At 68.9% G+C, this 52,760-nt stretch carries 32 protein-coding genes; 16 read left to right on the forward strand and 16 right to left on the reverse strand.

What is annotated here, in order from left to right; genetic code table 11:
• Positions 1 to 220 precede the first annotated feature (220 nt).
• Complete coding sequence (locus tag NNJEOMEG_RS18180; protein ID WP_173086894.1) at positions 221 to 736, forward strand: hypothetical protein; 516 nt, start codon at positions 221 to 223, stop codon at positions 734 to 736.
• A 328-nt stretch (positions 737 to 1,064) separates the two neighbouring features.
• On the opposite strand, the gene lhgD is transcribed toward NNJEOMEG_RS18180, so the two are convergent.
• Positions 1,065 to 2,273, reverse strand: a complete 1,209-nt coding sequence (gene lhgD, locus NNJEOMEG_RS18185) for an L-2-hydroxyglutarate dehydrogenase (RefSeq protein ID WP_173086895.1) — start codon at positions 2,271 to 2,273, stop codon at positions 1,065 to 1,067.
• A gap of 87 nt (positions 2,274 to 2,360) precedes the next feature.
• Between lhgD and NNJEOMEG_RS21060 the strand changes: the two genes are divergently transcribed.
• The 5 genes from NNJEOMEG_RS21060 (at position 2,361) to NNJEOMEG_RS21065 (ending at position 13,065) form a co-directional block, all read left to right on the forward strand.
• On the forward strand, positions 2,361 to 5,786 hold the full coding sequence (locus tag NNJEOMEG_RS21060) for a DUF748 domain-containing protein (RefSeq protein ID WP_173086896.1): 3,426 nt from the start codon (positions 2,361 to 2,363) through the stop codon (positions 5,784 to 5,786).
• A 67-nt stretch (positions 5,787 to 5,853) separates the two neighbouring features.
• Positions 5,854 to 7,797 carry a hypothetical protein gene (locus NNJEOMEG_RS18195; protein WP_173086897.1) on the forward strand — a complete coding sequence of 648 codons (1,944 nt, stop codon included), beginning with the start codon at positions 5,854 to 5,856 and terminating at the stop codon, positions 7,795 to 7,797.
• Between the two features lie 399 nt (positions 7,798 to 8,196).
• On the forward strand, positions 8,197 to 10,302 hold the full coding sequence (locus tag NNJEOMEG_RS18200) for a methyl-accepting chemotaxis protein (protein ID WP_173086898.1): 2,106 nt from the start codon (positions 8,197 to 8,199) through the stop codon (positions 10,300 to 10,302).
• A 103-nt stretch (positions 10,303 to 10,405) separates the two neighbouring features.
• Positions 10,406 to 11,383 (forward strand): NAD-dependent epimerase/dehydratase family protein, encoded by a 978-nt coding sequence (locus NNJEOMEG_RS18205; RefSeq protein ID WP_173086899.1) that lies wholly within the window; start codon positions 10,406 to 10,408, stop codon positions 11,381 to 11,383.
• A gap of 107 nt (positions 11,384 to 11,490) precedes the next feature.
• A complete protein-coding gene (locus tag NNJEOMEG_RS21065; RefSeq protein WP_173086900.1) occupies positions 11,491 to 13,065 on the forward strand; it encodes a type VI secretion system contractile sheath domain-containing protein in 1,575 nt (524 codons plus the stop codon).
• Between the two features lie 321 nt (positions 13,066 to 13,386).
• On the opposite strand, the gene NNJEOMEG_RS18215 is transcribed toward NNJEOMEG_RS21065, so the two are convergent.
• Positions 13,387 to 14,175 carry a hypothetical protein gene (locus NNJEOMEG_RS18215; RefSeq protein ID WP_173086901.1) on the reverse strand — a complete coding sequence of 263 codons (789 nt, stop codon included), beginning with the start codon at positions 14,173 to 14,175 and terminating at the stop codon, positions 13,387 to 13,389.
• 106 nt (positions 14,176 to 14,281) lie between these two features.
• Here NNJEOMEG_RS18215 and NNJEOMEG_RS18220 point away from each other — a divergent pair, with 106 nt between their 5' ends.
• Together NNJEOMEG_RS18220 and NNJEOMEG_RS18225 are read left to right on the forward strand one after the other, a co-directional pair.
• Positions 14,282 to 14,851, forward strand: coding sequence for a C40 family peptidase (locus NNJEOMEG_RS18220; RefSeq protein ID WP_173086902.1), 570 nt, complete (start codon positions 14,282 to 14,284; stop codon positions 14,849 to 14,851).
• Entirely contained in the window at positions 14,848 to 15,582 is a 735-nt protein-coding gene (locus NNJEOMEG_RS18225) for a hypothetical protein (RefSeq protein WP_173086903.1), read from the forward strand. Before NNJEOMEG_RS18220 ends, NNJEOMEG_RS18225 begins: the two co-directional genes overlap by 4 nt.
• A gap of 169 nt (positions 15,583 to 15,751) precedes the next feature.
• Here the strand turns inward: NNJEOMEG_RS18225 and NNJEOMEG_RS18230 are convergent, their stop codons facing one another.
• From NNJEOMEG_RS18230 to NNJEOMEG_RS18290, 13 genes are all read right to left on the reverse strand, one after another.
• The gene (locus NNJEOMEG_RS18230) at positions 15,752 to 16,759 is read right to left on the reverse strand and encodes an Lcl C-terminal domain-containing protein (RefSeq protein ID WP_173086904.1); all 1,008 of its coding nucleotides are present in this window, start codon (positions 16,757 to 16,759) and stop codon (positions 15,752 to 15,754) included.
• A gap of 162 nt (positions 16,760 to 16,921) precedes the next feature.
• A complete protein-coding gene (locus NNJEOMEG_RS18235; protein ID WP_173086905.1) occupies positions 16,922 to 18,862 on the reverse strand; it encodes a hybrid sensor histidine kinase/response regulator in 1,941 nt (646 codons plus the stop codon).
• A 482-nt stretch (positions 18,863 to 19,344) separates the two neighbouring features.
• Positions 19,345 to 19,746, reverse strand: a complete 402-nt coding sequence (locus NNJEOMEG_RS18240; protein ID WP_173086906.1) for a DUF4150 domain-containing protein — start codon at positions 19,744 to 19,746, stop codon at positions 19,345 to 19,347.
• A 12-nt stretch (positions 19,747 to 19,758) separates the two neighbouring features.
• Positions 19,759 to 20,817 (reverse strand): pentapeptide repeat-containing protein, encoded by a 1,059-nt coding sequence (locus NNJEOMEG_RS18245; RefSeq protein ID WP_173086907.1) that lies wholly within the window; start codon positions 20,815 to 20,817, stop codon positions 19,759 to 19,761.
• A 2-nt stretch (positions 20,818 to 20,819) separates the two neighbouring features.
• Entirely contained in the window at positions 20,820 to 24,557 is a 3,738-nt protein-coding gene (locus NNJEOMEG_RS18250) for a DUF2169 family type VI secretion system accessory protein (protein WP_173086908.1), read from the reverse strand.
• A gap of 17 nt (positions 24,558 to 24,574) precedes the next feature.
• Positions 24,575 to 26,806, reverse strand: a complete 2,232-nt coding sequence (locus tag NNJEOMEG_RS18255; protein ID WP_173086909.1) for a type VI secretion system Vgr family protein — start codon at positions 26,804 to 26,806, stop codon at positions 24,575 to 24,577.
• A 245-nt stretch (positions 26,807 to 27,051) separates the two neighbouring features.
• On the reverse strand, positions 27,052 to 29,337 hold the full coding sequence (locus tag NNJEOMEG_RS18260) for a type VI secretion system Vgr family protein (protein ID WP_173086910.1): 2,286 nt from the start codon (positions 29,335 to 29,337) through the stop codon (positions 27,052 to 27,054).
• A gap of 25 nt (positions 29,338 to 29,362) precedes the next feature.
• Complete coding sequence (locus tag NNJEOMEG_RS18265; protein ID WP_173086911.1) at positions 29,363 to 31,699, reverse strand: type VI secretion system tip protein TssI/VgrG; 2,337 nt, start codon at positions 31,697 to 31,699, stop codon at positions 29,363 to 29,365.
• Between the two features lie 61 nt (positions 31,700 to 31,760).
• Positions 31,761 to 33,995: a type VI secretion system Vgr family protein gene (locus NNJEOMEG_RS18270; protein WP_173086912.1), complete on the reverse strand. Its 2,235-nt coding sequence runs from the start codon at positions 33,993 to 33,995 to the stop codon at positions 31,761 to 31,763.
• Positions 33,996 to 34,039: 44 nt separating this feature from the next.
• Positions 34,040 to 36,313, reverse strand: coding sequence for a type VI secretion system Vgr family protein (locus NNJEOMEG_RS18275; protein ID WP_173086913.1), 2,274 nt, complete (start codon positions 36,311 to 36,313; stop codon positions 34,040 to 34,042).
• Positions 36,314 to 36,461: 148 nt separating this feature from the next.
• Positions 36,462 to 38,807, reverse strand: a complete 2,346-nt coding sequence (locus NNJEOMEG_RS18280; RefSeq protein ID WP_173086914.1) for a type VI secretion system Vgr family protein — start codon at positions 38,805 to 38,807, stop codon at positions 36,462 to 36,464.
• Between the two features lie 8 nt (positions 38,808 to 38,815).
• On the reverse strand, positions 38,816 to 39,463 hold the full coding sequence (locus tag NNJEOMEG_RS18285; RefSeq protein WP_173086915.1) for a DUF3540 domain-containing protein: 648 nt from the start codon (positions 39,461 to 39,463) through the stop codon (positions 38,816 to 38,818).
• Positions 39,464 to 39,727: 264 nt separating this feature from the next.
• Complete coding sequence (locus tag NNJEOMEG_RS18290; protein WP_173086916.1) at positions 39,728 to 40,522, reverse strand: AMIN domain-containing protein; 795 nt, start codon at positions 40,520 to 40,522, stop codon at positions 39,728 to 39,730.
• A 165-nt stretch (positions 40,523 to 40,687) separates the two neighbouring features.
• On the opposite strand from NNJEOMEG_RS18290, the gene NNJEOMEG_RS18295 reads away from it, so the two are divergent.
• The 8 genes from NNJEOMEG_RS18295 (at position 40,688) to NNJEOMEG_RS18330 (ending at position 51,867) form a co-directional block, all read left to right on the forward strand.
• The gene (locus NNJEOMEG_RS18295) at positions 40,688 to 41,914 is read left to right on the forward strand and encodes an SEL1-like repeat protein (RefSeq protein WP_173086917.1); all 1,227 of its coding nucleotides are present in this window, start codon (positions 40,688 to 40,690) and stop codon (positions 41,912 to 41,914) included.
• An 88-nt stretch (positions 41,915 to 42,002) separates the two neighbouring features.
• Positions 42,003 to 42,575 carry a type VI secretion system lipoprotein TssJ gene (gene tssJ / locus NNJEOMEG_RS18300; RefSeq protein WP_173086918.1) on the forward strand — a complete coding sequence of 191 codons (573 nt, stop codon included), beginning with the start codon at positions 42,003 to 42,005 and terminating at the stop codon, positions 42,573 to 42,575.
• Entirely contained in the window at positions 42,572 to 43,963 is a 1,392-nt protein-coding gene (gene tssK / locus NNJEOMEG_RS18305; RefSeq protein ID WP_173086919.1) for a type VI secretion system baseplate subunit TssK, read from the forward strand. Before tssJ ends, tssK begins: the two co-directional genes overlap by 4 nt.
• On the forward strand, positions 43,964 to 44,800 hold the full coding sequence (locus NNJEOMEG_RS18310; RefSeq protein WP_173086920.1) for a DotU family type IV/VI secretion system protein: 837 nt from the start codon (positions 43,964 to 43,966) through the stop codon (positions 44,798 to 44,800). It abuts the gene before it with no gap.
• Between the two features lie 6 nt (positions 44,801 to 44,806).
• On the forward strand, positions 44,807 to 48,316 hold the full coding sequence (locus NNJEOMEG_RS18315; RefSeq protein ID WP_173086921.1) for a type VI secretion protein IcmF/TssM N-terminal domain-containing protein: 3,510 nt from the start codon (positions 44,807 to 44,809) through the stop codon (positions 48,314 to 48,316).
• Positions 48,317 to 48,618: 302 nt separating this feature from the next.
• Entirely contained in the window at positions 48,619 to 49,401 is a 783-nt protein-coding gene (locus NNJEOMEG_RS18320; protein ID WP_173086922.1) for an alpha/beta fold hydrolase, read from the forward strand.
• Positions 49,402 to 49,487: 86 nt separating this feature from the next.
• Complete coding sequence (gene tssA, locus NNJEOMEG_RS18325; RefSeq protein ID WP_173086923.1) at positions 49,488 to 51,062, forward strand: type VI secretion system protein TssA; 1,575 nt, start codon at positions 49,488 to 49,490, stop codon at positions 51,060 to 51,062.
• 52 nt (positions 51,063 to 51,114) lie between these two features.
• A complete protein-coding gene (locus NNJEOMEG_RS18330) occupies positions 51,115 to 51,867 on the forward strand; it encodes a transporter substrate-binding domain-containing protein (RefSeq protein WP_173086924.1) in 753 nt (250 codons plus the stop codon).
• Between the two features lie 560 nt (positions 51,868 to 52,427).
• Here the strand turns inward: NNJEOMEG_RS18330 and NNJEOMEG_RS18335 are convergent.
• Positions 52,428 to 52,760 (reverse strand): hypothetical protein (locus NNJEOMEG_RS18335; protein WP_173086925.1); only part of this gene is annotated, 333 nt, incomplete at its 5' end.

A 52,760-nucleotide genomic window follows, 5' to 3' on the forward strand; every position in this document is an offset into this window, starting at 1 on the left:
TTGCTGGTCACTCTGACGGCCAAGGCCCATCACATCACCTCCAACCTCTCGATGGCTGGATTCTCGGTCACCTTGCGGAGTTTTTCAACACGCTGTTAACGCAACAGCGGCTGGTGGTGCTGGAGGTGTGGCAACGGGGACCACTGCTGCCAATGGAGGAGCTGGCGGGGCCGGGGCCGTCGTGTCGAAAACCTTTACCGAAATGGGATGGAGCTAGACCATGCTGACCCTTTTGCACTCGCCCTACGACGCGGATTCCCGCGACTTCCTGGCCGCGCTCGGCGTGGCCGAACCTGAAAGCGACGACGTGACCGTGGAGACCGGCGGCCAGGCCGTGCGCATCGTCTCCGACCAGGCCAAGGCCGTGGCCGCGTGCCCGGCGTTCTCCCGTTACCCAACCTTCGTGGCGAGCGACGGCCGCGTCGTCAGCGGCCCGAAGACGTGGCAGGAGTGCCTCGATTTCGAGGCCGCGTCCGGGGGGGGCGGCTTCGCGCCAGACCCCCAGGCCCTGGCGGAGCTTACCCGTCTGGACTTCCTGGCCCGTTTCACCGAGGCCGAGCTGGTGCTGCTCAAGAGCCTGGAAGCCTCCGACCCCAACGTGGGCCTCTTCTGGGAGCAGTGGCGCGCGGCCACCACCGTGCGCGGCGACGACCCCAGGACCGTCCGCGCCCTGGACTACATGACCGCCCAGGGACACCTGGCCCCGGGCAGGAAGGAGGCGATCCTGGCGTTCTAGCTTCGAGGATTTGAAGCCTCGGAAGAGGCTGTCCGGGACCATGCCCGCAGGGTTCGGCCCCGGACCGGCAGGGCGCGGGGCGGGTTCGTGGGCCCGCGCGAACGGAGCGCCCCGGCACGTTCCTGAAGGAACGCGCCGGGGCGCTCTCATGATTGTTCCGGCCCGTGACGCGCCGCACCCTGGCGGAGGCGCGTCCGGGAGGCCCCGGGCGCGATCCGGGCCTCGTGTCGCCATTTTGAAAAACATGAAGATGTTTTTCAAAATGAAAATAAATAGTTTTAGCTGCTTATCGCGACAATCCACATGGACGGACCATGAGAACGCAACGTCAGGCCCCGGCCGACCCCGAGAGGCCCAGCACCGAGTCCGCCAGGCCCGGGGCCATGGCCATGGAGGCCGTGAAGGCCGGGGAGATGGCGTTGAGCACGTGCAGTTCGGCAGGACCCGTCTCGGTGACGAAGTCCATGACCATGGCGTTTTGTTCCACGTCCACCAGCTGGGGCCTGATGCCGGCCTTGGGGCTCGGGAGCACGTCGGCGGGGTCCAGGGCGTCCACAAGGCGGGCCGCGTCGGCGAAGAAGTGCTTGAAAAGGTATTTGCGCGGCTCGCTCAGGGCCACGCGGCGAAACACCGGGCTCGACGCGAAGAGCATGGCGTCGCGCCAGAGGATGGACGGGGCCTCGGCGTCCAGGCCCTTCAGGAGCCCGTAGTTCTCGCGCCCCAGGGCCGGGATGGCCGTGGGGCCAAGGTAGACCTCCCCGTACACCGAGCGCGTGAAGTGCACCCCCAGAAAGGGCGTTGCCGGGTCCGGCACGGGGTAGACGCTGCCGCGCACCAGATGGGCGGCCTGGGGCCTCAGCTTGCGGTAGAGCCCCTTGAAGGGGACGAGCATGTAGCGCAGGCCCTTGCCGAAGGCGTGGGCCAGCCGGTCCGCGTGGGCCCCGGAGGCGTTGGCCATGGCCCCGTAGGCCAGGCGTCCGGCGCTGGTATCCAGTGATCCGGGGCCGGACGGGCCGTGCACGCGCACATTGAAGCGGATTTCAGCGCGCCGGGACTGGCGCAGGTCGTCGCGCAGCCCCGCCAGCACGGCCTTGGGGTCCACCACGGCCGTGAGCGGCGAATGGATGGCCCGGCCCACGGTGCGGGCATGGGGCTCTATCTCGCGCAGTTCGGACTCGTCCACCAGGCTCACGGACGCCCCGGCGCTCTGGGCGCGCTCGAAGAGGGCGTGCAGGCGGGGCAGCTCCTCATGGCATTTCGTCACGATCACCTTGCCGGACTCCTCAAGCGGGAGGCCTCGCTCGCGGCAGTAGGCGCGCATGAGCCGGTTTCCGGCCAGGCAGCTACGTGCGCGGGCGCTGCCGGGGGCGTAGTAGATGCCCGCGTGGAGCACCCCGGAGTTGCGGCCCGAGGCGTGACGCCCAGGGGCTCCTTCTTTTTCCAGCACCAGCACGCGTGCCCCGCGCGCCACCAGTTCCCTGGCCAGTGTCAGGCCGATGATTCCGGCCCCCACCACGACGATTTCCGCTGTTTCCATGGCGGGATACTGCCTTCAGGACAGCGAAAACGCAAGAATCCCCGGAGGGGGATTCCGGCGGAGCGGGAAGCGTGCTAGCAAGGACCCATGCCCTTCACCCCGGAATTCCTCGAAACCCTCGCCCGGATCCGCGCGTGGCTGGCGGGCCTGCCGCGGGCCCTGGCGACCGCCGGGCCGGGCGGAGCGGCCAGGCTGGCCTGCGCGGCGGCGCTCTGGGCGGCGCACGGCGCGCTCCTGTGGCTCCTGGTCTCGGGGGTGGCTGCACCTGCCCTGGCCAAGCGCTGGCTGGCCCTGGAGGCCTCCGCGGCCCTGGGGCGGTCCGTGAGGCTGGAGGAGCTCGCCTTCGATCCCTTCCGCTTCGCCCTGCGCGCCCGGGGTTTTTCCGTGACCGCGCGCGACGGAGGCGTCCTTGCCTCCTTCGAGCGCCTGGAGCTGGACCTGGACCCCCTGGACCTGGCCTCAGGCCGGGCCGCGCTGCGTCGCTTCCACCTGGACAAGCCCTCTCTGCGTCTGGTGCGCGAGGCCGACGGCAGCCTCAACGTCTCCGACCTGCTCCCCGCGCCGGGAAGCCAGGGGACGCGCCGGCGGCGCAGCCTGGAGCTGGTTCCCCCCGGCGTGCGCTTCCGCCTCGAGGACATCCGGGTGTCCGGGGGCTCCGTGGTCTTCGACGACCGCCAGAACGGCGAACTGCAGGAACTGACCAACCTGAGCCTGGACATCGAGTCCCTCTCAAGCGACCAGTCCGGCCCCATGGAGCTCTTCAGCACGCGCGCCGAACTCAACCGCTCGCGCCTCACCCTCACCGTTAGCGCCGACCTCTCCGGCCCGGTCCCGGAACTCCAGGCGCGCCTGGACGCCTCGGACCTGGAACTCAAACGCTACACTCCCTACCTGCTGCCCCTCAAGAAGCCCCTGGACGCCGTGATGGCAGAGGCCGGGTTCACGGCCCGGCTCCTGCTGCCCGGACCGTCCGGAGGGCTTGCCGCGCCCCGCCTGGAGGCCGACGGCCGGATCTCGGGCCTGGCCCTGGACCTGGAGGGCCGCCGCGTGGCCTCGGCCGAGAGCGTGGAGGCCCAGGGCTGGACCCTGGACTTCGCAGACGGCGGCGTGCGCGTGGACCGCCTGGAAGTGCGCGCCCCCGAGCTGCGCCTGACCCGCGACGCGGCCGGAGGCGTGGACCTGGCCGGGCTCTTCGACCCCGCCGTGGAAGACCAGGCCGAGGGGGGACCGCCCCCGGCGGTGCGCGTGGGCGAGGCCGTGGTCTCGGACGGGTCCGTGTGGCTGCGCGACGAGGGCCTGGGCCTGGACGTGGCCCTCACGGGCGTGAAGGCCCGCCTCGAGGGCCTGGACTCGTCGGCCGGGAACTTCGCGGAGCTTACGGCCGAGGCCGCGGGCGACCGGTTCCGGCGCATGGCCCTCTCGGCCAAGGGAGGCTACTCCCCCCTGGACCTCACGGCGGAAGCCTCCCTGGACGGCCTGGACCTGGGCAACCCGCTTCCCTCCCTGAAGCGTCTGCTGCCGAAGCTCACGCTCGCGGGCACGGCCTCGGCCAAGGCCGCGTTGCGGCTCAAAGGGACAGGGGACGCCGTGGCCGGGGGCCTCAACGCCGAAGCCGCGGTCAAGGACCTCAAGGTCGTGGCCGAGGGCCAGGCCCAGCCGCTCCTGGCGGCCCAGTCCCTGGCCGTGTCCGGGGCGATGCTGGACGCGTCCCTGGGCCGCCTCAGGGTGGGGCAGGTGCGCCTCTCGGGGGGAGGGGCGGCCCTCTCGCGCGACGAGCGCGGCGGATTCCCGGCCCTGGAGGCCCTGGCCGGTCCGGCCAGGACCCAGGGGACAGGTCCGGGGGGGGGAGATGGGCCGTCCATGGACATCCGCCTGGACCAGGTCCGCCTGGAGAACTTCTCGGTGGACTACCGCGATCCCTCCCACAAGACCGCCCTGCGGGCCGACCTGGATGAACTCTCCGCGCAGGGCTTCGCTCCCGGCCGCGACGCCCCTCTGGTTTTCGCGGCCAAGGGGCGGCTCCAGCGCCAGGCGGCCTTCTCCCTCTCGGGCGAGGCGCGCCCCATGGCCCCCTCGGCGCGGCTCACGGTCTCTCTCACGGACCTGCCCCTGGCCGACGCGGCCGCCGTGGCGGCCGGACAGACGGCCCAGGGCCTGCCGGTCGCAGTGCAGGCCGGCCGGGCGTCCCTCTCCGGGGAGGCCAACGTGGACCTCTCGGGCGCGCAGCCCAAGGCCTCCTTCAAGGGCGAGGCGGGGCTCTCGGGCCTCAAGCTCGCCAGGCCGGGGGACACGGAACCCTGGCTGGCCCTGTCGCGCCTGGCCGTCAAGGGTGCGGAGTTCGAGCTGGCCCCCTTGCGCGTCCGCCTGGCCTCGCTGGCCCTGGACGAGCCCTTCCTGGCCCTGTCCCTGGACAAGGAGGGCAGGCCCGTCCCGCCCGTGGCGGCCTCCCTGGGCCGGGGGACGTCCACGGCGAGCGCCCCCGCGTCCGGCCCCGCGCCCGAGTGGGGCGTGGGCCGCCTGGAGGTGCGCGCGGGCCGCGTGGTCCTGAGCGCTGGCATGACCGATCCCCCCCTGCCCCTTGAGCTGTCGGCCGTGGAGGCCACCGTGCTGGACCTCTCGAGCGCGTCCCCGGCCCGGCTCGACCTGAAGCTCAAGGCAGGCGAGTGGGGCTGGGGGTGGTTGGCCGGACAGGCCGCACTCACCCCCCAGGGGCCGCGTGCGGACATCAAGGCCGCTCTGGAGAACCTGGACCTCTCCGAACTCTCCCCCCTGGTCCGGCGCTACACCGGCTTCCCGGTGGCCCGGGGCAAACTCTGGCTGAAGACCGACTGCCGCCTGGACGTGGGGTCTGTCGACATGAAGAACAACATCGTGGCCTCGGGCATCCAATTGGGGCGCAAGGCCCCCGTGCCGGGCGGCGGGGACGTGCCCCTGGACCTGGCCGTGAGCCTGCTCACCAACGCCAAGGGCGTCATCGACCTGGACATCCCGGTGTCCGGCAAGCCCGACGCGGCCAAGGCCGACCTGCGCGACGTGATCTCCACGGCCACGGCCGGGGCCTTCGCGCGCATCATGTTTTCGCCCCTGGCCTTCCTCAACGTGGGCCAGGGGTCGGGGGAGGTTGTGCGTCTGGGCTTCGAGCCGGGGTCGGCCGAGCTGACCCCCGAGGCCCGCAAGACCCTCGACGCCCTGGGCGCGGCCGTGGCCGCGCGGCCAAAGCTCAGCCTGGAAATATCGGCCTGGGCCGACCCCGTGGCCGACCCGCCCGCGCTGGCCAAGGCCCGGTCCAGGCCCGAACCCTCGTCGGCGGACGCGCCCCAGCCCACCCCCGAGCCCGGACCGGCCGACCTGGACAACCTGGCCCGGCAGCGTCGGTCGGCCGTGATGGCCTTCCTGGCCAAGGCGGCCAAGCTCCCCGGCGACAGGCTCTACGCCGTGAACACCGAAGCCCAGTCGCCGCCGAAAGTGAAGGGCCAGCCCGACGCCAGGGCCGAGGTCCGCCTGCGCTACTGACCGGGGTCCGCTCACGGCCCGTCACGGAGACGTTGCCGCTGCATCCCTTTCTTTGGTATCGGTGGTCATGGCCGCCCTCGTTCATTCCTTCGCCGTGTTCGACTGCTGTCTCGTGCGCCTGCACGCCCGGCCCCTGGACCAGCTCTTCGCCCTGGCCGGACGGGTCCTGCCGGGCGACGCCGGCCGGGAGGACCTCCACGAATTCGTGCGCCTGCGCCTGCGCGCCGAGGAGGAGGCGCGCGACGGCCCCGGCCTGGAGGCCGCCGGGCTGGGCGCGGTCTACGAGCGCTTTCCGGCCTCCAATCCCTGGAGCCTGGACCCCGAGGCCCTCTACGCTTCGGAGCTGGAGCTTTCCCTGAGCGGAGCACGCCCCGTGCCCGCCGTGCTGGAGCGCGTGCGGGGCCACGTCCGACGGGGCGAGCGGGTGGCCTACGTCACCGACTCCATCCTGCCCGGGGCCTCGCTGCGAAGACTCCTGGAGTCCCACGGCTTCGCGGGCGAGGTCTACTGCGCGGGGGACCTGGGCAAGCGCAAGATCACGGGCTCGCTCTACAACCACGTGCTGGCCGCCGAAGCCCTGGAGCCCGGGCAGCTCAGCCACACCGGCTCCGATCCCCTGGGCGACGCGCGCGCCCCCAAGCGCATGGGCATCCGCGTGTCGCCCTTCACCCAGGCGCGCTTCACCACCCACGAGGAGCACCTGCTCACGCTGCATCGGGCCAGCGCTCCGGAGGCCTCCCGGGTGATGGCCTGCGCGCGTCTGGCTCGGCTGCGCGGGGAGCCGTCCGCCGCGCTGGCCGACACGCGTGCCTTCGCGGCCTCGGTGGCCGCCCCGGCGCTCACGGCCTTCGCGGCCTGGGCCCTGGCCGGAGCCGGGGAGCGGGGGGCGAAGCGGCTCTACTTCCTGGCCCGGGAGGGCGAACTGCCCTGCCTGCTGGCCCAACGTCTGCACCGGGCCTGCGGCGGCCCCGAGCCGCGCTACCTCATGGGCTCACTGGCCGCCTGGAGCGGGCCGCTCCTGGCCGGGCTCGCACGCAAGGATTTGGACTGGCTGGCCGCCGGGAACGAGGGGGCCGGGGCGGTGCAACTCCTGGCGCGGCTCTCGCTGACGCCCGAGGAGCTGCTGCGCGTCTCGGGCCGGAGCATGCCCGCGCTCTATTCCGACAAACCCCTGGACGATGCGGGCCTGGACGCCCTCTGGGAACTCCTGGACGCCCCGGCCGCGCGCGAACTGCTTACGCGCCGCGCCTCGGAGGCTTCGGGGCGTCTGCTGCGCCATCTGGAACAGGAGGGCTGCCTGGAGGAGGGCGTGCTGGCCGTGGCCGACATGGGCTGGACGCTCTCCACGCAGCGCGCCTTGCGGGCCGTGCTGGCCGGGCGCGGCGTGGAGGTGGAGGGCTGGTATTTCGGGCTGTGCTCGGGGCGCATGGGGCGCATGGAGGCCGGGGCGCACCACGCCTTGTTCATGGAGCGCGCGGCGCGCGCGCTGCCCGGCTCCCTGGAGGCGGTGCTCTTCCGCAACGTGCCGCTCATGGAGCGGGCCTTCTCGCGGGCCTCCCACGGGCGCGTGCTGGGGTACTCGGAGCGCGCCGGGCGCGTGGAACCTTCCCTGGGGCCGCCTCCGGCAGGCATGGAGCACACCCGGGAGATTCGCGAAACCTGCCTGGCCTTCGCCGACACCCTGGCGGGCAGCGGCTGGAGCGGCGAAACCCTGCCCGCCCTGGAGGAAACGGCGCGCGAATCCCTGCGCCGCTTTCTGGTGGAGCCGGAGAACGCCATGGCCCGGGCCGTGGACTCGCTGCCGGGTGAGGATGCGCCCCAGCGTCCGCTCCTGCGACGTTTGGGACCGCTGGACGCGTTGCGGGCCTGGCTCTTCTCCCTGGGGTTGGGCGTGGCCCCCAGGCGTCCGCCCCGGTGGGTGGAGGGCTCGGCCGCGCTGTCGGCCGCCTGGATCAGGCCCTACCTCCGCCGCCCCCGACTCATGGCGCTTCTGCGGGCGCATTTTCCTTAGGGTCGCGATTTTGAATAACATGAAGATGTTTTTCATGTTATTATTCAAGAGTTTTTGCTGTTTGTCCTGGGCATCCGGATGGACGGGTTGTGTTGTCGCAACACCAGATCATGAAATCTAGACGGTTGAAGTCTGGATAGTGCTGGATGAGGCGCTCCATCCATTCAGACGGGCGTTGTTATGCGAGACGCGAATGATCATGATGTTTTGGCGCGAAGATGATCCCGAGGTTTGACTTTTTTGTTGGTCTTTTCAGGTTTGTAATGAAGATGTGTTGGTTATTTCTTGCGATACATTCCTCTGTTTGATATTTTATAGTATATTAGAGTGGTGTTCGCTGAGAACGCTCCGCGTCGATCTGGCGCGAAATGCCTGAACTGCAACAAAGTGAGCCGGTCCATGTTTCAGCTGTCCATAAGGGTTCGCCTGCTTCTCGGTTTCGCCACGGTGGCGGTCTTCGCGTTTGTCCTGGGGTATCTCGGGCTCAAGGCCGCAGACACGGGGATGGGGGCGTTCAGTCAGGCCGTCTCCTACGACATGCCCCTGGCCATGGCCGTGGGAGACATGCGCTACCACATGAAGCGCACAGTCAGCGTCACGCGCACCCTGTTCTCCGACGCCCTCACTCCACAGCAGCGCGCCACCCTCTACGAGGAGATCGACAGGGCCCGCAAAGACTACCGCAAGGCCCAGGAGGACGTGGAGAAAATCATGACCTCCGAGGCTCAGAAGCGCCTCTTCGCCCAGCTCAAGGAGCGGCTGGTCCTTGGACGGGAACTCACGGGCAAGGTGTTGGGGCTCGTGAAGGAATACGAGGCCGACCCCACCAAGACGGACAAGCTGCGCCAGGCGTCCCAGGTCACGGTCAACGAGATCGAGGCGGTGGACGCCCAGCTCTATCCCCTGCTCGAGGAAATCCTCGTCCTGGTGCGCCAGGACGCGCAGCAGAAAAAGGTCGAACTTTCCGCCGACCTCGAACGCTCCCGGACTATCGTGCTCTCCGTGTGCGCCGCGGTGGTGCTGGCGGCGCTTCTGCTGGGGCTTCTGGTGACGCGTTCCATCACCTCCCCCATGGCCCAGGTGGGCGAATTCGCCGCAAGAATCACCCAGGGCGACTACGGCCACGCGCTCGAAGTGCGCAGCCGGGACGAGCTGGGGCGCATGGCCGACAACCTGCGCGAGATGGTGGGCCAGCTCAAGAACAAGCTCGGCTTCTCCTCCGGCGTGCTCCACGGCCTCACCACGCCCTGTGCGATCAGCGATATCCAGACCAAGCTGACCTTCACCAACCAGGCCATGCTCGATCTGCTGGAGCTCCCCGGCAAGCCGGATGATTATCTCGGCATGGACGTGGGCGAGTACTTCTATGGCGAAAAGAACCGCTCCACCATCACCAGCAGGGTGCTCCAGGACCGGAGGAACCAGCACGCGGACAACGTGAGCATGACCACCCGCAAGGGGAACGTCGTCGTCTGCTGCGTGGACGTGGCCCCCATCTACGATCTCGACGGGCAGCTCATCGCCGCCATCACCCTGGTTGCCGACATCACCGTCAGCGTCCAGGCCCGGCGCGAGGCCGAGGAGGCCAGGACACAGGGCATGCTCCACGCCGCCGGGCAACTGGAGGGCGTGGTGGGGGTGGTCTCGTCCGCCTCGGAAGACCTGGCAGGGCAGATCGAGCATTCCAGCCAGGGGGCCGGTGAACAGTCGCAGCGCGTGGCCGAGACGGCCGCCGCCATGGAGGAGATGAACGCCACCGTGCTCGAGGTGGCCAGGAACGCCTCCCACGCCGCCGAAACCGTCACCCGGGCCAAGAGCCAGGCCGAGGAGGGGGCGCGCGTCATGAGCCAGCTGGTCACGTTCATCGACCGGGTGCTGGTGAACGCCAAGCAGTCCCAGGAAGACATGGGCATCCTGGGTAAGCAGGCCGAGGGCATCGGCAACGTCCTGGACGTGATCTCCGACATCGCGGACCAGACCAACCTCCTGGCCCTCAACGCGGCCATCGAGGCCGCGCGCGCCGGAGAGGCCGGCAGGGGTTTCGCGGTGGTGGCCGACGAGGTGCGCAAGCTCGCGGAAAAGACCATGACCGCCACCAAGGAAGTGGGCGGCGCCATCCAGGGCATCCAACAGGGCACCCGCAAGAACTACGTCCACGTGGAGCAGGCCGTGGGGGCCATCACCGAGGCCACGCGCCTGGCCAGCGGATCGGGCGAGTCCCTGGGCCAGATCGTGCGCCTGGTGGACGACACCTTCGATCAGGTGCGCTCCATCGCCACGGCCTGCGAACAGCAGTCCGCCGCCAGCGAGGAGATCAAGCGCAGCATCGAGGACATCAGCAGGATCTCCGGAGACACCTCCCAGGCCATGCAGCGCTCCACCGAGGTCGTGGAAGAACTGGCGCGGCAGGCCCAGGTGCTCAAGGGGCTCATCGACCAGATGAAAGGCGGCGCGGGCGCCCCGGCGCTGGCCGTCGCGCCGGGGCGCAGGGCCTTGGCGTCCTAGGGAATCCCCGGGGGGCTCCTGGGGGCTGGCGGCGAAAGGTGTTGTCCCGCCGCGCCCGCCGGTCTATGGTGTGCCCCCAACCACTCGCCCCAAGGAGCCCTTCATGATCCAGGCCTCTCTCGAAGGAAAACGCTGCCTCGTCACCGGCGCGGCGGGCAACGTGGGCTCCAAGCTCTGCGAGGCCCTTCTGGGGGCCGGGGCCTTCGTGGCGGGCGTGGACAACTTCTTCTCCGGCTACCGCTCCAACCTGGAGCCCTTCCAGGACAACCCGTCCTTCGCCTTCCACGAGCGCTCCATCCTGGAGCCGGACCTGCTGCCCGGGCTCGCCGCGCTCCACGGGCGCTTCGACGCCGTGCTGCACATGGCCGCCGTGGTCAGCGTGCCGTGGTCCATGGACCACCCCGAGGAGACCATGGCCGTGAACCGCGACGCCACCCTGGCCCTGCACGCCCAGGCCCGCGAGAGCGGGGCGGGCGGCTTCGTCTTTGCCGGGTCCGCCGCCGAATACGGACTGCCCGTGGAAGGCCCCGTGCGCGAAGACCAGGCCGGGGAGCCCCAAAGCCCCTACGGCTGGGCCAAATACCTGGCCTCGAAACACATCGCGGAATCCGGCTTCGGGGCCAGCGTGCGCTTCTTCAACCTCTACGGCCCGGCCCGGGGCAAGCCCGGCCCCTACGATGGCGTGGTGCGCCGCTTCCTGGCCATGGCCCTGGCGGACAAGCCTCTTACCGTTTTCGGCGACGGCGGCCAGACGCGCGATTTCGTCTGGGTCTACGACGCCGTGCTCGCCGTGCTCCTGGCCGCCGGGCTCGCGGGGGAGCGGGGTCCGCTCGCGGGGGTGTTCAACGTGGGCACCGGGCGCTCCACCAGCGTGCTGGAGCTGGCCCGCATGATCCTGGCCGTCACCGGGCGCGAGCTGCCCGTGCAGAGCCTGCCCGAGCGCGCGGGCGACCTGCGCCACTCCCTGGCCGACACCTCGGCCCTGGCCCTGGCCGCCGGATTCACCCCCGCCACACCTTTCGAGGAAGGCCTGGGGCGCACCCTGGAGTGGTTCACGGCCCATCCGGACGAGCTGGCCTGAGGCCTCGGGCCAGGCCCGGCGGGGGGCTTGCGCCGGGCCTTTTTGCGTGGTCAGGCGGGCGCAAAGCTGCTAGGGATGGGGAAATCCGTTCCGTCCAAGGAGCCGCCATGCCCGCGCCCGTGAGCCCCTACACCATCCTGGCCCTGGCCCCCTTCGCACCCGTGCCCGCCTCGGGCTACCGGCCCCGCGTGGTGGAGGCCGACATCTACACCCTGGACGAGGCCCTGGCCGCCATGGCCCCCAGGCTTTGGGTGGAGCTGCCGCGCGACGTCTGCCCCGAGGGCGGCCTGGACGTGGCCGTCACCTCTTTCGCGGGGTTCCGCCCGGACGGGCTGGTGAAGAACGTGCCCTACCTGGCCGCCCTGGCTGGGTGCGAGGCCTACCTGGGCCAGGCCCGGGCCTCGGGCGCTGCCCCGGAGGACGCGGCCCGGGAGATCCGCTCCCGCTGGCCCTCTCTGCCTCTGGACCTCACCGTGGCCCAGGCCCCGTCCAGGCCCGCGCCCGCCGATTCCCAGGCCCTGGACGACCTGCTCTCCATGGTGGCCACCCAGGACGCCCCCCAGGCCCCGGGCGGCGGCCAGGGGCTGGCCGACTGGCAGGCCCAGGCCGGAACCCTTCTGGCCAGGGCCCTGGCCGCAATCTTCGCCGACGCGGGCTGGCGCTCCCTGGAGGCCGCCTGGAGCGGCGCGCGCTGCCTGGCGCGCAAGGCCGGGGTGAAGGAGGGCGGGCGCGTGCGCCTGAAGCTCTGCGCGGCCCAGGCCGAGACCCTGCCCGACGCCCTGGGCGGGCTCATGGCCCAGATGGTCCAGGACACGCCCCACCTGACCCTGGTGGACCACGCCTTCGCCAACACCCCGGCCGACGTGGAACTGCTCGAACAGGTGCTGGCCTTTGCCGACACCCTGCTGACCCCCACGGTGGCCTGCCTCTCCCTGGAATTCTTCGGCGTGGGCTCCTGGCGGGAGCTCTCGCGCCTGGGCTACCTCAAGGCCGCCCTGGCCGACGCCCGCTTCGCCAAGTTCCGCAAGCTTGCCCAGCACCCGGGGGCCGCGCGCCTGCTGCTCACGCTCAACCGCTTCCTGGAGCGCGCGCCCTACGGGCCGGGGAATCCCGCCCGCCCGGCGGCCTTCACCGAGCAGGGCGCGCCGTGGCTCTCCCCGGCCTGGGCCGTGGGGACCCTGGCGGCCAAGAGCGTGGCGGCCTGCGGCTGGCCCTCGCGCCTGACCGACTACCGCGAGATCTCCCTGGAGGAGCTGGGCGTGTTCGACTCCGGCGAGGGCCCCGCCGCCACCGAGGGGCTCTTCGACGAAAACCGCATCGCGGAGTTCCTGGAGATGGGCGTGTCGCCCCTGGCGGGCGCAAGGGGCAGGGACATGGCCTTCCTGCCGCGCCAGACCGCCCTGGACGGCGGGTCGTTCACCTTCCAGCTTTTCTTCGGGCGCGTGGTGAGCCACCTGCTGGAGGTCCGCGACCAGGCCCCCGAGGAAGACCGGTACGACCCGGCCCAGGCCGTGACCCGGGCGCTGGTGAACCTTTTCAACCAGACCGGCCAGCTGCCGCCGCCCGACCTGGTGGTGGAGGCCGGGGAGAAGAGCGAAGGCCGCCTGGCCCTGGACATCGCCTTCACCCCGCCGCGCCAGGTGATGGGCGGGGAGCGCCTGCGCTTCTCGTTCGTCTGGTAGCGGCGGCGACGCCGCCCGGGCGCATGGAGCTGTCCGGCGCGCGGCTGAGTGCCGTCCGCAAACGGCTCCCGGAACCCCCCGTCAACGGGGTCTGTCCACACGAAAAAGGCCGCCCCCCGCACGCGGGGGACGGCCTCAGTTTGATGACAAAACCCCGAAGCGGGGTTTGCGGGATACGCTTACGGGCGGCAAAGCCGCCCTGCTCCAGGCTGCGCTTCGCGCAGGGCTGCTGAAAAAACCGCAAAGCCGACTTTGTCAGCAGCCTCGGCCGTCCCCGCGAGCGGGGGACGGCCTTTTGTCGTAATGGGGAGAGCGGCTGGGCTATTTGAGCCCCACCACGAACATCTCGGCCTCGTCGCCCTCGGGGAAGGAGCCGAAGGCCACGGCGCGCGGATTGCCCTTCACGCGCACGTAGTAGGACGTGGCGTCGTCCAGGGCGTTCTTCACGGCCCAGGCATCGAACTGGGCCTCGCCCAGGGAGAATTTCACGCCCTTCATGGGGTATTCCAGCACGGCCTTCTCGGGCACCGTGCCGCGCGGCCCCACGCCGTGGGCGTCCACCTCGGCCGCGTCCGCGCCTCCCTGCACCCCGAAGATCGCTCCGGCCCAGGCGTGGCCCTTGGCAGGCCCCACCTCGAACCACTGGCCCAGGCCCGGCAGGGGGTGGATGTCCAGATGGTATTCCGGTTCCACCTTGGGGACGGGGGTGTTGGCCTTGGCCACCAGCTTGGCCATGAGCGAGGCGTCGTCCTTGACGGGCGCTACGCCCTTGAGGGGCGTGGGCAGCGTGGCCGGGTCCAGTTCGCCGCCGTCGCAGAGCACCATCACGGGAAATCCGTGGCCCTTCATGGCCTGGACCATGGCCGCCAGCATGGAGAGGCCGTAGCGCTTGGTTTCGTCCTGGAACGAGGCCAGCTGTCCCCGGATGAGCCACACGGCCGTTTCGGGCTTGGAGATTTCGGAAAACGCGCCCGCCCACTGCATCTTTTCCAGGTCGTCCACCCAGAAATGCCCGTTGACGCCCAGGCCGTAGCGGTGGATCGCCTCGAAGAGCGCGCGCCCCTTGGCTTCGTCCTGTTCCAGGATGGTCACCCAGATGGTCTTGTTCATGGTCCGGCCTTTGCTGGAAGGTTCTTGACGTGGGTTTTCCTTGGCCTCAATGAAGGCTATAGCCAAGGGGCACGGCAAGGACAACAGGATTCAAGGGGGACTGCGCATGACCACCGGGGCCAAGTGGACACTGGCCGTTCTGGCGCTGGCGGCGCTGGCGTTCGCGTCGCTGGGCGCGGGCATGGCCGGGCGCACGTCCCAGGCCGGTCCGGTCCGGCAGGACGCCGCGCGCGACGCCATGTTCTATCTCGCGGCCCTGCGCGGGGAGGCGCTAGGCCTGCGCGGCCCCGGCGACCCTTTCCATTCCCGCCTGACCCGGGCCGCCTTCTCCCAGGCCGGGCGGGGCTACGTGTACGGCGGCGCGGGACCCTCCGGGTTCGACTGCTCGGGCTTCACCAGCTGGAGCTACGCCCAGGCGGGCCACGCCCTTCCGCGCACCTCCGGGGAGCAGTTCCGCCAGGGCCGCGCCGTGGACCCCAAGGCGCTTCGCCAGGGCGACCTGGTGTTCTTCGGCCGGGAGGGCCGGGTGGACCACGTGGGCATCTACCTGGCCGACGGGCGCTTCATCCACAGCTCGCGCCCGGCCGGGGGCGTGGCCGTCTCCAGCCTCGCGGACCCCTACTGGACAAGAACCTACGCGGGCGCGCGACGCCCCGACGCGGGAGGCGCGCCATGAGGCTTTTCCCTGCGGCCGCTCTGGCCCTGCTCAACATCCTGGCGCTGGCCCTGGCCTGCGGACCGGTCCGCGCCATGCCGAAAAACGACATCCAGCTGGTGCAGAGCGCCCGCTTCCCCTTCGACACCACCCTCACGGTGAAGCAGGCCATGGAGCGCTATTTCTACTTCTCCAACATCACGTGGTCGGTGTCCTACGACGTGACCGGGCGCAAGGTGGTGGAGGCGCGGGGCTATTTCGACATGGCCAAGGTGCGCACGCGCACCGACCCCTCCACCTGCGTGAACCGCGCGGGGGTCTCCGTGGGCCTCAATCCGGGCCAGCCCTTCATGGTGCTCCAGTACCGGCCGGACTTCCTGGGCCAGACGGCCCAGCTTTTCTACTCCGGGCTCTGGGAGCTGCACGACGAGGCCCGCCTGGACGACCCGGACCTGCTCTGGGCCAAGGCCCTGGTCACCGACGAGCTGCCCAGCCCCGTGCCCCTGTGCGACATGCCCCTGGACCAGATTTCGCCCCTGGACCAGCTGGCCATCCAGGAGGCTCCGGTGGTCGATCCCGGCGCTCCGGCCGCCGACCCAGCGGCCGAAGCGAAGACCCAAACGCCCCAGGGCACGCCGCGCGTCTCCCCCGACGCGACCAAAAGCCCCCTTCCCCCCGCCGTGCAACCGGCCAGCGACGTGGCCAAAAAGGCCAAGGAGACGCCCCCCACCCCCACCAGCACGGGACGCTGAAGATGCCCGGGGTCGGAAGGCTGTCGGCTCCGCCGCCTAGGGGCTGGTTCGCTCGGCGGAGTGCTTGCGAAGGCCGGACGCTGAAATCGTTGTCGTCGGCCCGATGCTGTCCGGGAAGTTGTCACCGTGCCGCCAGGGTGCGACAGAGGTGAAGATTTGGAGCGGCGATTCAGCGGACGGTGAACGAGGCGCTGGCGAGTTCCTTGTTCCCGTTGAAAACAGTGACTCTGTATATTCCTTGTTGCCAACGGCCCGGCTGGTCGCTCCCGAATGCTTGAGACATGTACACCGCTGAGGGAGGGAGAGGATTGTTCACGGTTGCCGTTGCCTTGTAGGAGCCGTCTTCCTGGGCGCAGACGAACGTCAGTACGAGCGGGAGGCCGAATCGCGCTCCCTGCGCCGGGATGACCTGGGCTTCAGCGATGATGAAACGTGTCTCACCCGTGCGGAATTGGTCCTTGTAGAAGCGATTGCGCGTGTCGGCCGTTGCGCGCCCCGACGCGGAAAACCTGATCTGACCGATGGAAACCGCCGTTTCGAGGCCTTTGTCGGGTGTGCATTGCGCCTGTGCGGATGTTGCGGCCGGGCCTGTGGGAGAAGGCGGTTGGCTGCCTGCCGCCCGAACCGCCAGGGCGCGGAAATCCTTCGATGCGTTCTCCTGTCTGGCCAGAGCTTCGTCGGGGCTGGCCAGGTTGATGGCGTAGACGGTCGCATCTTGGTGCGATTCCCGCGTCCAGGCGATCTTTCCCTGGCTGGCCCAGCCGAAGAGAGGCGTGCGTGGCTGGGGCATCTTGGCCGAGGCCATTCCGAGCGCGGCCAATGTCCTGAGTTGTTCCCTGGTCGGCAGGGACCAGCCGCCGCCATCGAGGTTCAATCCCGTAGCCCAGGCACAGGCGCTGCCCCAGGAGGTGTCCACGTCCTGTCCGGCAGTCCATTGGAGACCTGTTCGCGCATCGTGGAGGATGTTGTCAGCTGAGACCGTGAACCGTCCGCCGGATTCATCCGAGGATGGTTCGCGGGCTATGCGATGCTTCACACCTTGCGCGGCGGCAGGCTGTTGAGGTGTGGGCTTTTTGAGGTATTCTTCGGGGAGTGTGGCTTGGCACAACACGCAGTTCGCGTGCAGCAGCACGAATGCTGCCATGGCTAGAATTGATGCCGTGGTGCGAAATGTCATGATGAGCGCCATTACAGATGGTTAAATCTGGCGATGCATTTCTGCAAAAGATTACTGTACGTGGTCGGCATGCGTCAACGTGTAGTTCCGGTCGATGTCCCCGCCGGTCGCGAGCCGTCCCTCGGGGAAAGTCCTCCGTGGACGGCGTCACGCCGCGCCGTCTCACGCACCGTGCCCCTGCCGGACGGCCTCGCCGGGCAGGAAGGCCCTTCTGCCCCGCGAGGCCTTGGCCAGCGCCACGCGCAGGCGCGAGAGGTCGATGGGCTTGCTCAGGTAGTCGTCCATGCCCGCCGCCAGCACCTGCTCCCGGTAGCCCTTCATGGCGTGGGCCGTGAGGGCCACCACGGGCACGTCGCGGTTGCGCGCCCCGGATTCCAGGGCGCGGATGCGCGCGGCGGTCTCGTAGCCGTCCATGAGCGGCATCTGGATGTCCAGGAGCACGCAGTCGAATTCGGCGCGCTCCAGAAGTTCCAGGGCCTGCAACCCGTTGTCCGCGCAGGCCACGCCATGGCCCCAGCGTTCCAGCTGACGGCTGGTGGCCAGGCGGATGATCCGCTCGTCTTCGGCCAGCAGGATGCGCAGGGGGGGCGTCTGCAGGGTCTCCCAGGCGCGGTCCGCTTCGTCGTGCCTCCCTTGCGAGGGGCTGGCCTCCCGGTAGGGCAGGGCGACGCGCACGGTCGTGCCCCTGCCGAGGGCGCTCGTCAGGTCGATCCGGCCGCCCATGCGCTCCACCAGCCCCTTGACGATGGCCAGGCCCAGGCCCGCGCCCTGGTGCTTGCGGGAATGGGAGGCGTCGGCCTGGATGAAGGGCCGGAAGAGGTCGGGGATGCGTTCGGGCTCGATGCCGATGCCCGTATCCTCCACCGTGAAGACCAGCCGGGGCCCGCCGTCCCCGCGCTCCAGCGCGGCGCGCACGCGCACGCCCCCCGCGTCGGTGAACTTGAGGGCGTTGCCCACCAGGTTGAAGAGCACCTGGCGCACGCGCACCGTGTCGCCCGCGAACCAGGCGGGCATGTCCGGGGCCACGTCCAGGGCGAGTTCCAGGCCCTTGGACCGCGCCTCGGGCGTGAACACGGCCTGCAGGTTGGCCAGGAGCCCCCGGCTGTCCACGGACTCGGCGCACAGCACCATGTAGCCCGCCTCGATGCGCGAGAGGTCCAGGATTTCGTTGAGAACGCGCAGCAGGTTCACGCCCGATTCGGCGGCCATGTCCAGGAGCTTGCGCTGTTCCGCGTCCAGGGGCGAATCGCGCAGGAGGTTCAGCATGCCCAGCATGCCGCTGGTGGGCGTGCGGATTTCGTGGCTCATGTTGGCCAGGAAGGAACTCTTGGCCTGGCTGGCGGCCTGGGCGGCCTTGGTGGAGGCCCGCAGGGACTCCTCCAGGCGCACTTCCAGGGTGGCGTCGCGCAGCATGGCGATCACCAGCGAGGCCCGGGCGTCGGGGCCGCGCACGCAGGTGACGGTGAGGTCGGCCCAGACCGTGCCGCCGTCCTTGCCCACGAGGCGGCTGCGCAGGGAATAGGCCTCGCGCTTGCCCTCCAGCAGCTCCGCCAGCATGCGGGCGCGGGCCGGGGAGGCGTCGGGCGGGGCCAGGGCGTCCCAGGGGCGTCCGCGCAGGTCTTCGGAGTCGTAGCCGAGCATGCTCGTGAAGGCGGGGTTCACCGAGAGGTAGCGCGCCTGGGTGTCGGCCAGGGCGATGCCCGCGCCCGCGCAGCGGAAAACGGCCTCGAAGCGGGCCTGTTCATGGACGGCCTCGGCCACGGCCTTGCGCCGTCCTTGAAGCGCGCCGAGCCCGAAGGCGGCCAGCGCCAGGATCAGCCCGCCCAGGGCCATCCCCTGGTAGCCCGCGGCGAGCAGCTCCACCTCCCACGCCGTGGGGGCAGGCTCGTCCCTTGGGGGGGAATTGGCCGCAAGGCCGACCCGCTCCGGCCAGGCGAGCGCCGCGAGCAGGGTCAGCAAGGCCAGGACCGGAAGCGTGAGAGGAACAGGGAGCGGGGGGGCGCCCGCGCGGACGCGGCGCTGGATCAGCCGCAGGGGAGGATGGTGAACGTCACGATCGGGAATGGCCCTGGCTGAGACCTCGTCGAAAGGGGCGTTACGCATGGCGGCTGCTTCCTTGACGCGGATGCGAGGCGCAAGCAATGCCACTCACGCCAGGCCGTCACGGACCGGCGGTTTGCCTGTCGCAATCCGCGTGTTGTGAGCCCCCACTCACTGCAAATAAGTATGCCTGAACTCAATTTGCGTCGCAAGAGGTTGTTGCTTCATTGTAATGTGGCACACAGTAATGTTGTCTGTCGGGCGTTATCTCGACCATGCTGGAAGGGATTTGTGGTCGGTGATGATCGTAATGCAGGGAAGCGCCGCGCCAGCAGCGCGGCTCGATGTCCGCGAGCCCCCCGCCACGCCGCCGTGGGCGGGCGGGAAGCGGGCCGGACACGCCGCCGAAACAGCCGACCCATGCCATCCCGCCCGAACAGCCCGCTGGCAAGGCGCAGGGAAAAAGCCAAGCCCGAAGCGTATTTCTCATACGTGAGGGTTCGGGTTATTCCCTGCAACGCAGCCAGCGCGGATTTATCAGGCTGCTAGCCCAGGGTGAGCACGGTCACCTGGCTGGGGGCGATGGTCATGCCCACGGCGTTGGGCAGCTCCACCAGGCAGTTCTGCCGCGTGAGGCTGGTGAGGCGCTGGCAGGGCGCGGCGTCCATGAAGATGGTGATGCAGCCCAGGGTGTAGTCGGCCTGGCCGCTCTCCAGGTGGGAGACCACGCCCAGGAGCACGCCCGGCTCGTCGCCCTCGCTCACCAGGCCCATGGACATCTGGTTGATCACGGGCATGCAGTCGATGGTGATGTTGTCGGCCGCGGGTTGGGTGGTGATGGTCTCCGCGATGTTGGGGTAGGGCACGGGCACGGGGACCACCACGGGTGTGAGGCACACGTCGGGGAAGGCCATGTCCACTCCGGCGCCGAGGGTGAGTGCGAACATCGGCGGAACCTCCTAGGCCTGGACCGGGCGGAACGCCTCGGCCTGGGCCATTTCCTGGTTGGGGGAGCGCACGAGCGCGCGCTGGGTGAGTTCGTAGACGGCGTGCTCGTCGTTCATGCCGTGGAAGCAGGCCATGGTCATGTCGGCGCGCGTGAAATCGGCGGCGGTGCAGTCCGCGTGGGAGAAGTCGGCGTGGCGCAGGTCGCACCCGACGAACTTGACCCCCCGGCACCGGGCCTTCTTGAACTGGCAACGGAAGAGGTTGGCCCCGGAGAAGTCCGCCGCGCCCAGGTCGGCCTCGGAGAAGACCGAGTTGTCGAAGACGCCCCCGGTCAGCCTGGCCCCCTTGAGCACGGCCCCAAGGTACATGCACTTGGAGCCCCTGGCCCCGGAGAGGTCCGCCCCCTCCAGGTTGGCCTTGGCGAAGAGGCTGTAGGCGATGCGCGCGCGGGCGAGCTTAACGCCCGCCAGGTTGGAGCCCGAGAAGTTCACCTGGGTGAGCGCAAGCCCCGAGAGGTCCTGCCCGGAGAGGTCGCACCCGGAGAAGAGCGCCTTCTCGAAGCTCACGTCCTTGAGCACCACGCCCTTGAAGTTGCAGCCCGTGAACACGGCCTTGTGCAGGGCCGCGCCGGTGAGATCGGCCTGGGAGAAGTCCGAGGCGCGCAGGGTGAGCTTGTCGAGCCTGGCTCCGGCGAGCCTGGCCCCCGCGAACTTGGCGTTGTCCGCCACGGACCAGTGCACCAAGGCCCCGGAGAGGTCGGCCCCGGTGAAGTCGCAGCGGCCCAGGAGCGTCATCTTGGTGGTGATGTTTTTCAGGCTGGCCCCGGCGAAGCTCGTGCCCGCCAGGTCCATCTTGGTCAGATCGCAGCCGTCCAGGGCCGCTCCGGTGAAGTCGCACTTGCGGAAGCCCGCCTGGTTCACCACGGCGCCGGAGAGGTTCGCGCCCTTGAAGTTCACCCGCTCGAAGCGGATGTGGGTGAGGTCCGCGCCGGAGAGGTCCAGTCCCGAGAGGTCCTGCCCGATGACGGGCCTGCGGTCCCGGGCCGCGTCGAGGATGTCCTGTCTGGTCATGGCTACTCCAGGAGATCGGCCTTGCCGTGCAGGGCCGTCATGGTCAGGTTGGTTCCGTCGAAGCGGGTCTTGCCCACCACGGCCTTGTGGAAGTCCACGCCGAAGCAGCTTGCGCCGCGCAGGTCCGCGGCCACGATGCGCGCCTTGGCGAAGGAGCCGAAGAGGAAGTCCGACCCGGAGAGGTCAGCCCCTTCCAGGTTGGAGCCGGGGAACGACGTGCCCCGGGCCGAGACGCCGCGCAGGCGCGCCCCGGGCAGCTCGGAGTTCTCCACGCGGCAGGCCGTGAAGCTGCCCTTGCGGAAGTCCGCCCCCGGCATCTGGCATTCGCGCACCGAAAGGTGCGTGGCCTGGGCCCCGGTGAAGTCGGCCCCGGGCATCTCGTTCTGGGCCAGCGCGCCCTTGGTGAAGCGCGTCCTGGAGAAGCGCACGCCCTGGCCCTTGCACTGCTGGAGCTGGGTGCTTTTCAGGTCCGCGTCGGAGAAGTCCGCGCCGTCCAGGCCCGTCTTGCGGATGAGCACGCGTTCCATGTCGGCTTCGCGGAAGGAGGCGTTCTTGGCTTCGCACTCCTGCACGGCCATGAGCTTGAGCCTGGCCCCGGAGAACACGGCCCCGGTGAGGTTGGCCTTGCTCAGGGAGGCCAGGCGCAGGTCGGCCCCGGAGAGGTCGGCCCCGGAGAGGTCGGCCTGGGCGAAGCTGGCCTGGTGGAAGTCCGCCCCCGAGAGGTTGGACTTGGCGAAGCTGGTGCGCGTGAGCATGGCCTGGTTGAAACGCGCCCCCTTGAGGCTGGCACCGGAGAAGTCGGCGTTCTGGGCCATGGAGCGCGCGAAGGTGCAGCCGTCGAGCCTGGCCCCGACGAACTTCGTCTCCGTGAGGCGGCAGGCCGTGAAGTCGGCCCCGGCGAGGTCCAGGCCCGAGAGGTCCACCCCGGCCAGGATGGACTGGGCCAGGGAGCGGCCCCCGGCGTGCATCTCGACCACCTCTTCGCGGGTGCGCGGGCGCATGGCGTCCAGGTCCATGCCCGCCTCCTTGAAGCGGGCCTTCATGTCCTCGGGCACGCCCTGGCCCTGGGCCTTTTTGGCGGCCTCGATCTTGGCCTTGGCCTCGGCAAGCTTCTGCTGGCCGGCCTGCCAGCGGGCCTCGGAGTCGGCCCCCAGCTGGCGGGCCTGGGCCGCCGCCTTGGTGATGTCGGCCTCCTTGTCCGGGGTCAGCAGCCCCTGGGCCTTGAGGGCGTCGCGCTTGGATTCCATCTGGGCGGCCATCTCCTCGCCCAGCTGGTCGAAGGGCTTGCGCGGTGCGGCCTTGGCCTCGGCCATCACCTGGTCGAAGTCCTTGCCGTGCTTGGCCATGGCCTCGCGCGCCTGGTTCTCCACGTCCTTCATGGTGGCCTTGAAGCCGTCGAACCTGGCCTCGTGGAAGGCCTTGATCTCGGCGTGGGCCGCCTGGATGAGCCCGGCGATGTCCGGGATGGCCGGGCGCTTTTTGGGCGGGGCCGGGCCGAAGGCGGGCACGGGGTCGTCCTCGGGGATGCCGATGGCCGCCGGGGGCAGGGCGTCGAAGACCCACTCGCGCAGGTCGGCCTTCTGGAGGCGGGCCTCCAGGCAGTCCTTCCCCTGGGGCAGGGGCAGCCAGGCGGCCTTGTCCGAGAGGGGCAGCCAGGGCGCGGCCGGGGCCAGGCGTTCCTGGGCGTCCTTGGGCGCGGTCACCAGCACGTTGGGCGCGTCCTTGAGGGCCTTGGCGGCCTCCTTGGGCGGGGCGATCTTGGGGTCGGCCAGGGCCAGCACGTGGCAGACGTCGCCCACCTCCTGCTCCAGGAGCAGGGCCTCGGGCTCCGAGGCGGCCACCGCCACGGGGGCCACCTCGTCGGGGCCGGGCAGCCAGAGCGCTCCCTCGGCCGAGCCGGGGACCGGCGTCCCCTGCCAGAGGGGCGCGCCCGCCTCGGGCCAGTCCGGCAGAACGAACAGGCGCGTGAGCTTGCGGCCCTCGAAGCGCGGCAGCACCAGGCCCCGGGGGATGGTGAAGGGGCCGGGGGGCAGGCCCCAGTCCGCGCCCTCCTGGGCCAGGGGGGCCGCGTTGTAGCCCAGCCAGGCGCGCGAGAGGGTGGGCGTCTTGAACCCGGCGGACTCCAGGCGGGCCATGAGGGCCGGTTCCCCCTCCAGGGAACGCCGGGCCTGCACGGCGAAGGGGAAGGCCATGCGGTGCCAGGGGCCAAGCCCGTCGTCGGGGTCGGGCAGGAGGTTGTCCGGGTCGATGCCCGCCTTGGCCAGGTGCTCGGGGGCGATCCTGGCCTTCATGGTCTCGCCCATCTCCTTTTTCATGTCGGCCTTCATGGCCGTGAGCGATGCCTTGGTCTGGGCGGCCTTGGCCAGGGACTGGTCGATCTTCTGTGCCGTCTCCAGGAGCTGGGCGCGCCTGGGCGCGAAGGAGGCGGGGTCCAGCACGGCGCGCCAGCCGAACTTGTCCTGCATGTCCCTGGCCATGGCTTCCATCTTGTCCAGGGTGGCCAGGCCCTGGTCCACCACCTTGCGGTTCACGGCGGCCATCTCGGCGGGCTCGCGGGGCATGACGGGGGTCTGGCCCTTGGCCTGGGCCTTGATGCGCTCGATGTCCTTCTTGACGCGTCCGAACTTGAGCAGCTCGCGGTTCACCTTCTGGTTGGCGTCGGGGATCACGGGGGCCACGGGCTTCATGGCCGCGACGCGCCTGTTCTGGGCCTCCAGGTAGTGCTCCAGGGTCTGGGGGGCTGTTCCGGCGGCCTCGGTGGCCAGGTAGACGTAGCGCAGGTCGGCCATGTCGTCGCGTTCGGTGCGGAAGACGCCGCGCCAGACGGCCACGCCGCGCAACACCTCGGGGAAGAGCCACACGGTGTCCATGTTCAGGGCCACTTCCTCGAAGGTGTCCTTCTCGGGCGGGGCCTTGGGGGCCTCCTTGCGCGTGAGGAAGAGCCGGGGCTTGAACTGGGGCAGCCGGAAGGAGACGAGCTGTCGCTCGGGGTGCATGTTCACGATCTCCACGGCCTCGCCGCCCCGGAAGAAGGACTGGTTCCACTGGTCGGGGGGAGCCTGCTGGAAGAAGTCGGGGTCGAGGTCGTCGGGGTAGTAGGGCCAGCGTTCGTTCTTCCAGGCGTCGTCGTAGGTGCCCGCGCGCTTCTGTCGCTCGGGGTGCATCACGTCCAGGGGCAGGAAGGAGGCGGGCTCGGGGGCGTCCTCGGGCGATCCCACGAGCTTGCCGTGGTATTCCACGTTGGGCAGGAAGACGGGCTTCTCCGGCTTCTCGCCCGGCTTGCCGGGGGGCATGCCCCGGCCTTTGGGGTTTCGCGGGTCGGCCTTGCCGCCGTAGGCGCGCTCCCACTCCAGGGGCATGACGGTGAAGGGCTCGGGGTCGGTGACGCCGGTCAAGGCGTTGCCGGTGTAGACCCAGCGCCTGTCGCCGAAGACGTCGAGGGTCTTCTTCACGCCGCCCGCGGAGATGCTCACCTGGGAGGCCAGGCGGGGCTTGCCGCCCGGGGCGAAGCACTTGCCAGCGGCCAGCACCTCGGCGCGCGGCTTGGGCAGGCCCACGTCGAGCACGGGGGGCTTGGGCAGGAGCTTCATCACCTCGGGCCACATCTCGCGGTCGGGCAGGGGGGCTTCGGGGTCGTCGAAGCCGAAGTAGACCATGACCGTGCAGACCAGGCGCATCCTGCCGGCCAGGGCCGTGGGCAGGAACATGGGGCTGTGGTGCGCTTCCTTGAGGATTTTCATCGATGTCCCCGCGATGCTCAGATGATGTTCAGGTTTGAGACGATCTTCGTGACGGTCCCCGAAAGTTCGGTCACCTGGGTTTCCACCTTGGTGACCTTCAAATTGACCTCGTCGACCGAGGTCTGGACGCGTTGGACCGAGGCGGCGACCTCTTCCTTGGCGGTCGCCACCTCCTGCGAGCTGGCCAGGGTGGCGGTGCGCGCTGCGATGGCCTCGTTGCAGGAGGCGGTGACGGCGTCAGCCGAGGCGACGAGTTCGCTGCGCAGCGTGACGATGCTGTTCTCGGTCCCCGTGATGCGCTGCTCGGCCGACGTGATGGCGTCGGCGTTGGCCCTGACGTCGGTGTGGTTGGCCACGATTTCTTCGATCGACCCAGCAAAGATCGTCTTGTTGCCGAGAAGCTTCTGCACCGCGCCCAGAAGCGCCGTGCGCTCGGCCTCGGCCTTGACCACGCTGCCCCGCAACTCCTTGTAGACGGGCGCGAACTCGGCGTGCGCGCCCACGCACAGGCCCGTGTTGAGGCCCACCACCGTCTCCAGCCTGCCGCCCAGGTTGGTTTCCGAGGCGAATCCGGCCACCACGTCGGTCTTCACGCCCGTGATCAGCTCCAGGCTTGCGCTGGCCGAGATGCTCAGCGTGGCTGCGGTGGAGATGGTCACGCCGTTGTTGTTCCAGTTGTAGGCCACGCCGCCGCCGTCATCCTGCTGCGCGCCCAGGGCCAGAAAGCTCTGGCTGGTGGGGCTGGAGAGGAGCAGGCTCTGCGCGCCCTCCTTGTCCTGGAAGTGGATGCGGTTGCCCCCGGCCGTGGCGATGCGCGCCTGGGTGCGGCTGGCCTGGGTGACGGGGCTCTTGGTCTCGGGGTTGGGCACGGCCCCGGTGATCACGGGTCGGTCCGGGTCGCCGTCGAGGAAGGAGACCAGCACCTCCGCGCCCTTGTGCAGGGGCATGTGCATGCCGTAGCCCGCCCCGGCGTAGGGCTGGGCCATGCGCACCCAGGCCGATGCGTGGCCCGGCCCGCGCCCCGAGACGTCGAAGGGCATGCGCACCTTGTAGCGGCCCTGGGCGTCCACCTCGGCGTAATGGCCCGAGCCCTCGGCGTCCACCTTGGCCGGCAGCGCGCCGGCGATGCGCGGCCTGGGCGTTTCGTGGGCCGCCCGGAACTGGGTGGAGGCCGGAATGGCCGTGAAGCGGTTGCGGTAGGTCACCGCCGGCTCGCCGGGTTCGCGGTGGGCGTGGCCGAGGGTTTCGGCGAGCCACCCTGTCTGGGAGCCTTCGTGACGGCAGGAAACGGCCAGGAGCTTCTCGTTGAAGGCCTTGCGCGGGTGCCCGGCGATGGCGAACGTGTACCCCGGGCGCAGGAAGGGCACGGCCGATTCGCCCTGGAAAAGCTTCTCCCGGCAGGCCAGCGACTGGGCGCGCATCCGCGCCAGGGCCCGGCCCTGGTCCCGGGTGACGAAGTGCATGCCGTAGACCGAGCGCTCGCCCATCCCCTTCTCCGAGACGGGGGCGCTGGCCTCCAGCTCCAGGGAAGGGATCTCGGGGTTGTAGTCGCGCAGGTGGACGCTCCGGGGCAGGCGCGTCTGGGAGAACTCCAGCCGGGTGACCACCTCCTCCTCGTGGCCCACGGGCAGCGAGGAAACGGGCGAGTAGAGCAGGCGCGCGCCCTGGGGCATGTCCACGTGGGCCGTGGCGGTGTCGGTGACCGTGAGAACCTCGCCGTCGTCGCCCTGCTCGAAGAAGAAATAGAGCCCGGAGTGTTCCATCCAGCGGGAGGCGAAGGCGAAGTGGGTCTCGCCGTACTGGCAGACGTACTCCATGGCCGGGTAGTTCGCCATGGCGCGCACGGCGAAGTCGAGGCCCGGGCGCAGTCCGCCGTCTGCGAAGACGGCCTCCAGGAGGCCCGGCACGGCCATGTCCAGGAAAATCTGGTTGTGGGTGGACTGGGTGAGCCACCAGGCCCTGGGGCGCAGTACGGCCCGGCACACGGCCCGCTTCCCCGAAATCGAGAGCAGCTCGAAGCGCTCCAGCACGCCGTGGAAGGGAATGTCCCCGCGCGGCCGGGCGATGGTGAACACGGCGGGCGCGGCCAGGGCGGCGTCGAAGTCCAGGTCGGGGTCCTGGGCCACGAGGGTGATGTCGAAGCGGTAGAGGGCGCTCAGGCCCTCTTCGCCCTCGAAGCGCGCCACATGGAAGGCCCCTGCGGGGAAACCCTGGATTTCGAAGCGGAACTTGGGGTCTTCTCTGGGCATGGCGGACGGTCCTCTACGACAGATGAAGCGAACGGACGGGCGAGCCCTGCGCCGTTGCACGCTGTGAACCCGGGGCGGCCTGCCGCGTCCGGGCCTTGCGGCGCCTGTCCGGGGGGCAAGCCTGCGTGGTCACCCCCCATTGCATGCGTTGTGCATGAACTCCCGGGCGAAGTCCATGGCCGTGGTCACGGGCGGGCGTGCGGCGGCAGGCGGGGGGCATGGGTTCCGGGCTTCCGTCGGCGCGCCTAAAGGACGATGAAGGTGCCCGCCATGAGCACGTTGTCGGCCGTGACGTTGGTGACGTTCACGGTGAGGGCCGTCTTGTCGTTGATCATCTGGGTGAGCTGGGCGGCCATGTGGTTGCCTTCGGCGATCACCTCGTCCTTGGTGGCCGCAACCTCCTCCTTGGAGGCCAGGGTGGAGGTCTTGTTGGCGATGGCCTGGGTGTAGTCGGCGGCGATGGTGTCCTTCTGGGCGGTGAGCTCGTTCTTTGTGGCGTAGGTGCGTTGCACGTCGGCGGCCACGTCGGTCTTGGCGGCGGTCACCTCGTCCTTGGTGGCCAGGGTGTTGGTCTTGGCCGCGATGAGTTCGTCCACGGAGTCGGCCAGGGTGTTCTTCTGGCCCAGCAGGGTGTTCACCTGGCCGATGAGGCGCTCCTTCTGGGCGTCGGCTTGGCGCACGGAGGCGCGCATTTCGTACCAGATGGGGGCGAACTCGGTGTGCGCGGCGAGGTTGGTGGTGATGCTCATGCCCGCGTTGAGCGTGTAGTTGAGGCCGATGGTGTTGCAGGAGTAGAGGCCCAGGTTGGTCTGGGTGTTCTCCACGATGATCACGGTGTTGGCGAACTCCGCCTTGACGTTGAACCACTGGGGCGTGGTGATGTTGATGCCGGACTGGGCCATCTCCTTGATGGCGTCGCCCGTGGCCTTGGCCGCGTCCTTGAAGGCCTGGCCGAGTTCGCTCCAGTCGGAGGGCGGATCGTTGGGCTCGCCGATGCGCACGAAGTCGCCCTTGGGTGTGGAGTGCAGCAGGATGCGCTGGCTGCCCTCCTGGTCCTCCATGTGGATGCGGTTGCCTCCGGCGGTGGTGATGCGGGCCTGGGTCTGGTTGGCGTCGGTGACGGGGCTTTGCGTCTCGGGGTTGGGCACGGCCCCGGCGATGAGGGGTCGGTCCGGGTCGCCGTCCTGGAAGGAGACGACCACCTCCGTGCCCTTGTGCAGGGGGAAGTGCATGCCGTGGCCCTGCCCGGCGTAGGGCTGGGCCATGCGCACCCAGGCCGAGGCGTGGCCGTCCTTGCGGCCCGAGAGGTCGAAGGGCAGGATGATCTTGTAGCGGCCCTGGGCGTCCACCTCGGCGTATTGGCCGGAGCCCTCGGCGTCGATTTTGGCCGGGAGGGTTCCGGCGATGCGCGGGCGTTCCGTGGAAAGTTCGGGGCGGAACTGCACGTCGGAGGGGATGGCCGTGAAGGCGTTGCGGTAGTAGAGCAGGGTGTCGCGGTTTTTGCCGAAGGAGAGGCCCAGGCCCGAGACGAGCCAGGCCTCCTGGGAGCCCTCGTGGCGGCAGCCGATGGTGAGGAACTCGCGGTTGAAGCCGCCGGTGAAGTGGCGCGACATCTCGAAGGTGTGGCCAGGACGCACGAAGGGGATGGAGGAGACGCCCGCGTAAAGCTTTTCGCGGCACAATAGCTCCTGGGCGCGCACGCGCGCCAGGCGTTCGCCCTCGGAGATGGTCTTGAAGTGCTGCCCGTAGAGGTAGAGCGTGCCCTGGCCGGTGTTCTTGACCGGGGCCTTGGCCGTGAGGTCCAGGGAGGGTTTCTCGTAGTCGTAGTCCTTGAGCACCACGTCCTTGGGCAGGCGGCGCTGGTGCAGGGCGAAGTCCGTGACCACCTCCTCCTCGTGCCCCACCTGCATGGAGGAGGGGGGCGAGTAGCGCAGGCGATGGCCCTGCGGCATGGGCTTGTGGGCCGTGAGGGCGTCGGTGACCACCAGCACGTCGCCGGAGGCCGTGCGCTCGAAGAAGTGGTAGAGCCCTTCGTGCTCCATCCAGCGGGAGGCGAAGGCGTAGTGGGTCTCGCCGTACTGGCAGACGAATTCGCGCTGGGGGTAGGTTCCCGAGAGGGCGAAGCGGAAGTCCAGCCCGGAGGAGAGCCCGGCGTCCTGGAACACCTGCTCCAGGGTGCGGGGGATGTCCTGGTGCAGGAAGATCTGGTGGTGGGTGGTCTGGGTGAGCAGCCAGGCCTTGGGCACGAGCACGGCCCGGAAGAAGGTGTGCGGGCCGGAGCGGCTGGTCTGGTCCAGGCTTTCCAGGATGCCGTGGAAGGCCACGTCGCCCTCGCGGCGGCGGATGGTCAGGGTGGCGGAGGCGGCCAGGGCCTTGTCGAAGTCCACGTCCTTGTCGCCCGCGAAGAGCGTGACTTCGAAGCGGAAGAGCCTGGAGAGGCCCTCCTCGCCGGTGAAGCGCACCACATGGAAGGCGTCGCGGCTGAAGCCTTCGATTTCGAAGGCGAAGCGGGGTTTGTCGGGTTCGTTCACGGGCGTGCTCCTGTGGCGCTACGTATCACATGTACTCCACGGCCGTGGAGAGCACCGAGACGTTCTCCGAGAGCGTGTTCATGGAGGCGGCCATGTTGTTGATGTCCGCGGCCTGGTTGTTCACCGTGGCGGCCACTTGTTCAACAGAGGTGGCCACCTTCTGAACGGAGGCGGCCAACTCGTTCCTGGTGGCCAGGGTTTCGGTCTTCTCGGCGATCGTCTTCTGGCAGGCGGCCGTCACCTCCTCCTTGGAGGCGTTGAGCTCCTGCTTGGTGGCGCGGGTGGCCACGTCGTCGGCCACGGTCTTGATCTTCTGGTTGGCCAGGGTGATGTCGTCGTTGGCGGTCTTGATCTTGGCGTTGATGGCCTTGACCTCGGTGTCCACCAGCTTGGTGTATTCCTGGTGGATGGCGGTCTTTTCAGTGCCCAGTTCGGTCTTGGTGACGTAGTTCTTCTCGATCATCTCCTTCATCTCGATCTCTGCCGTGGCGTAGGTCCACTTGCTGGGGAAGTGGTACTCCACCAGGCCGCCGAACACGGCGTCCACCTTGGCGCCGATGACGGTCTCGGTGTCGATGCCGCCCACGAGCTCGTTCTTCGTGCCCAGGATGGTCTCGAAGCTGGCCTGGACCTTCACGGTGAGCGGCCCGCCGCTCCAGAGCTTGAGGCCCTCGGGCGACCAGGGGCTCTCCTTCTCGCCGCCCTCCTCGCCGCCCGACTCGCCGCCGGATTCTCCGCCGGACTCGCCCGAGCCGGAGCCCGATTCGCCCGAGCCGGAGCCCGAGCCGGAAGACGGCGGATTGTCCTCGGGGTCGTTGTGGGAGCCTATGCGGATGTAGCTGCCCTGGGTGGGGCTGTAGAGCAGGATGCGCTGGCTGCCCTCCTGGTCCTCGAAGTGCAGGAGGTTGCCGCCGGAGGTGGTGATGCGCGCCTGGGTCTGGTTGGAGTCGGTGACGGGGCTTTGCGTCTCGGGGTTGGGCACGGCGGCGGCGATGACGGGGCGGTCGGGGTCGCCGTCGAGGAAAGTGAGCAGCACCTCGGTGCCCTTGTGCAGGGGGAAGTGCATGCCGTGGCCCTGCCCGGCGTAGGGCTGGGCCATGCGCACCCAGGCCGAGGCGTGGCCGTTTTTCCGGCCCGAGAGGTCGAAGGGCAGGATGACCTTGTAGCGGCCCTGGGAATCCACCTCGGCGTATTTGCCGGAGCCCTGGGCGTCCACCTTGGCGGGCAGGGTCCCGGCGATGGAGGGCCTGGGCGTGACGGCCTGCGCGCGAAACTGCACGCCCGCCGGGATGGCCTCGAAGGTGTTGCGGTAGAACAGGCGCGAGTCCTCGCCGGGGGCGAAGGAGAGGCCGAGGCCCGAGACGAGCCAGGCCTCCTGGGAGCCCTCGTGGCGGCAGACGATGGTCTGGTAGCGCTGGTTGAAGTCGTCGTTGAAGTGCTCGGCCATCTCGAAGGTGTAGCCCGGGCGCACGAAGGGGATGGCCGAGACGCCGGTGTAGATCTTCTCGCGGCACTGGATGGACTGGGCGCGGATCCAGGCCAGGTTGCGGCCCAGGGAGGGCGTCTTCAGGCGCTGGCCGTAGACGTAGAACAGGCCCCGGCCGCGCTGGCTCACCTGGGCCTCGGCCTGGAGGTCCTGGGAGGGCGTTTCGTAGTTGTAGTCCTTGAGGATCACCTTCTGGGGCAGCCTTGTCTGGCGCATGGTGAAGGCGGTGACCACCTCCTCCTCGTGCCCGGACTGCATGGAGGAGGGCGGCGAATAGCGGAAGTGCGCGCCCTGGGGCATGGGCTGGTGGGCGGTGAGGGTGTCGGTGACCACCATCTTCTCGCCCTGCGCGCCCTGCTCGAAGTAGTAGTAGAGGCCGCCGCGCTCCATCCAGCGGGAGGCGAAGGCGAAGTGGGTCTCGCCGTACTGGCAGACGTAGTCCCATGTGGGGTAGGTCTCCATGGTGGAGAAGGAGAAGTCGATGCCCGGGTTGAGGCCGCCGTCCTTGAGCACGTCGTTCAGGAAGTCCGGGCTGGCCTTGTCCAGGAACACCTGGTTGTGGGTGGTTTGGGTGAGCCACCAGGCCTTGGGGGAAAGTTCGGCGCGCAGGAAGGTGTGGGGGCCGGAGCGGGAGAGCTCCTCCAGGCTGGCCAGGATGCCGTGGAAGGGGATGTCCCCCTGGGGGCGCTTGATGGTGAAGGTGGCCGTGCTGGAGAGGGCCTTGTCGAAGTCCACGCGCTGATCCTTGGCGTAGAGCGTGATGTCGAAGCGGTAGAGCGTGGAGAGGCCCTCCACGCCCGTGAAGCGCACCACGTGGAAGGCGTCCTCGGGAAAGCCCTGGATGGTGAAGGAGAATTTCTGTTTCGTGTCAGGCATGGTCTTCGCTCCGCGCGATGCCGCGCAAGGATGGTCCGGGCGTCGGGAGTGGCGCGCCGGGTCAGATCACCTGCATGTCCCCCGTGAGCAGGGTGTTGGACAGGTTCATGTGAGTGTCTTCGGAGACGGTCTGGGTGTGGGCGTCGGCGATGGTGGTCATGTTTCCGGCGGTATGCGTCAGTTCACCCGCCGTCAGGGTCTTGGAGGCGATGGTCTGTTCGAGGTTGCCCACGGTCTTGATCTGATCGCCGATCTTCTGGTCGAGGTTGGCCACCAGCTGGGCCTGCACCATGTAGGTCTGGTCGAGGTTGGCCACGGTCTGGCTCTGTTGGGCGATCTCCTGCTTGAGGTTGGCCACGACGTGCTGCTGGGTGTCGATCACCTCGCCCAGTTCCTGGACCACCCGTATGGAATCGTTGATGATCTGTGTGTTGGCGTCCATGAACTCGGTCATCTTGCCGAGCACGGCTTCCTTGTCTGCCTCGGCCTTGCGGACCTTGGGGCGCAGCTCGTACTTGGCCTTGTCGAATTCCGTGGCCACGGCGCACGTGAGGGTGATGTCGGCCCCCAGGTTCACGGTGAGGTTGCCCCCCACGCAGTCGTAGGACTGGAAGCCCACGGTGGTCTGGGAGTAGTCGCCGAAGACCACCAGGTTGTAGGCCTGCACCTCCGCCTCGTAACCCGCGCCGGTCTTGAGGGCCACGCCGTCGGAGGTGCCCCAGGTGCTCCAGTCGGTGGGGTTCTTCGAGCCCAGGCGCAGGAAGCTCGAGGCCGTGGGGCTTTGCAGCACGATGCACTGGGAGCCCTCGAGGTCTTCCATGGAGAGGTGGTTGCCGCCCGCCGTGGCGATGCGCGACTGCGTCTGGTTGGCCGACGTGACCACCGAGCGGGCCGCCGGGTTGGGCACGGCCCCGGCGATGACGGGGCGGTCCGGGTCGCCCTCTTCGTGCACCAGGGCCACCTCGGTCCCCTTGTGCAGGGGGAAGTGCATGCCGTGGCCCTGGCCGCCGTAGGGCTGGATCATGCGCAGCCAGGTGGTGGCGTGTCCGGCATGGCGTCCCGAGAGGTCGAAGGGCATCACGACCTTGTAGCGGCCCTGGTCGTCGAGTTCGGCGTATTCGCCCGCGCCCTCGGCGTCGATGCGGGCGTGGAGCACTCCTGCGATCCAGGGCCTGGGGGTCTTGAGTTCGGGGCGGTACTGGGTGGCGGCGGGGATGGCGGAGAAGCTGTTGCGGTAGAAGAGCTTGCCCGCCGCATCGGCCCGGGCGAAGCCCTTGATGCCCAGGCCCGAGGCAAGCCAGGCCTCCTGGGAGCCTTCGTGCTTCACCTCCAGGGGCAGGTAGGTCATGTTCCAGCCGGACTCGAAGTGGTCGCGCAGGGTGAAGGTCCACCCGGGCTGGACGCTGGGCGAGTCCGACTCGCCGGTGAAGAGCTTCCGGCGGCACTGGTAGGTCTGGGCGCGCACGGAGGCCAGGTACTTGGCCTCCATCATGGAGCGGATGTTGCCGTCGTGCAGGGCGAGCCCCCCCGCGCCCGAGGGGGCGATGCCCGCCTTGGATTCCAGCACCACGTCCGGGATGCGGTAGTTGTGGTCGCGCAGCTGGATCTCCTTGGGCAGGCGCTTGCACTCCAGGGAGAGCCTGGAGCAGCTGCCGCTCGCGTCTGGCGGGGCCATGCCGGAGACCTCGCGGTAGACCAGGGAGCAGCCCGGAGGGGCGCTGGCGTGGGTGTTCAGGTGGTCGGCCACCAGGAGCTTTTCGCGCGCGCCGCTGTGGTCGAAGTAGAAGTAGACGCCGCTACGCTCCATCTGGCGCGAGAGGAAGGCGAAGTCCGTCTCGTTGTACTGGCAGACGTATTCGCGCACGGGGTAGGGCACCAGGGTGCGCATGTCGTAGTCGTGCCCGCTGGAGAGCCCCACGCCCGCGAGGACCTCCTGGATGATCTGGGGGGTCTGGCTGTCCAGGAAGATGCGGCTTTGCAGGTTCTGGCAGAGCGCGTAGGCCCGGGGCACCAGGACCGCGCGGTAGAACACGCGGCCGTCCACGCGCTGGAGCTGCTGGAAGTCTCGCAGCACGCCCCGCCAGGAGACCTGCTCGCCGTCCGCACCGCGCACGGTGAGGCAGGCGTCGCCTGCCAGAGCCGCGTCCATGTCCACGGAGCCTTCGGCGGAGAGCAGGGCGATGTCGAAGGCGTAGAGCTTCGAGAGCCCCTCCGTGCCCGTGAAACGCACCACCAGGAAGGCGTCTTCGGGGAGTCCCTGGATGGTGAAGGCGAACCTGGCTTGTTCCGTGGTCATGAGGAGGGTCCTTTGAGTGCGAACGACAGGTTGGGCCGGGGCGGCTATACCACGTCCACCGTGCCTGCGGCCATGGTGGATACGCCGACCACCTTGTCCTCGGACTCGGTCGTGGTGGAGACCGACACGGCAGTGACCCTCTTCGAGAGGAGCGTCTGTTCCAGGGTTGTGGCCATCAGTTTGAGTTCGGCGGCGAGTTTTTCCTCGGAGACGAGGTTGGCGACCCTGCGGTCGATGCAGCTGCGGAATTCGTTGCGCAGGCGTTCTTCGCTCGAGGCCACGGTGTTCACCCGGGCGCGCACCTGCTGCACCTCGGTGACGAACTCGCGCTTGGCGTCCAGGAGCGCGTCCTGCGTCGCATAGGCCTCGGTCTTTTCCGTGACCACGTCGTTCACCACCTCGCCCACGTTGGTCTTGTCGCCGCACATGGTCACGAGGCTGGCCACCACCTTGTCCTGCTTCTCCTGGGCCTGGCGCTTGCTCCCGCGCATCTCGTACCAGAAGGGGGCGAACTCCGTGTGCGCGGCCAGGTTGAGGGCCACGCTCACGCCCGCGTTGAGGGTGAAGCTGCCGCCGATGAAGCTGCAGGAGTAGCCGCCCACGGTGAGCTGGGTGTTCTCGCCCAGGGTGAGGACGTTGGTGGTCTGGGCCTTCACGGAGAACACGCCCTGGGTGGTGAAGGTGACGCCGCCCGCGCCCAGATAGCTGGAGGAGGTCTGGTAGTTCTGCCAGAGGGTGTCCAGTTCGTTCTGGTCGTCCTGGGTGAAGTCCGGGCCGCCCGCGCCCAGCTGCATGCGCGTCCCGGCCACGGGGCTGGAGAAGTGCACGTACTGGGAGCCCTGGCGGTCCTCCATGTGGAACTTGTTGCCCCCGGCCGAGGTGAGGCAGGCCTGGGTCTGGTTGGCGCTGGTGACAGGCGAGCGCGTGAGCGGGTTGGGCACGGCCCCGGCGATGACGGGGCGGTCGGGGTCTCCTTCCTCGAAGAGCAGGGCCACTTCCGTGCCCTTGTGCAGGGGCAGGTGCAGGCCGTGGCCGGACCCGGCATAGGGCTGGATCATGCGCAGCCAGGCCGAGGCCCTGCCGCCGGAGCGCCCGGAGCGGTCGAAGGGCAGGATGACCTTGTAGCGGCCCTGGTCGTCGATCTCCGGGGTTTCGCCCGAGCCCTCGGCGTCGATGAAGGCGTGGAGCATCCCAGCGATCCATGGGCGCGGGGTGCGCTGTTCGCTGCGGTACTGCGTGGCGGCCGGGATGGCCGTGAAGGCGTTGCGGTAGAAGGGCCTGTCGCCGCCGTCCTCGCGCGCGGCCCCGGGGGCGAGCTGGGCCTCCTGGCTGCCTTCGTGGAGCACCTCCAGGGCCAGGTAGTCCTGGTTCAGGTCCTGCTGGGGGTGGTCGCGCAGGGAGAAGGTCCAGCCCGGGCTCAGGCCGGGGGCGTCGGTCTCGCCGAAGAAGAGGGCCTCGCGGCATTGGTGGATCTGGGCCTGGAGGTGGGCCAGGTAGGTGGCCTCCTTGGCGGAGCGGATGTTGCCGCCCTGGAGGCGCAGCGCGCCCTGGCCGGCCTCGGCGATGACCGTCTGATGCTCGATGGCCACGGCGGGGGTGCGGTAGTTGTAGTCGCGCAGCGCGATGTCCCTGGACAGGCGGCGGCGCTCCAGGCGCAGGCGGCGGCAGGTGCGGCCGGGCTGGCCGGGGGCCAGGCCCGAGGGTTCGCGGTAGTCCAGCTCGTGGCCGTCTGGCAGGGGCTTGTGGGCGTTGCGCGTGTCGGTGACCACGAGTTTTTCGCGGTCGCCGGTGTGGTCGAAAGAGTAGTAGAGGCCGTTGCGCTCCATCCAGCGGGAGACGAAGGCGAGGTCGGTCTCCTCGTACTGGCAGACGTATTCGCGCTTGTTGTAGGGCAGGGTGGTGACCATGTCGAAGTCGTGCCCTTGTGCGAGCCCCGCGCTCTGGAGGCATTCCCGGAGAATCTGGGGGGTGGTCTTGTCCAGGAAGATGCGGCTCTGGCGGGTCATGCCCAGGACGTGGGCGCGGGGCACGAGCACGGCGCGGTAGAAGGGGCGTCCCTCCACGCGGTCGAGCATGTGGAATTCGCGCAGCACGCCCTTCCAGGCGGTCTGCCTTTCCGGGGCGACGCGCACGGCGAGGCTGGCGTCGCCCTCCAGGGCGCGGGCCATGTCCACGGGCCCGCGGGCGGCCTGGAGCGTCACCTCGAAGGAATAGAGCGTGGACAAGCCCTCCTGGCCGGTGAAGCGCACCACATGGAAGGCGTCCGCCGGGAGGGTGGAAACCTGGAAGGTGAACTGGGGCTGGGAGGGCGTGGGCATGATCATCTCTTCCGATTTGTCTGTTGAATGTATGTTTGACGAAACATATCGGCCGCGCACGATGTGAGCGATTGTGTATTTCTGGATTGCTTTTCGAAGTGTCCAGTTTAGGTGTGGGTTCCTGTTGCTTTTGTTGTGTTAGATGGCGTCATACTATTGTCAGATTTCCGGATACAATTGTTGTATTTTCATGTGTTCTTACAGAGGTTACGGCCGCTGTGAATCTGGAATTGTGTATATGTCGAACGTCGTTTGCAACGTCTTCAACGTTAGTGGATACGGACCGTATGCTGACTGCGAGTTGGTCGCATGTATTCGATACATTCGTTAATTCATCGATCATGTATTGTCCGGTCTGGATGACCATATTTCGAGTTGCAGTAATCGAAGTTTCAGCTTTGTTGACTTTGTCCGATGTCACTGTGATCGATGATCGCAGTTCGCCAATGTGTTTCTCTGTGTCAGATATTGACAGTTTTGCTGATGCGATATTACTGTCTATATCAAGTATTTTTGTTGACTTGCCTATGATGCTGTTCAGGTCTGCAATTATCGCGTCTTCCTTTGCGGCTGCCCTTGATTTGGTGAAATATATCTCCTTCCAGTATGGTGCAAAATCTGCATGAAATCCAAGGTTAAAGGTGAGACTCGAGATTGCGTTCATCGTCACGCAAAGCCCCAGCGTATTGCAAGCATACCCGCCAACGTTCCACTGCGTGTTTTCGCCGAGGATCAATGAGTTCGCCGTGGCCGCCTTCACGTTGTACGCCCCGGGCGTGACCCAGGTGACGCCGCCTTGGTCCCCCCAGCTGGCGTTGGTGTCCGAGGCGGGAGCCGGGGCCGGGGCGGTCCACGCCCCACTCACGGTCGATATCTTCCCGTTGGAGGCGTAGTTGACGTTCTTCACCGAGAAGGTGCCGTCCGAGGTGTCGATGTCCGTGGGCGGGTCGTTGGGCTGGCCGATGCGCAGGAAGCTTCCTTCCTTGCGGCAGTGCATCAGGATGCGCTCCTTGCCCGCCTTGTCTTCCATGTGGAAATGGTTGCCCGAGGCCGTGGTGATGGCGTTCATGGTCTGGTTTTCGTCGCGCACGGGGGAGGGCGTGGCCGGGTTGGGCACGGCGGCGGTGATCACCGGCATGTCCGGGTTGCCGTTCACGAACCCCAGCAGCACCTCCGTGCCCTTGCGCAGCGGGAAGTGCATGCCGCTGTTCTCCCCCGCATAGGGCTGCGCCATGCGGATCCACGCCGAGGCCTTGCCGCCCTTGCGCCCAGAGAGGTCGAAGGGCAGCACCACCTTGTAGCGGCCCTGGGAGTCCAGCACGGGCTGTTCGCCGCCGCCCTCGGCGTCGATGAACGCGCTCATGCTCCCGGCGATCACGGGCCATTCCGCGCGGCACTCGCTGCGGTACTGCACAGTGGCCGGGATGGCCGTGAAGGCGTTGCGGTAGAAAAGCTCGTCGCCCAGGCCCCGCGTGGCCACGCCCGAGGTGAGCCAGCCCTCCTGGCTGCCCTCGTGGCGCACCAGGGTGGCCAGGAAGCGCTGGTTGAAGTCGTCGCGGTAGTGGTTGGAGAGCGTGAAGAGATACCCCGGCGCGAGGTGCGCGGCGTTGGACTCCCCGGAAAACACCAGCCCCCGGCAGGCGATCTCCTGGGCGCGCGCGTGGGCCAGGAGCTTGGCTTCCGAAAGGGTGCGGATGTTGCCCCCGTGCACGTGGGCCACGCCTTCGCCGGAGCGGCTCACCAGGGCCTTGGCCGCGATCTCCAGGTTGGGGGTGCGGTAGTTGTAGTCGGTGAGCAGCACCTCGCGGGGCAGGCGGCGCTTGTGGGCGCGCAGGCCGTGCACGGCCGAACCCGTGAGCGGGGCTTCCAGGCCGCTGGGCTCCGTGTGCGTCAGCTGCTCCGATCCGGGCAGGGGCGGATGGGTGGTGAGCGTTTCGGTGAGCACCAGGCGGTCGCACCCCTGGGATTGGTCGAAGAACCAGTAGAGCCCGTTGCGCTCGGCCCAGCGCGAGAGGAAGTGATAGGGCGTCTCGTTGTACTGGCAGACGTATTCCCGCTTCGGATAGGAGCGCGAGGTGACCACCTCGAAATCCTGCCCCTTGATCAGCCCCGATGCGGCAAGGCACTCGGTCAGGGTGGCAGGGATGTCCTGGTTCAGGAAGATGCGGCTGCCGCGCGAGCGGTTGAGCCGTTCGGCCCGGGGCGCGAGCACCGCCGTGTAGAAGGCGTGGCCGCCCGTGCGGTGCTTCTGCCGGAAATCCGTGAGCACGCCGTGCCAGACCCGCTCCGGCAGGTCGCCCTGGGCGGCGATGCGCAGGGCGGCCGCTCCCTCCAGCGCCTTGTCGAAGTCCACCGAGAGGTTCTGGGAGATCAGGGTGATCTCGAAGCGGTAGAGGGTCGAAAGTCCCTCCTCGCCCGCGAAGCGGACAACATGGAAGGTGTCCTTCGGCAGGGTGGAGACGCTGAAGCTGAAGGGGGCTTGGGTGTACTGCATGACGCGTCTCAGCCCATGTGGATCTGTTCGGCGTTCATCACCACCTGTTCTTCCGCGATCACCGAGTGGTTCTTGGCGTGCAGGGCGTTCAGGTCTTCCACGAGCACGCGGCGCGATCCGGCCTGCACCTCGTCGTGCCCCTTGACGAAGCGCTGGGATTCCAGGCCCTGGCTGGTGAAGCTCTTGAACACCAGCTCCACTGAGCGCGCCACGCTGCGGATGCGCTTCACCTGGGATTTGAACGTGCGCCCCAGGAAGCTCATGCGCTCGACGGCGGCCCGGCCCTCGGCGGCGTGCACGGTGAGCTGCCCCGAGGCGGCGGCAAGTTCGCCCGGGCAGGCCAGGCGGATGTCTGCGTCGGCGGCCAGGGTCAGGCTGCCCCCGCGCGCGCCCAGGCGGGCGTCGCCCTCGACGCAGAGCTCCACCGGCCCCCGGCTTTCGAGCACCGAGAGCACGAAGGCCCGGCCGGAGATGTCCACGCAGGCCAGCACCAGGTCCTCGGCGCGGGGCTCCACCAGGCAGCTCACGGCGCGTTCGGCGCGGATCGTGCCGAAGCCGGTGCGCACGGTGATCCCACCGGGGCCGACCTCCACCACGCGGGCGTATTCGAGGTTGGGGGAGGGGGCCTGGACCGGGGACGCGCTGGCGCTGGACATGGGGGACTCCTGTTGACCGCGGCGGCCGGATGGTCCGGCCGGTTTCACCTGCCATACGCCATTTCCCCCGGCGTGGACAAGCGTCAACACGCGCCCCGGGGAGTTGCTGGAGGGACGCGCAAGGGGACGCGGCCGCGCGCACGGCGTGCGCGACAGTGCGCGGCGGATCGGCCGCGAAGGGAGGGGCGGCAGGGCCGTGCGGAATCATGCCCGGGCGGTTGGACCGGGTTCGCGGCAGCCCGGGGCCGGTGGCGAGTCCGAGGGCTATTTGGTGGTCAGGCTCACCGAGAAGCCGTCCTTGAGCTTGGTCACCACGGGGTCGGCGGGTTTCGGCGCGTTCACGTCGCGAAAATGAAGGGTGATGCGCACGTAGTCGGGATGTTCGCCAACGGCGGCGCGGGCGATGGGCCCCTGGGCGAACTCGGCGGTGCGCGAGGCGGTGTAGCGCCAGGCCCCGGCGAGGTTCACGGCCAGGCGGCGTGGGTTCTCAAGGTAGAGGTAGGTCACCTTGTCGGTGGGGGCGGTGGTCTGGGCGGTGAAGGCGAAGCGGCCGTCGCCGGGTTCGAACTTCACGGACTTGATCACGCCGGTCTCGCCCTGGATGAGGGGCGGCTGGGCGGGCTGCTCCTTGCGGGGTTCGGGGCGGGCCACTTCCTGGATCACCTGGGGGGCCGGCTCCCGGGCCGGGGCGGCCTGGAGGGGCGGGGCACTGGGGGCCGGGGGCGCGGCGTCTATGTGGAAGAGTTTCTCCAGGCGCAACTCCAGGGCCTGGATGGCCGATTCCGGCGCCGAGGCCGTGAAGCCCGAAGGGGCCGAGGGCGCGGGGGGCTGGTCGAAGGGGTTGGGCTCCAGGTGCAACGCGCCGCCTGGCTGCGCGGCGGGTTCGGGATGCGTCTGGGCCACCATGCGCGCTTCGCGGGAGCTCATCACGGCGTCCATCATGCCGTACAAACCGCCCCAGACGGCGGTGATGAACAAAAGCCCCGCGGCGGCCACCCAGGTCAGCACGGCGGCAAGGTAGAACGTGCGGGAATACCCGGAAGCCTTGATATCGAGCATGAAGGGCCACCTCGGCGCGCCGGGGCGTCGGGATCGCCGTCCCTGCATGCGCGCAACAGTGCTGTATCCCGGCGACGAAAAAGCTTCAAGAGGCTATTGAATGAAAGCGCTTCATGCAGTACATCAAGCAGCGTCCCGGCACGATTCGACGATCAGGTGACGGCAATGCCTCTTCCCGTTCCGATGCATTGGCTCCTCGTGGGCCTGTGCCTGCTCGCCACGCCGGGCGGGCTCCTGGCCCAGGACGCCGAGACCGTCTACAACCGCTCCGACGCCGCGTCCGCCTTCAAGGAACTCAAGCCTCGCGCCGAGGCCGGCGACGCCTCCGCCCAGTACCATCTGGGCCTGCTCTACGAATTCGGCCAGCACGTGGCCAAGAACCCGTCCGAGGCCGCCCGCTGGTACCGCCTGGCGGGCAAGCAGGGCCAGGCCCGCGCCCTCTACCACCTGGGCATGCTCCTGGAGGCCAACCCCCGCCTGGCGGCCGCGCCCGGAGAGGGGACGGACGCCCTCAAGCGCGCCGCGGAGATGGGCGAGATGCCCGCCCAGTACGCCTACGCCGAGCTTCTGGCCTCGGGCAAGGCCCCGGGCGGCGCGGCCCAGGCCGAACACTGGTGGCGCAAGGCCGCCGAACAGGGCGACTTCAAGGCCCAGTACCGCCTGGGCATGCTGTTCCACCTGGGCCGGGGCGTCCCGGCCAACGCGCCCGAGGCCGCCAAGTGGCTGGCCCTGGCCGCCGAGGCGGGCTTCGCTCCGGCGCAGTTCCAGTACGCCGTCATCCTGGAGCAGGGCCTGGGCGTGCACCCCAACCCGCAGGAGGCCGCCCGCTGGCTCCAGAAGGCCGCCGGGCAGGGCGACGCGGACGCCCAGTTCAACCTGGCCGTGAAGTACGACAAGGGCCAGGGCGTCCACAAGGACCCGGCCCAGGCAGCCCTCTGGATGGAGCGCGCCGCCGCCCAGGGCGACGTTCAGGCCCAGATGGCCCTCTCCCAGTGGTACGAGCAGGGACAGGGCGTGGCCAAGGACATGACCCAGGCCGTGCGCTGGCTCACGGAGGCCGCCCAGAAGGGCGACGCCCGCGCCCAGTGGCTCCTGGGGCGGCGCTACGCCGCCGGGCTGGGCGTGAAGCAGAACCAGGTGGAGGCCTCCAAATGGATGACCCGGGCCGCCGACCGGGGCGACGCCAAGGCCCAGAACGACCTGGGCGTGCGCTGCTTCGAGGGCCAGGGCGTGAAGAAGAATCCCGCCGCGGGCTATGCCTGGCTGCTCCTGGCCGCCGCGCAGGGCGACGCGGAGGCCCGCGCCAATCTGGCCTACGCCGAGACCCTGGTCTCGCCCAGGCAGAAAGCCCAGGCCGAAAAGGCCGCCAAGGCCTGGAAGGTGAAACGCTGAATCCGGTCCGGGCGGGAGCGTCCGCTCCGGCCCGGCCTTGACTTTTCCGACGGGGCAAAACAGTGTCCCCTATGCAATGGAGTCCACGATGCGCACCCTGATCCTCCTGGCGGCCCTCCTGGCCCTGGCCGCCTGCGGCGGAGGCGGCAAGACCGCGCCGCCCTCCCAGTTCACCAACCCCTCCTACAGCCCCCAGACCATGAACTGGGCCTTCGCGCCCAAGGCTCTGGAGTTCACCTTCGTCTCCGACCCCTTCCTCAACGAGTACGAGGGCGCGGCCCACACCCTGGCCATCTGCGTCTACCAGCTCCAGACCCCCACGGCCTTCCAGCAGCTGGCCGCCACGGCCCCGGGCATCTCCAAGCTCTTGGAATGCCAGAGCTTCGACGCCTCAGTGGTGAGCTTCCAGCGGGTGATCGTCCAGCCCGGACGCAACGAGACCGTCACCCTCGACCGGGGCGAGAAGGCCAAGTTCGTGGCCATCGCCTGCGGCTACTACGACCTCAACCTGGGCACGGCCACCAAAGTCTACGAAATCCCCGTGAGTTCCGACTCGGCGGGGTGGCTCTGGTGGAAGGAAACCACCTATCAGCCCGGCAAGCTCTCCAAGAAGATCCAGCTGGGCAAAACCGGCATCCAGACCATGGGGGACGGCTCGTGACCGCTGAAGCGCCGCTCTTCTGGCACCAGGGGCTCTTTCTCACGCCCCAGCACCTGCAACTGGTGGACTGGCGACAGCACGTGAAGCTGCAGGCCGTGGTGCGCTATTCCCAACGCCACTTCTGGGGCATTGGGGCGCTGGAGGTGCGCGCCGACGCCCTGGCCGCGCGCAAGGTGGAGATCTCGCGCGTGGAGGCCGTGTTCCAGAACGGCTTCTACGTGTGCAGCCCGGACAACGCCGTGGCCGCCGCCCGCTCCCTGGACGAGGCCGCCCTGGATGCCGACCGGCCCGTGGGCGTCTACCTGGGGCTCAAGCGCCTGAACCACGCCGGGTCCAACGTGACCGTCCAGCAGGACTTCTCCCTGAGCGGCACGCCCCCCTCCACCTTCGTGGCCAAGGCCGACCCCGAGGCCGTGCCCGACCTCCACGCCGGCGGCCCCCCGGCGCAGGTGAAGACCCTGCGCTTCGCCCTGGCCGTTTTCTTCGAGCACGAACTGCCCCACCTGGGCGACTTCCACCTCATCCAGATCGGCAGGGTCCGGCGCGAGTCCGACAAGTTCCTCTTCGACGAGGGCTTCATCCCCCCCTGCCTGACCCTGGGCGCCGCGCCAGCCCTGGAGAAGATCGTCAAGGACGTCACGGACCTGGTCACGGCCCGCGCCCGCGCCCTGGAAGACTACAAAATGCGCGGCGAACTCACCTCCAAGGAGTTCGACCCGGGCTACATGGTCTTCCTCCTGGCGCTCATGACCCTCAACCGCTACGCGCCGCTGTTCAACCACTACGTGGAAGCCTCCGTGGTGCACCCCTGGGACGTGTACGGCGCGTTCCGCCAGTTCCTGGGCGAGCTCTCCACCTTCGCCGACGACTTCGGCGCGCTGGGCGAGCGCTACGACGGCGAAAAGCTCGTGCCCGACTACGACCACGAGAACCTCACCGGCTGCTTCGGGGCAGCGCGCAAGCTCATCGAGCGCATGATCGAGGGCATCGGCACCTCCATCGAGCTGCTGGTGGCCCTCCAGAAGAAGGACAGCTACTTCGTGGCCGAGCTGCCCGAGCGCGTCTTCAACCCCACCAACCGCTTCTGGCTCATCGTGCGCACCGACCAGAACCCCGAGGCCGTGCCCCAGACCGTGCTCTCCACCGTGAAGCTCTGCGCCACCCCGCTCATGGCCACGCTCCTGGTGAAGGCCGTGCCCGGCGTGCCCCTCAGCTACTCCAAGAACCCTCCCGCCGGGCTGCCCAAACGCTCCGGCACCCACTACTTCCTGCTGGATTCGGGCAACCCCCTCTGGTCCGACGTGGGCCGCAACCGCTCCCTGGCCCTGTTCTGGGACAACCCGCCGGAAGACCTCTCGGTCCATCTGGCCGTGTTGAGGGGCAAGTAGATGCGTCTGGTGGACTGCTTCATCGAGTCCGTCACCCTCGTGCTGGACGTGGCCCGCAAGCCCCAGGCCTTCCCCAAGTACGAGGACACCCGCGACAAGGTGGAAACGCTCATCAACGGGGCCGGGCGCATGGCCAAGAAGCTGGGCGTCTCGGCGGCGGAATTCCAGGAAGCCCGCTTCGCCGTGTGCGCCTGGATGGACGAGATGATCCTGGGCTCAGCCTGGGAGGGCAAGGCCCAGTGGCTCCACCAGCCCCTGCAGCGCGTGGTCTACGACACCGTCAACGCGGGCGAGGAGTTCTTCGAGCGCCTGGACGCCCTGCTGGCCAAGGCCGGCAGCGACTTCACCTTCTCCGAACCCGGGGCCAAGGCCACCGTGGAGGAGCTCTCCTTCGGCGACGACCCGGACCCCGCCCCGGTCTGCGCCGAGGACGCCCCTGCCGCCTCCGCCGCACCCTTCGCGCCCCAGGACGACCCGGGCGACGTGGGCGTGGGCCTCAAGGGCGTGCTGGAGGTCTACGGCCTCACCATGATGCTGGGCTTCACCGGCCGCTACTTCCACCCCGACGACCAGGCCGCCCTGGGCAGCCTGCGCCAGAAGACCATCGCCCTGGCCCTGGGCCAGACACCGCGCCCACGGCGCGAACAGGCCGCCAGGCTCTTTCCGGCGCTCTACGGCCCCGACCCGTCCCGCAAGGAACGCAAGCGCTTCTGGCGCGGCATGGACTGGGTGGACGTGGTGGTGCTGGGCGTGCCGCCCCTGACCCTGGCCGTCATGTATTTCGCCTACAGCCGCATCCTTTCCGGGGCCCTCAAGGGCTTCCTGGGAGGGCCATAGGCCGCCATGAAAAACGTTCTGATCATCGTGCTCAAGGTCTTCCTCTGGCTCCTGCTGTTCGCCGCCATCGGCGTGGGCGCGTGGTACCTGGCCCAGTGGCGCGGCTGGCCCGATTGGGCGGCTGCGGCCATCGGCGTGGGCGCGGCCGGGATCATCGTGGGCGTGGTCTTCCTGCGTCGCTGGTGGTTCCGCCGCCGCGAGCGCCAGTTCGTCAAGCGCGTGGTGGAGCAGGACACCGCCGCCATCTCCGCCGCCCAGGGCGAACAGGCCAGGCTCCTGCGAGACGTGGAGGACCGCTTCGCCAAGGCCGTGGAGATCCTGCGCGCCTCCCAGCTCCGGCAGCAGGGCGATCCGGTCTACGTGAAGCCCTGGTTCCTGGTGATGGGCGAGACGGGGGCGGGCAAGTCCCTGGCCCTGCGCCGGGCCAAGCTGGCCTCCATCCTCACCGACGTGGGCCAGGAGCGCCTGCCCGCACCCACCCGCAACGTGGACTTCTGGTTCGCCGACGAGGCCGTGATCCTGGACACCGCCGGACGCTACGCCATCCCCCAGGACGAGGCACGCGACCGCGAGGAGTGGGAGCGCTTCCTGGCGCTGCTCGTCAAGCACCGCCGCAAGGAGCCCCTGAACGGGCTGGTGCTGACCGTGGCCGCCGACAAGCTCACCGACGCCTCCGACGACGTGCTCGTGGAGCACGCCAAGGGCCTGCGCCGCCGCGTCAACGAGCTCATGCGCGTGATCGGGGCCAAGTTCCCCGTGTTCCTCCTGGTCACCAAGATGGACCACGTTCTCGGCATGAACGGCTTCGTGGACATGCTCGAGAACGGCGAACTGCTCCAGGCCATGGGCGAGGTGAACTCCAACACCCTGCGCCCGGCTGTCAACGCCCTGGACGAGGGCATGAAGCGCCTGACCACAAGGCTCAAAGACCTGCGCCTGCTCCTGCCCTGCGACCTGGCCGACATGGACCCGGCCACCCTCATGCTTCCCGACGAGCTGGCCCGCCTGGGCGGCAGGCTGCGCGTCTTCACCGGGGCGCTCTTTTCCGAGAACCCCTACCTGGAGACGCCCGTCTACCGTGGCGTGTTCTTCTCCAGCGCCCGCCAGGAAGGGCAGGCCCATGTGCTCTCCCAGGACCTGGCCGACGTGGCCGCCCAGCTCTCCGAGCGCGCCGCCACCGACCGCGGGGCCTTCCTCCACGACGTGTTCTCCCGCTTCCTGCCCGGCGACCGCAACCTCTTCACCCCCATGCTGGAGTTCGCCCGCTGGCGCTCCCGCACGCGCTTCGCAGGGGTGATGGCCTGGCTCTTCCTGCTGTTCTGCGCGGCCGGGTTCTTCACGCTCTCCTACACACACAACAACCGCGCCCTCCAGGTGATCTCCTCCCAGTTCGCCGAGATGCCCAAGCTCACCGGCGGCATGGACCAGAAACTGCTCATCCTGGACCAGCTGCGCCGCCAGATCGTGCAGATGGAGGCCGTCAACCGCGACTGGCTCCTGCCCCGCATGGGCCTGGACCAGAGCCTCGCGGGCGAGCGCCGCGTGAAGCTGGCCTTCGCCGGGCTCTTCCGCGACCAGGTGCTCACCCCCCTGGACTCCTCCATGCGCGCCTCCGTGGACGCACTGGACAACAGGGCCTCCGAGACCACCATCGGCATGTACATCGGGCACATGGTCTGGCGCATCGAACTCCTCAAAGCCAAGCAGCGCGGGGCCTCTCTGGAGGATATGCGCAAGATCCCCTCCTACCCCGACGCCGTGCTCGCCCAGGTGGACCCCAAGCTCGTCCCCGAGCTGGCCCCCTTCTTCAACGACTGCTACCTGGACTACCTCTACTGGGAGCCCTGGAACGAGGCCATGGCCCAGCACCTGGCCGACTTCAAGCTGCGTCTCACGCGCCTGGCCTCCCTCAAGGACGGCCAGATGCAGTGGCTCGTGGAATGGGCCAACACCCGCCCCTACCTGCACCCCGTCACCCTCAACGACTTCTGGGGCGGCGCGGGCCAGGTCTCCGGCCAGGACGCCTACGTGCCTGCCGGCTTCACGTCGCAGGGCAAGAAGGCCATCGAGTCCTTCATCAAGGAATTCGACCAGGCCGTGGACAACCCCAAGGCCTTCCAGGCGCGCATCGACGCCTTCTGGAGCTGGTACGCCAACCAGTTCTACCTCTCCTGGCAGCACTTCGCCCAGGGCTTCCACCTGGGCTACGGCTTCCTCCTGGACGACAACGACAAGCGCAAGATGGCCGCGCGCATGCCCACCTTTGCCGGGCCCTACTTCGCCATGCTCGAGCGCATGGCCAGGGACTTCCAGGCCCTGGGCAAACTGGGCACGCCGCCGCCCTGGGCCGCCGAGGTCTCGCGCTTCCACATCGCCATGGAGCAGGCCAAGGCCCAGAACAAGGCCGAACCCCTGATCGAGAAGGGCAAGGAGCGCGTGGAGGTGGCCGTCCAGCGCATCCAGGGGGACATCGATCCCAACGACGCCCGCAAGTTCGAGAATCTCCTGGCCGCCACCGGCAAGCTCCAGGAGTACCAGAAGGCCCTCACGGACATGGTGCCCGCCGTGGCCACCCAGGAGACGGCCTTCCAGTTCGTCTCCGCCTCCATGGGGGCCTCCGTGTCCGCCGACGCCCCGGCAGGCGGCGCGCCCGCGCCCGCCCTGACCGTGAAGAGCCCGGCCCAGACAGCCGAGGCGGCGCTCATGTCCATGAACGCCCTCATCGGCGTGGGCGGGGGCGCGGGCGGCGACGCCTTCACCCAGATGGTGGGCGGCCCGCTGGCCTTCTTCGTGCTCTTCTCCACGGAGCTGGCCTCCTGCGAGTTGCAGCGCCAGTGGGAGAGCCGCGTGCTTTCCGAGGCCCAGATGATCCCCCAGAGCCGCTACCGCCAGGTGCTCCTGGACAAAAAGGACGGCGTGGTCTGGAAGTTCGTGAACGGCCCGGCCAAGCCCTTCCTCACGCGCGAGATCAAGGGCTGGGCCGCCAAGCCCTGGATGCAGGCCGTGTTCCCCGTCAACCGCACCTTCCTGAACTTCCTCGACGAGGGAGGCCAGGAGGTGGCCGAGGCCCTGCCGGAGTACGACGTGATCGTGAAGACCGTGCCCACCACGGTGAACCCCGAGGCGCGCCAGAAGCCCTACCTCACCACGCTCACGCTCACCTGCGGCAACCAGCCCCAGGCCCTCAACAACTACAACTTCCTGGACTCGGCCTCCTTCAAGTGGAAGCCCGACGGCTGCTCGGACACCACCGTCACCATCGTCTTCAACGACCTCACCGTCACCAAGACCTATCCCGGCCCCAACGGCTTCGCCCTGTTCCTCAAGGACTTCCGCACCGGCGGCTCCAAGACCTACACCCCCGAGGACTTCCCCGGGCAGAAGGACATGCTGGGGGCGCTGGGCGTCAAGCGCATCCAGGTGAGCTTCGTGTTCGAGGGCAACCAGCCCGTGATCCGGCTCCTCTCCGTGACGCCTGCGAGCATCCCGCAGAGCATCAGCGAGTGCGTGAAGTAGGGCGGGGGGGGCTGAACGCGCGTTTTCGACGCCCCGGGCCGCGAGGTCCGGGGCGTTTCTTGTCCGTGCGGGCGGCGGTCCCGCCGGGGCCGAGTGGCGCTGCCGGGGGTGTTTCCTTCGGGCAGGGACCGTGTTCGCCTGGGAGTAGCCGGTCAGGTTCGGCTTGTTTCAGCGCTGTTCGACATTCCTGAAAGCAGCATCACGGAATTGTCGTCCCATCCTGCATCTGGTTCGCTTCCGTCCAGGCCCGGCGCGGCTTTCCGGGCCTTCGCCTCTTGGCCCGGCCCTTGCTTTGACCGGGCATGGCCTCCATCATACTCCTCCACGGCGCGTTCACCGGCGGCTGGCTCTGGCGCTTCACGGCCCAGGCCCTGGACCGTCTGGGCCACGATGTCCACCGGCCCTCGCTCACCGGCTGCGGGGAGCGCGCCCACCTGTTGCGGCCCGAAATCTCCCTGGCCATGCACGTGCAGGACGCCGCCCAGCTCCTCTTCCACGAGGACCTGGATCGGACGCTCCTGGTGGGCCATGGCTACGGCGGACTGATCGCCCAGGCTCTGGCCCATCGCCACTCCGCCAAGGTGGCCGGGGTGGTGCTTCTGGACGGCGCGCTGGCGGAGCGCGGCAAATGCTACGCCGAAGCCGCCGGACGCGCCGACCTGGCCGTGCGCGCCATGCCCGCCTCGGCCGACTGGCTCGTGCCGCCCCCGCCGCCCGAGAGCTTCGGCCTCACCTGCCGGGAGGCGGCACGCTGGCTTTCCGTGCGTCTCCAGCCCTTCCCGCGCGCCTGCCTCACCGACCCCTATCCCTACGGCGGGCGCGGGCAGGAGCTGCCGCGTTTTCTCGTGCGCACGGCACTGCCCGGCGGAGCGAAGGCGGCCCCGGCCGCTCGTGCGGCGCTCAGCCGCGTGAAGGTGGTGGAGTTTCAGGGCGGTCCGTTACCCATGGTCAATCAGGCCGGGACCCTGGCGGAGCTGCTCTCGGGCCTTGCCGGGGCCATCAGTCCGGCGCGGGAGGCCGGCGCGGGCGAAGGCTCGGCGCCGACGCGGCGTGGCGCCTGCCGCCGGGGCGGGGAGGATTTGTGAGGTTGTCTCTTTCCGCCGCTTCGGGGTAGAGTGGGGAGCCGCCCCCGCAGGACGGCCGCTTCGCAACCACAACCCCGCAGGCCCCCATGGACATTGCAGACATCGGCAAAGCCCCCATCTCGGCGGCCAACCCCGCAGGGACGGACCCCTCCTACGAGCCTGAGTTCGAGCAGCTCCAGGCCGAGATCGACAAGCTCTCCATGCCTTCCGCCACGGGCCAGGGCATCGACTGGGACAAGGTGGTCCAGCTTTCGGAGGTTATCCTCACCGCCAAGGGCAAGCACCTGCCCACCGCGGCCTACATGGCCGTCGGCCTCTTGAAGACCAAGGCCCTGCCTGGGCTGGCCGACGGCGTGAACCTGCTCGCCGACGTGACTACCACGTTCTGGGAAGACCTCTTCCCCCCCAAAAAGCGCATGCGCGGCCGCGTGAACGCCCTCACCTGGTTCCGCGACCAGGTGCAGGCCTACTTTCAGAGCTACACCTCCGACGCCGTGTTCCCCAAGGACATGGTGGACCGCCTCGTCGCCGGGTTCAACGCCCTGGACCGCTTCGCCGGGGACAACCTTCCCGACGGCCCGGCCTTCCGCGACATGCTGGAGTACGCGAAGCACCTGCCCGTGGAGGCCCCGCCCCCGCCTGCCCCCGAGCCCCAGGCTGCCGCGACCCCGGCCGAGGCCCCGGCGGCAGCCCCGGCGCAGTCCGCGCCCGCGGCCGCAGCTCCGGCCGCGCCCGCACCGGCCGTCGCGCCGCGCCCCGCGCCTCCGGCTTCGGGCAACCCGGCGGCCAGCCTGGAATTCTGCCTGGGCCAGATGGTCTTCACGGCGGCCGAGCTGCTGACGGCCGACGCGGGCGATCCCCGCGCCGTGACCCTCAACCGCCTGGGGGCGTGGCTCAAGGTGGACGGCCTGCCCCCGGCGGACCAGGGGCAGACCATGATCCCGCCGCCCGACGAGTCCATCCGGGGTTCCATCCAGCAACTCCTCTCCGGGCGTCAGTTCGAGGAGGCCCTGCGTCGCGCCGAATCACAGATACCGGTCTATCTCTTCTGGCTGGACCTTTCGCGCCTTGCCGCCCAGGCCCTGGATTCCCTGGGGGCCAAGGGCGCGCCCGCCCTGGACGCCCTCAAGGCCCAGACCGGGCTCTACGCCCAGCGTCTCAAGGGCATCGAGAACCTGAGCTTCTCCGACGGCACGCCCTTCGCCGACGCCGAGACCAAGGCCTGGCTCAAGTCCGTCGCCCCTGGGTCGGGTCAGGCGCTGGATGCCGCGCCCTCGGATTCGCCCCTGGGCAGGGTGCTGGAGGAGGCGCGGGGCCTGGCGGCCCAGAAGAAATTCGTGGAGGCCGTCACGGCGCTCCAGGAGGCCCTGCGCCAGTCGCGCTCTGGCCGGGAGCGCTTCGACGCGCTCATCGCCATGGCGAGCCTGCTCACCCAGTCGGGTAGGGCGGACCTGGCAGCACCCACCATCGACGAGCTTCTGGAGCTGGTGGGGCAGTACAAGCTGGAACAGTGGGAGCCCGACACCGCCCTGCGGGCGCTCCTGGCCGCCTACGACGCGATCTCCTCCGACGCCTCGGACGAGGGCAAGGCCCGGGCGCGGCAGGTGCTTTCGCGCATCGCGCGCATCAACCCGGCGGCGGCCATGCGCGTGAGCGGGTAGGGAAGCCCCGCGCGGTGGCTCCCGGGGCAACGCGACGACAAGGAAGAGCAGGATGACCGTCTCGAGGTTGATCATCAGCATGGCGATTCTGGCGCTGGCAGGGTCCCTGGCCCTGGCCGGTGAGCCCGTGCTGGTGCTCTACAACGAGCGGCCGCCCTATCTGATCACCGGCCCCGACGGCCGCGTGCGGGGGCTCACCGCCGACCCGGCGGAGGCGGCCCTCACGGCCGCGAACATCCCTCACAAGTGGGTGCTCACCCCGGCCAGGCGTCAGCTGGCCATGCTGGAGCAGAATCCGGGCAGGGTGTGCCTCGTGGGCTGGTTCCGGAACCCGGAGCGGGAAAAGATCGGCCGGTTCACCGCGCCCCTCTACAAGGACAGGCCCGTGGCGGCCCTCGCGCGCACCCACGACAGGCGCTTCCGCCAGGGCATGAGCGTGCGCGAGGCCCTGGGCGATCCCACGCTGCTTCTGCTGATGAAGGACAGCTATTCCTACGGCAAGGAGCTGGACGCGCTCATCGCGGCCTCTGCGGTTCGCATCGAGAAGACTGCGGCGGAGAACGTGGCCATGGCCCGGATGATCCGCGCCGGGCGGGCGGGGTACATGTTCATCGCCCCCGAGGAGGCCGAGGAGCTTCTGCGCGGCGAGGAGTTCCGTGACGGCGGGCTCACGCTCGTCACCTTCGGCGACGCGCCGGAAGGCGAGGAGCGCCACCTGCTGTGCAGCGGGCAGGTGAGCGCGGAGGAGATCCGCCGGATCGACGAGGCGCTGCTGCGCCGCCAAGCCCCGCGTCCCCGAAACTGAGAGGGCGGGGGCATCTTATCCCCCCGTATGTCGCCCCGATCAACCCTCGGTTCCACCGCCGTGCCCTCCGACCTGTCCGGCTTCTTGGCGATGGCGTACACGTCCTCGTCTTCGTGGGGCGAGAGGGAGTAGAGGCGGGGCGGGGGGCGCTGGGGTTCTACGTTTGCCGTGCAATGTGCCGTTTGTTGAGCGATAGGTGTTGCTTCCTGAGAAGATGGTGATCGATTTCTCGTGATTACGTAATGATGAGATATCAAATAATAAGACTTTGATTGATATTTGCTGCTGTAAGGCCGTCTTTTTGCGACTTTTATTGAAAATACAAGTTGTCGGCGTTATTTGGCGCATTGCTTGAGAATGCCGCTAAAGTATAAAAAATCGCCGTGAACAAGATGCTGAGAACGAAACGGACGATCTTGCTGTCCGGATCAATCTGCATAAATTATACTCCTGATTCACGTTGAGTGTATGATGCCTCAGGTCGGGCATGGATACGCCGCCGTGTTGCTCATACTTGTTTGCCGCCGACCCTGAGCAGGTCGGCGGCAAGAAGGAGTCGTTCATTTGAACCAAGTCTTGAACGTCGAGTTTGCGTACTGCTCAGCCACGTTCTTGGCAACATCTGCACTCCCGGTAGCGATTCCGACGCCCGCACGCCGCAGTGGCGTTCCGGTCGCTCGGAGTGCCGCCAGCCCCCCGCCTGCCATGCCTTCCGCGACGGCATCCACCGGATCAATCATCGGCTCCACCGCCGTCCCCTCCGACCTTCCCGGCTTCCTGGCGATGGCGTACACGTCCTCGTCCTCGTGGGGCGAGAGGGAGTAGAGGCGGGGGGAGCCGTCGGGCTTTTTCTCCGCGCCGTACACCGTGCCCTCGTGATGGTAGTACACCTT

The organism is Fundidesulfovibrio magnetotacticus (assembly GCF_013019105.1).
Classification (GTDB): Bacteria; Desulfobacterota; Desulfovibrionia; order Desulfovibrionales; family Desulfovibrionaceae; genus Fundidesulfovibrio; species Fundidesulfovibrio magnetotacticus.

Coding starts and splice junctions, on each gene's coding strand:
- NNJEOMEG_RS18180 (WP_173086894.1), top strand. CDS start 221: ATGCTGACCCTTTTGCACTCGCCCTACGACGCGGATTCCCGCGACTTC.
- lhgD (WP_173086895.1), bottom strand. CDS start 2,273: ATGGAAACAGCGGAAATCGTCGTGGTGGGGGCCGGAATCATCGGCCTG.
- NNJEOMEG_RS21060 (WP_173086896.1), top strand. CDS start 2,361: ATGCCCTTCACCCCGGAATTCCTCGAAACCCTCGCCCGGATCCGCGCG.
- NNJEOMEG_RS18195 (WP_173086897.1), top strand. CDS start 5,854: ATGGCCGCCCTCGTTCATTCCTTCGCCGTGTTCGACTGCTGTCTCGTG.
- NNJEOMEG_RS18200 (WP_173086898.1), top strand. CDS start 8,197: ATGTTTCAGCTGTCCATAAGGGTTCGCCTGCTTCTCGGTTTCGCCACG.
- NNJEOMEG_RS18205 (WP_173086899.1), top strand. CDS start 10,406: ATGATCCAGGCCTCTCTCGAAGGAAAACGCTGCCTCGTCACCGGCGCG.
- NNJEOMEG_RS21065 (WP_173086900.1), top strand. CDS start 11,491: ATGCCCGCGCCCGTGAGCCCCTACACCATCCTGGCCCTGGCCCCCTTC.
- NNJEOMEG_RS18215 (WP_173086901.1), bottom strand. CDS start 14,175: ATGAACAAGACCATCTGGGTGACCATCCTGGAACAGGACGAAGCCAAG.
- NNJEOMEG_RS18220 (WP_173086902.1), top strand. CDS start 14,282: ATGACCACCGGGGCCAAGTGGACACTGGCCGTTCTGGCGCTGGCGGCG.
- NNJEOMEG_RS18225 (WP_173086903.1), top strand. CDS start 14,848: ATGAGGCTTTTCCCTGCGGCCGCTCTGGCCCTGCTCAACATCCTGGCG.
- NNJEOMEG_RS18230 (WP_173086904.1), bottom strand. CDS start 16,759: ATGACATTTCGCACCACGGCATCAATTCTAGCCATGGCAGCATTCGTG.
- NNJEOMEG_RS18235 (WP_173086905.1), bottom strand. CDS start 18,862: ATGCGTAACGCCCCTTTCGACGAGGTCTCAGCCAGGGCCATTCCCGAT.
- NNJEOMEG_RS18240 (WP_173086906.1), bottom strand. CDS start 19,746: ATGTTCGCACTCACCCTCGGCGCCGGAGTGGACATGGCCTTCCCCGAC.
- NNJEOMEG_RS18245 (WP_173086907.1), bottom strand. CDS start 20,817: ATGACCAGACAGGACATCCTCGACGCGGCCCGGGACCGCAGGCCCGTC.
- NNJEOMEG_RS18250 (WP_173086908.1), bottom strand. CDS start 24,557: ATGAAAATCCTCAAGGAAGCGCACCACAGCCCCATGTTCCTGCCCACG.
- NNJEOMEG_RS18255 (WP_173086909.1), bottom strand. CDS start 26,806: ATGCCCAGAGAAGACCCCAAGTTCCGCTTCGAAATCCAGGGTTTCCCC.
- NNJEOMEG_RS18265 (WP_173086911.1), bottom strand. CDS start 31,699: ATGCCTGACACGAAACAGAAATTCTCCTTCACCATCCAGGGCTTTCCC.
- NNJEOMEG_RS18270 (WP_173086912.1), bottom strand. CDS start 33,995: ATGACCACGGAACAAGCCAGGTTCGCCTTCACCATCCAGGGACTCCCC.
- NNJEOMEG_RS18275 (WP_173086913.1), bottom strand. CDS start 36,313: ATGCCCACGCCCTCCCAGCCCCAGTTCACCTTCCAGGTTTCCACCCTC.
- NNJEOMEG_RS18280 (WP_173086914.1), bottom strand. CDS start 38,807: ATGCAGTACACCCAAGCCCCCTTCAGCTTCAGCGTCTCCACCCTGCCG.
- NNJEOMEG_RS18285 (WP_173086915.1), bottom strand. CDS start 39,463: ATGTCCAGCGCCAGCGCGTCCCCGGTCCAGGCCCCCTCCCCCAACCTC.
- NNJEOMEG_RS18290 (WP_173086916.1), bottom strand. CDS start 40,522: ATGCTCGATATCAAGGCTTCCGGGTATTCCCGCACGTTCTACCTTGCC.
- NNJEOMEG_RS18295 (WP_173086917.1), top strand. CDS start 40,688: ATGCCTCTTCCCGTTCCGATGCATTGGCTCCTCGTGGGCCTGTGCCTG.
- tssJ (WP_173086918.1), top strand. CDS start 42,003: ATGCGCACCCTGATCCTCCTGGCGGCCCTCCTGGCCCTGGCCGCCTGC.
- NNJEOMEG_RS18310 (WP_173086920.1), top strand. CDS start 43,964: ATGCGTCTGGTGGACTGCTTCATCGAGTCCGTCACCCTCGTGCTGGAC.
- NNJEOMEG_RS18315 (WP_173086921.1), top strand. CDS start 44,807: ATGAAAAACGTTCTGATCATCGTGCTCAAGGTCTTCCTCTGGCTCCTG.
- NNJEOMEG_RS18320 (WP_173086922.1), top strand. CDS start 48,619: ATGGCCTCCATCATACTCCTCCACGGCGCGTTCACCGGCGGCTGGCTC.
- tssA (WP_173086923.1), top strand. CDS start 49,488: ATGGACATTGCAGACATCGGCAAAGCCCCCATCTCGGCGGCCAACCCC.
- NNJEOMEG_RS18330 (WP_173086924.1), top strand. CDS start 51,115: ATGACCGTCTCGAGGTTGATCATCAGCATGGCGATTCTGGCGCTGGCA.